General features: G+C 73.8%; 45 protein-coding genes and 3 tRNA genes. 35 read left to right on the forward strand and 13 right to left on the reverse strand.

The window, feature by feature from the left end; all coding sequences use genetic code 11:
• The 9 genes from ACFWA9_RS09055 to ACFWA9_RS09095 all read left to right on the forward strand — a co-directional run.
• The coding region (locus ACFWA9_RS09055) for a ribonuclease E/G (RefSeq protein WP_380384786.1) at positions 1–3,106 on the forward strand (3,106 nt) is incomplete at its 5' end.
• 223 nt (positions 3,107–3,329) lie between these two features.
• The gene (gene rplU / locus ACFWA9_RS09060) at positions 3,330–3,647 is read left to right on the forward strand and encodes a 50S ribosomal protein L21 (protein ID WP_030397424.1); all 318 of its coding nucleotides are present in this window, start codon (positions 3,330–3,332) and stop codon (positions 3,645–3,647) included.
• Positions 3,648–3,659: 12 nt separating this feature from the next.
• Positions 3,660–3,917 (forward strand): 50S ribosomal protein L27, encoded by a 258-nt coding sequence (rpmA, locus tag ACFWA9_RS09065; protein ID WP_329487622.1) that lies wholly within the window; start codon positions 3,660–3,662, stop codon positions 3,915–3,917.
• 99 nt (positions 3,918–4,016) lie between these two features.
• Positions 4,017–5,495 (forward strand): GTPase ObgE, encoded by a 1,479-nt coding sequence (gene obgE / locus ACFWA9_RS09070; protein ID WP_329487621.1) that lies wholly within the window; start codon positions 4,017–4,019, stop codon positions 5,493–5,495.
• Positions 5,496–5,831: 336 nt separating this feature from the next.
• Positions 5,832–6,968, forward strand: a complete 1,137-nt coding sequence (gene proB, locus ACFWA9_RS09075) for a glutamate 5-kinase (protein ID WP_352289155.1) — start codon at positions 5,832–5,834, stop codon at positions 6,966–6,968.
• Between the two features lie 118 nt (positions 6,969–7,086).
• Complete coding sequence (locus ACFWA9_RS09080) at positions 7,087–7,614, forward strand: hypothetical protein (RefSeq protein ID WP_352289152.1); 528 nt, start codon at positions 7,087–7,089, stop codon at positions 7,612–7,614.
• A 109-nt stretch (positions 7,615–7,723) separates the two neighbouring features.
• Entirely contained in the window at positions 7,724–9,046 is a 1,323-nt protein-coding gene (locus tag ACFWA9_RS09085) for a glutamate-5-semialdehyde dehydrogenase (RefSeq protein WP_380384792.1), read from the forward strand.
• A gap of 100 nt (positions 9,047–9,146) precedes the next feature.
• The gene (locus ACFWA9_RS09090) at positions 9,147–9,740 is read left to right on the forward strand and encodes a hypothetical protein (protein WP_329487617.1); all 594 of its coding nucleotides are present in this window, start codon (positions 9,147–9,149) and stop codon (positions 9,738–9,740) included.
• Positions 9,741–9,874: 134 nt separating this feature from the next.
• Positions 9,875–10,969, forward strand: a complete 1,095-nt coding sequence (locus ACFWA9_RS09095) for a hypothetical protein (protein ID WP_380384795.1) — start codon at positions 9,875–9,877, stop codon at positions 10,967–10,969.
• A gap of 142 nt (positions 10,970–11,111) precedes the next feature.
• On the opposite strand, the gene ACFWA9_RS09100 is transcribed toward ACFWA9_RS09095, so the two are convergent.
• On the reverse strand, positions 11,112–12,170 hold the full coding sequence (locus tag ACFWA9_RS09100) for a M48 family metallopeptidase (protein WP_380384798.1): 1,059 nt from the start codon (positions 12,168–12,170) through the stop codon (positions 11,112–11,114).
• A gap of 245 nt (positions 12,171–12,415) precedes the next feature.
• Between ACFWA9_RS09100 and ACFWA9_RS09105 the strand changes: the two genes are divergently transcribed.
• From ACFWA9_RS09105 to ACFWA9_RS09140, 8 genes are all read left to right on the forward strand, one after another.
• The gene (locus ACFWA9_RS09105) at positions 12,416–12,562 is read left to right on the forward strand and encodes a hypothetical protein (RefSeq protein WP_380384801.1); all 147 of its coding nucleotides are present in this window, start codon (positions 12,416–12,418) and stop codon (positions 12,560–12,562) included.
• A gap of 160 nt (positions 12,563–12,722) precedes the next feature.
• The gene (locus tag ACFWA9_RS09110) at positions 12,723–12,881 is read left to right on the forward strand and encodes a hypothetical protein (RefSeq protein WP_329487613.1); all 159 of its coding nucleotides are present in this window, start codon (positions 12,723–12,725) and stop codon (positions 12,879–12,881) included.
• A 136-nt stretch (positions 12,882–13,017) separates the two neighbouring features.
• Positions 13,018–13,650 (forward strand): nicotinate-nucleotide adenylyltransferase, encoded by a 633-nt coding sequence (nadD, locus tag ACFWA9_RS09115; RefSeq protein ID WP_380384804.1) that lies wholly within the window; start codon positions 13,018–13,020, stop codon positions 13,648–13,650.
• 19 nt (positions 13,651–13,669) lie between these two features.
• A complete protein-coding gene (locus tag ACFWA9_RS09120; protein WP_380384807.1) occupies positions 13,670–15,529 on the forward strand; it encodes an LCP family protein in 1,860 nt (619 codons plus the stop codon).
• Between the two features lie 173 nt (positions 15,530–15,702).
• Complete coding sequence (rsfS, locus tag ACFWA9_RS09125; protein WP_329492097.1) at positions 15,703–16,173, forward strand: ribosome silencing factor; 471 nt, start codon at positions 15,703–15,705, stop codon at positions 16,171–16,173.
• On the forward strand, positions 16,170–16,817 hold the full coding sequence (locus ACFWA9_RS09130) for a histidine phosphatase family protein (protein ID WP_329492096.1): 648 nt from the start codon (positions 16,170–16,172) through the stop codon (positions 16,815–16,817). Before rsfS ends, ACFWA9_RS09130 begins: the two co-directional genes overlap by 4 nt.
• Positions 16,818–16,996: 179 nt before the next feature.
• A tRNA-Ala gene (locus ACFWA9_RS09135) sits at positions 16,997–17,069 on the forward strand.
• A 37-nt stretch (positions 17,070–17,106) separates the two neighbouring features.
• Positions 17,107–17,179 (forward strand) — tRNA-Ala (locus ACFWA9_RS09140).
• 88 nt (positions 17,180–17,267) lie between these two features.
• Here the strand turns inward: ACFWA9_RS09140 and ACFWA9_RS09145 are convergent.
• The gene (locus tag ACFWA9_RS09145) at positions 17,268–18,173 is read right to left on the reverse strand and encodes a helix-turn-helix transcriptional regulator (protein ID WP_352289140.1); all 906 of its coding nucleotides are present in this window, start codon (positions 18,171–18,173) and stop codon (positions 17,268–17,270) included.
• Positions 18,174–18,275: 102 nt separating this feature from the next.
• Here ACFWA9_RS09145 and ACFWA9_RS09150 point away from each other — a divergent pair, with 102 nt between their 5' ends.
• The 8 genes from ACFWA9_RS09150 (at position 18,276) to ACFWA9_RS09185 (ending at position 30,879) form a co-directional block, all read left to right on the forward strand.
• Positions 18,276–19,718: an MFS transporter gene (locus tag ACFWA9_RS09150; RefSeq protein WP_380384810.1), complete on the forward strand. Its 1,443-nt coding sequence runs from the start codon at positions 18,276–18,278 to the stop codon at positions 19,716–19,718.
• A 101-nt stretch (positions 19,719–19,819) separates the two neighbouring features.
• Positions 19,820–19,892: transfer RNA gene (locus ACFWA9_RS09155), tRNA-Ala, on the forward strand.
• A 214-nt stretch (positions 19,893–20,106) separates the two neighbouring features.
• A complete protein-coding gene (locus ACFWA9_RS09160) occupies positions 20,107–21,519 on the forward strand; it encodes a hypothetical protein (protein WP_380384812.1) in 1,413 nt (470 codons plus the stop codon).
• 209 nt (positions 21,520–21,728) lie between these two features.
• Positions 21,729–24,626, forward strand: coding sequence for a leucine--tRNA ligase (leuS, locus tag ACFWA9_RS09165; RefSeq protein WP_380384814.1), 2,898 nt, complete (start codon positions 21,729–21,731; stop codon positions 24,624–24,626).
• A gap of 295 nt (positions 24,627–24,921) precedes the next feature.
• A complete protein-coding gene (locus ACFWA9_RS09170; protein WP_380384817.1) occupies positions 24,922–25,713 on the forward strand; it encodes a hypothetical protein in 792 nt (263 codons plus the stop codon).
• 245 nt (positions 25,714–25,958) lie between these two features.
• Positions 25,959–26,804 carry a DegV family protein gene (locus ACFWA9_RS09175; RefSeq protein WP_380384819.1) on the forward strand — a complete coding sequence of 282 codons (846 nt, stop codon included), beginning with the start codon at positions 25,959–25,961 and terminating at the stop codon, positions 26,802–26,804.
• A 634-nt stretch (positions 26,805–27,438) separates the two neighbouring features.
• On the forward strand, positions 27,439–28,089 hold the full coding sequence (locus tag ACFWA9_RS09180) for a helix-hairpin-helix domain-containing protein (protein WP_380384864.1): 651 nt from the start codon (positions 27,439–27,441) through the stop codon (positions 28,087–28,089).
• 165 nt (positions 28,090–28,254) lie between these two features.
• Complete coding sequence (locus ACFWA9_RS09185) at positions 28,255–30,879, forward strand: ComEC/Rec2 family competence protein (protein WP_380384822.1); 2,625 nt, start codon at positions 28,255–28,257, stop codon at positions 30,877–30,879.
• Between the two features lie 111 nt (positions 30,880–30,990).
• Here ACFWA9_RS09185 and ACFWA9_RS09190 read toward each other — a convergent pair whose 3' ends face one another.
• Complete coding sequence (locus tag ACFWA9_RS09190; RefSeq protein WP_329487602.1) at positions 30,991–31,284, reverse strand: hypothetical protein; 294 nt, start codon at positions 31,282–31,284, stop codon at positions 30,991–30,993.
• Positions 31,285–31,472: 188 nt separating this feature from the next.
• On the opposite strand from ACFWA9_RS09190, the gene holA reads away from it, so the two are divergent.
• Positions 31,473–32,474 carry a DNA polymerase III subunit delta gene (gene holA, locus ACFWA9_RS09195; protein ID WP_329487601.1) on the forward strand — a complete coding sequence of 334 codons (1,002 nt, stop codon included), beginning with the start codon at positions 31,473–31,475 and terminating at the stop codon, positions 32,472–32,474.
• A gap of 136 nt (positions 32,475–32,610) precedes the next feature.
• Here the strand turns inward: holA and ACFWA9_RS09200 are convergent, their stop codons facing one another.
• The 3 genes from ACFWA9_RS09200 to ACFWA9_RS09210 all read right to left on the reverse strand — a co-directional run bounded on the left by ACFWA9_RS09200 (position 32,611) and on the right by ACFWA9_RS09210 (position 34,754).
• Positions 32,611–33,183, reverse strand: coding sequence for a hypothetical protein (locus tag ACFWA9_RS09200; protein WP_380384826.1), 573 nt, complete (start codon positions 33,181–33,183; stop codon positions 32,611–32,613).
• Between the two features lie 830 nt (positions 33,184–34,013).
• Complete coding sequence (rpsT, locus tag ACFWA9_RS09205; protein WP_329487599.1) at positions 34,014–34,280, reverse strand: 30S ribosomal protein S20; 267 nt, start codon at positions 34,278–34,280, stop codon at positions 34,014–34,016.
• Between the two features lie 168 nt (positions 34,281–34,448).
• On the reverse strand, positions 34,449–34,754 hold the full coding sequence (locus ACFWA9_RS09210; protein ID WP_380384829.1) for an antibiotic biosynthesis monooxygenase family protein: 306 nt from the start codon (positions 34,752–34,754) through the stop codon (positions 34,449–34,451).
• 309 nt (positions 34,755–35,063) lie between these two features.
• On the opposite strand from ACFWA9_RS09210, the gene lepA reads away from it, so the two are divergent.
• Positions 35,064–36,932, forward strand: a complete 1,869-nt coding sequence (gene lepA / locus ACFWA9_RS09215; RefSeq protein WP_352289110.1) for a translation elongation factor 4 — start codon at positions 35,064–35,066, stop codon at positions 36,930–36,932.
• 218 nt (positions 36,933–37,150) lie between these two features.
• Here the strand turns inward: lepA and ACFWA9_RS09220 are convergent, their stop codons facing one another.
• The 4 genes from ACFWA9_RS09220 to ACFWA9_RS09235 form a co-directional block, all read right to left on the reverse strand.
• The gene (locus ACFWA9_RS09220) at positions 37,151–38,218 is read right to left on the reverse strand and encodes an NAD(P)/FAD-dependent oxidoreductase (protein WP_380384832.1); all 1,068 of its coding nucleotides are present in this window, start codon (positions 38,216–38,218) and stop codon (positions 37,151–37,153) included.
• A 157-nt stretch (positions 38,219–38,375) separates the two neighbouring features.
• Complete coding sequence (gene sigJ / locus ACFWA9_RS09225; protein WP_380384835.1) at positions 38,376–39,302, reverse strand: RNA polymerase sigma factor SigJ; 927 nt, start codon at positions 39,300–39,302, stop codon at positions 38,376–38,378.
• A gap of 148 nt (positions 39,303–39,450) precedes the next feature.
• Complete coding sequence (locus tag ACFWA9_RS09230; protein WP_380384867.1) at positions 39,451–41,433, reverse strand: ABC transporter ATP-binding protein; 1,983 nt, start codon at positions 41,431–41,433, stop codon at positions 39,451–39,453.
• 23 nt (positions 41,434–41,456) lie between these two features.
• Positions 41,457–43,190 (reverse strand): ABC transporter ATP-binding protein, encoded by a 1,734-nt coding sequence (locus ACFWA9_RS09235; RefSeq protein WP_352289101.1) that lies wholly within the window; start codon positions 43,188–43,190, stop codon positions 41,457–41,459.
• Between the two features lie 323 nt (positions 43,191–43,513).
• Between ACFWA9_RS09235 and ACFWA9_RS09240 the strand changes: the two genes are divergently transcribed.
• The gene (locus ACFWA9_RS09240) at positions 43,514–45,436 is read left to right on the forward strand and encodes an AMP-dependent synthetase/ligase (RefSeq protein WP_380384838.1); all 1,923 of its coding nucleotides are present in this window, start codon (positions 43,514–43,516) and stop codon (positions 45,434–45,436) included.
• Between the two features lie 59 nt (positions 45,437–45,495).
• Positions 45,496–46,725 (forward strand): radical SAM family heme chaperone HemW, encoded by a 1,230-nt coding sequence (gene hemW, locus ACFWA9_RS09245; protein WP_329487592.1) that lies wholly within the window; start codon positions 45,496–45,498, stop codon positions 46,723–46,725.
• A gap of 57 nt (positions 46,726–46,782) precedes the next feature.
• On the opposite strand, the gene ACFWA9_RS09250 is transcribed toward hemW, so the two are convergent.
• From ACFWA9_RS09250 to htpX, 3 genes are read right to left on the reverse strand one after another with little or no spacing between them, the layout of a single operon-like run.
• Positions 46,783–47,616, reverse strand: coding sequence for a DUF3097 domain-containing protein (locus ACFWA9_RS09250; protein WP_329487591.1), 834 nt, complete (start codon positions 47,614–47,616; stop codon positions 46,783–46,785).
• Positions 47,617–47,647: 31 nt separating this feature from the next.
• Complete coding sequence (locus tag ACFWA9_RS09255) at positions 47,648–48,232, reverse strand: hypothetical protein (protein ID WP_380384840.1); 585 nt, start codon at positions 48,230–48,232, stop codon at positions 47,648–47,650.
• Between the two features lie 29 nt (positions 48,233–48,261).
• Positions 48,262–49,182 (reverse strand): zinc metalloprotease HtpX, encoded by a 921-nt coding sequence (htpX, locus tag ACFWA9_RS09260; RefSeq protein WP_352289092.1) that lies wholly within the window; start codon positions 49,180–49,182, stop codon positions 48,262–48,264.
• 260 nt (positions 49,183–49,442) lie between these two features.
• Between htpX and hrcA the strand changes: the two genes are divergently transcribed.
• The 6 genes from hrcA (at position 49,443) to ACFWA9_RS09290 (ending at position 57,446) form a co-directional block, all read left to right on the forward strand.
• Positions 49,443–50,477 carry a heat-inducible transcriptional repressor HrcA gene (gene hrcA, locus ACFWA9_RS09265; protein WP_329487588.1) on the forward strand — a complete coding sequence of 345 codons (1,035 nt, stop codon included), beginning with the start codon at positions 49,443–49,445 and terminating at the stop codon, positions 50,475–50,477.
• 76 nt (positions 50,478–50,553) lie between these two features.
• Positions 50,554–51,693: a molecular chaperone DnaJ gene (dnaJ, locus tag ACFWA9_RS09270; RefSeq protein ID WP_329487587.1), complete on the forward strand. Its 1,140-nt coding sequence runs from the start codon at positions 50,554–50,556 to the stop codon at positions 51,691–51,693.
• A gap of 90 nt (positions 51,694–51,783) precedes the next feature.
• Positions 51,784–52,533, forward strand: a complete 750-nt coding sequence (locus ACFWA9_RS09275; protein WP_352289089.1) for a 16S rRNA (uracil(1498)-N(3))-methyltransferase — start codon at positions 51,784–51,786, stop codon at positions 52,531–52,533.
• A 126-nt stretch (positions 52,534–52,659) separates the two neighbouring features.
• Positions 52,660–55,980, forward strand: a complete 3,321-nt coding sequence (locus ACFWA9_RS09280) for a PDZ domain-containing protein (RefSeq protein ID WP_380384845.1) — start codon at positions 52,660–52,662, stop codon at positions 55,978–55,980.
• Positions 55,981–56,163: 183 nt separating this feature from the next.
• A complete protein-coding gene (locus tag ACFWA9_RS09285) occupies positions 56,164–56,517 on the forward strand; it encodes a histidine triad nucleotide-binding protein (protein ID WP_329487584.1) in 354 nt (117 codons plus the stop codon).
• A 5-nt stretch (positions 56,518–56,522) separates the two neighbouring features.
• The gene (locus ACFWA9_RS09290; RefSeq protein WP_329487583.1) at positions 56,523–57,446 is read left to right on the forward strand and encodes a ribonuclease Z; all 924 of its coding nucleotides are present in this window, start codon (positions 56,523–56,525) and stop codon (positions 57,444–57,446) included.
• The last annotated feature ends 225 nt before the right edge of the window (positions 57,447–57,671 follow it).

Below are 57,671 nucleotides of genomic sequence, written 5' to 3' on the forward strand. Positions count from 1 at the left end.
CCCCCGCCCCCCCCGCCCCCCCCCCGCGCCGGTCGAGGAGGCCCCCGCGGCCCCCGCCCGCCGCCCCCGTCGCCGCCGCGTGGCCGAGGCCGCGCCGGTCGTCGAGGCGGCCCCGGTCGAGGAGCCCGCCGCAGAGGAGGAGCCCGCCGAGGAGGCCGAGGCCGTCGCGCCCGCCGCCGAGCCGGAGCCCGCCCCGGCCCCCGCGCCGGTCGCCGAGGCCGAGCCGACCCACCGGGTGCGCCGCCGTGCGGTCCGCCCGTCCACCGCGATCTTCCAGGCCCCCGTCTTCCAGGAGCCGGCCCCCTACACCGCGCCGTCGACCCCGGCCGCCGCCGCCCCCGCCGCCCCCGCCCCGGCCGAGACCCCGGCTCCGGCCGAGGCCCCCGCCGTGAAGAGCACGGAGGAGGACGAGTACGAGTACAGCGGCGTCGGCCGCCGTCGCCGTACCCGCACCCAGGTGCGGGTGCAGACCCCGAACCGCCGCAAGTCGGCCGCCGCCGCCGCTCCGGTGGCGCCCGCCGCCCCCGTGGTCGAGGCCCCGGTCGCGCCGCCCGCCCCGGTCGCGGCCCCGGCCGCCGTCGAGGCGCCCGCCGCCGGTCCCGAGGCCGAGGACGAGTGGGAGGACGGTCGTCCGTCCCGCCGTCGCCGCCGGGGCGGCCGCCGCCGCCGTCGTGGCGAGGCCGAGGACTTCGAGGCCGAGACGGCCGAGACCGACCAGCCCGTCCAGGAGCCGGCCGCCGAGGCCGAGGCCGAGGACGAGGACGGCGAGGACGACGACGACCTGTCGGCCGGCCTGGCCTCGTCCCGTCGTCGCCGTCGTCGCCGCCGTCGCAGTGGCGAGGCCGGTGCCGGCGAGGCCGCCGAGACCACCGAGGACGGCGTCCGCACGGTGGTGAAGGTGCGCGAGCCGCGCCGCCGCTCCACCGAGCCGTCGTTCGACCCGGACGAGGTGCAGTCCATCAAGGGCTCCACCCGTCTGGAGGCCAAGAAGCAGCGCCGCCGTGAGGGCCGCGAGCTGGGCCGCCGCCGGGTGCCGATCATCACCGAGGCCGAGTTCCTGGCCCGTCGCGAGTCGGTCGAGCGCGTCATGGTGGTGCGCCAGAACGGCCAGCGCACCCAGATCGGCGTCCTCGAGGACGGCGTGCTGGTCGAGCACTACGTCAACAAGGAGCAGGCCACCTCGTACGTCGGCAACGTCTACCTGGGCAAGGTCCAGAACGTGCTGCCGTCGATGGAGGCCGCCTTCGTCGACATCGGCAAGGGCCGCAACGCGGTGCTGTACGCCGGTGAGGTGAACTTCGGCTCGCTGGGCGGCCACGGTGGCCCGCGCCGGATCGAGTCGGTGCTGAAGTCCGGCCAGTCCGTCCTGGTGCAGGTCTCCAAGGACCCGATCGGCCACAAGGGCGCCCGCCTGACCAGCCAGATCTCGCTGCCCGGCCGCTACCTGGTCTACGTGCCCGAGGGCTCGATGACCGGCATCTCGCGCAAGCTGCCCGAGAACGAGCGGGCCCGTCTGAAGCAGATCCTCAAGAAGATCGTCCCGGACGACGCGGGCGTCATTGTGCGCACCGCCGCCGAGGGCGCCTCCGAGGACGAGCTGACCCGTGACGTCCAGCGCCTCCAGCAGCAGTGGGAGGAGATCCAGAAGAAGGCCGCGACCGGCAACGCCCCCGCGCTGCTCTACGGCGAGCCGGACATGACCGTCCGGGTCGTCCGCGACATCTTCAACGAGGACTTCACCAAGGTCATCGTCTCCGGCACCGAGGCGTGGAACACCATCCACGACTACGTCTCCAACGTGGCCCCCGACCTGGCCGAGCGCCTGCAGCGGTGGACCTCCGAGGTCGACGTGTTCGCGACCTACCGGATCGACGAGCAGCTGATGAAGGCGCTGGACCGCAAGGTCTGGCTGCCCAGTGGCGGTTCGCTGGTGATCGACCGCACCGAGGCGATGGTCGTCATCGACGTCAACACCGGCAAGTTCGTCGGTCAGGGCGGCAACCTCGAAGAGACCGTCACCCGCAACAACATCGAGGCGGCCGAGGAGATCGTGCGCCAGCTGCGGCTGCGCGACCTCGGCGGCATCATCGTGATCGACTTCATCGACATGGTGCTGGAGTCCAACCGGGACCTGGTGCTGCGCCGTCTGCTGGAGTGCCTGGGCCGGGACCGGACCAAGCACCAGGTGGCCGAGGTCACCTCGCTGGGCCTGGTCCAGATGACCCGCAAGCGGGTCGGCCAGGGCCTGCTGGAGTCCTTCTCCGAGCCGTGCGTCCACTGCAACGGGCGCGGCGTGATCGTCCACATGGAGCAGCCGAGCAGCCACGTCCACACCGGTGGCGGCCACGCCGTCGCGGCGGGCGAGCCGGCCTCGGGCGGCGGCAAGCGCCGGCGCCGGGGCAAGGGCGGCGGCGCCCAGGACGAGGCGCAGACCGTGGTCGAGGCCGACATCGAGGCTCCGGAGCACGAGGAGGTCGAGGGGCAGCTCGCGATCGACGTGCCGGTGGCCGAGGTCGAGGCCGAGGCCGAGGCCGTCGTCGAGCCGGTGGCCCAGCCGGAGACCGAGCCGGTGGCCGTCGAGGAGCCGGCCCAGCCGAGCCTGGTCGAGATCCCCGCCGCCACGGCGGCGCCGGCCGGCCGCACCCGCCGCCGGGCGGTGCGCAAGGCGACGGCTCCGGCCGGGGCGCCCGCCGAGGCCGAGATCGTGGTGCTGCAGGCCCGTGCCGACGCGGCGCTGCAGGCGGCCTTCGCGGCCGTCGAGACGCCCGCCGAGGCCCCGGCCGAGCCGGTGGCGGAGGCCGTCGAGGCACCCGTCGAGGCGCCGGCCGCGGCCGAGCCGGTCGCGACGGAGCCCGAGGCGGCCGCGGAGACCGGTACGCCGGAGCCCGCCGCCGAGGCCGCCCCGGCCGAGGAGCCCGCCGAGGAGGCGCCGGCGCCGAAGAAGCGGGCCGCCCGCAAGACCACCGCGAAGAAGACGGCCGCCAAGAAGACCACCACCACGGCGGCCGCCGCGAAGAAGACCACCGCCCGCAAGACCACCACCAAGCGGACGAGCGCGGCGGCCAAGAAGGCCGCGGCCGCCGAGGGTGATTCGGCAGCCGAGTAGTGCGTCGGTCCGGGGCGGGCTCGCGCCCGCCCCGGACCGGGACGGCCCGGTTTGCCCCCGAGGGGGCCGGTCCGTATTCTTGACCCTCGGCGTGTCTACGCCGTCGCTCCCGAACACATCACCTTCCGGGCCCCTCGTCAGAGGAGTCGGGGAGAGGCCCCTGTGTCCGTACCCAGGTGGCTGGCATCTGGAGCTCCGACCGAGTTAGGAAAGTGGGTACCGCATGTACGCGATCGTTCGCGCAGGCGGCCGCCAGCACAAGGTCGCCGTCGGCGACGTGCTGGAGATCGACCGTATCGAGGCCAAGCCGGGTGACTCGGTGGAGCTCTCCACCATCCTGGTCGTCGATGGTGAAGCTGTCACCTCCGACCCGTGGGTGCTGGCCGGCGTGAAGGCTCACGCCGAGGTGGTCGACCAGACCAAGGGCGACAAGATCGTCATCCTGCGCTACAAGAACAAGACCGGTTACCGTCGCCGCCAGGGTCACCGCCAGCAGCACACTGCTGTGCGGATCACGAGCATCGACTCCGTCAGCAAGTAAGGGGATAGCGAGATGGCACACAAGAAGGGCGCAAGCTCTACCCGGAACGGCCGTGACTCGAACGCCCAGCGCCTCGGCGTGAAGCGCTTCGGCGGCCAGGTCGTCTCCGCCGGCGAGATCATCGTCCGCCAGCGTGGCACCCACTTCCACCCGGGCGCCAACGTCGGCCGTGGTGGCGACGACACCCTGTTCGCGCTGTCCGCCGGTGCGGTGCAGTTCGGCACCCGTCGCGGCCGCAAGGTCGTCAACATCGTGGCCGTCGAGGCCTGAGTCCGACAAGACTCACAATGAAGGGTGGGCCGGAATGATCCGGTCCACCCTTCATGCTTGAGAAGCAGGCAACACTTTCTTCGCACTGGAGGCACAACCATGACCACCTTCGTGGACCGCGTCGAGCTGTACGTCGCCGCGGGTAACGGGGGCCACGGCTGCGCCTCCGTTCACCGGGAGAAGTTCAAGCCGCTGGGAGGCCCCGACGGCGGCAACGGCGGTCAGGGCGGCAGCGTCATCCTCACCGTGGACGCGCAGATCACCACCCTGCTGGAGTACCACCACTCGCCCAAGCGCAAGGCGACCAACGGCAAGCCCGGCGCGGGCGGCAACCGGACCGGCGCCGAGGGCCACGACCTCGTCCTGCCGGTGCCGGACGGCACCGTCGTGATGGACCGGCAGGGCAACGTCCTCGCCGACCTGGTCGGCCACGGCACCAGCTTCGTCGTCGCCGCCGGCGGCCGGGGCGGCCTGGGCAACGCGGCGCTGGCCTCGTCCCGCCGCAAGGCGCCCGGCTTCGCGCTGCTCGGCGAGCCGGGTGAGGCCCGTGACATCGTCATGGAGCTCAAGTCCGTCGCCGACGTGGCCCTGGTGGGCTACCCGAGCGCCGGCAAGTCCTCGCTGATCTCGGTGATCTCCGCCGCCAAGCCGAAGATCGCGGACTACCCGTTCACCACCCTGGTCCCCAACCTCGGCGTGGTGACCGCCGGCGACTTCGTCTACACCGTCGCCGACGTCCCCGGCCTGATCCCGGGCGCCAGCCAGGGCCGCGGCCTCGGCCTGGAGTTCCTGCGGCACGTCGAGCGCTGCTCGGCGCTGGTCCACGTGCTGGACTGCGCGACCCTGGAGCCCGGCCGCGACCCGCTGACCGACCTGGAGACCATCGAGGCCGAGCTGGCGCAGTACGGCGGCCTGGAGGACCGGCCGCGACTGGTCGCGCTCAACAAGGTCGACGTCCCGGACGGCCAGGACATCGCCGACCTCACCCGGGCCTCGCTGGAGGAGCGCGGCTACCGCGTGTTCGAGGTGTCCGCCGCCTCCCGCAAGGGCCTGCGCGAGCTGAACTTCGCGATGGCGCAGATCGTCGCCGAGGCCCGCGCCGCCAAGCCGCTGGAGGAGTCCACCCGGATCGTGCTGCGGCCCACCGCCGTGGACGACGCGGGCTTCACCATCACCGAGGAGGACGGCGCCTTCCGCATCCGCGGGATCAAGCCGGAGCGCTGGGTCCGCCAGACGGACTTCTCCAACGACGAGGCCGTCGGCTACCTCGCCGACCGGCTGGCCCGCCTCGGCGTGGAGGACAAGCTCTGGAAGGTCGGCGCCCACGAGGGCGACACCGTCATCATCGGCGCGGAGGACAACGCGGTCGTCTTCGACTGGGAGCCGACCATGGCCGCCGGCGCCGAGATGCTCGGCCGCCGCGGTGAGGACCACCGCCTGGAGAGCCCGCGTCCGGCGGTCGACCGCCGCCGCGACAAGCTGAAGAACCGGGACGCGGCCGAGTCCGAGTTCCTCGCCTTCGAGGCGCTCTCCAGTGGCCGCCAGGCCGCCGTCGAGGGCGACGACGACGAGGAGTAGGACCGGCCGGTCCGACCCGCGTAGTGCCGCGGCCCCGCTCCCTCCCGGAGGCGGGGCCGCGGTGCGTCGGGGGCCTTGCTGAAACGTCACTTCGCTTGGCGGGAGCCGGACTTGGCGGGACCGCCCCCGGCCCGGGTGGCGGGACGGGGCCCGCCGGGCGGGTGCGGTCCGCCCGGCGTCCCGCGACCGGTCCGGGCCGGCCGGTGACCGGGGAGGGGCGCGGTCCAGCCGGTGAAATGCCCTGCGGACGGGCTGCGCCGATCGCGTAGATTGCGGGGGTGACGGCCGGGCCCGGGCCCGCCGTACCCGCACCACACCGGAAGGGCGTACAGCGAGATGAGCGAGGACTCACTGCGGCAGGAGGTCCTGACCGCACGACGGATCGTCGTCAAGGTCGGTTCCTCCTCCCTCACCACGGCGGCCGGCGGCCTGGACGCCGACCGGGTCGACGCCCTGGTGGACGCGCTCGCCAAGGTCCGCGGCGGCCCGGACGCCCCCGAGGTGGTCCTGGTCTCCTCCGGTGCCATCGCGGCCGGCCTGGCCCCGCTGGGCCTGGACCGCCGGCCCAAGGACCTCGCCCGCCAGCAGGCCGCCGCGAGCGTCGGCCAGGGCCTGCTGGTCGCCCGCTACACCGCTTCCTTCGCCCGGTACGGCATCCGGGTCGGCCAGGTGCTGCTGACCGCCGAGGACGCCAGCCGGCGCGCCCACTACCGCAACGCCTACCGGACGCTGGACCAGTTGCTGGCGATGGGCGCGATGCCGATCGTCAACGAGAACGACACCGTCGCCACCGCCGAAATCAAGTTCGGTGACAACGACCGGCTGGCCGCGCTGGTCGCCCACCTGGTCCGGGCCGACCTGCTGGTGCTGCTCTCCGACGTGGACGGGCTCTACGACGGCGACCCGAGCCGCCCCGGCACCAGCCGGATCGCCCAGGTGGCCGGGCCGCACGACCTGGACGGCGTCTCGATCGGCAGCGCGGGCAAGGCCGGGGTCGGTACCGGCGGCATGGTCACCAAGGTGGAGGCGGCCCGGATCGCCACCGGCGCGGGCATCCCGGTGGTGCTCACCGCCGCCAGCCGGGCCGCCGACGCGCTGGCCGGCCGGCCCACCGGCACGCTCTTCCTGCGCACCGGCAGCCGCTCCTCCGACCGGCTGCTCTGGCTGGCGCACGCGAGCAGCCCGCGCGGCGCCCTCCACCTGGACGAGGGGGCCGTCGCGGCGGTCGTCTCGGGCGGCGCCTCGCTGCTGCCCGCCGGGGTCACCAAGGTCGACGGGGAGTTCGCCGCGGGTGATCCGGTGGACCTTCTTGGCGAAAACGGCCACATCGTGGCGCGCGGACTGGTCAACTTTGATGCGAGGGAGTTGCCCCGGCTGCTCGGCCGGTCCACCCGAGACCTGGCCCAGGAGTTCGGTGCCGCATACGAGCGCGAGGTCGTCCACCGCGACGACCTGGTCGTCCTGCGGGGCTGACCGGTCCGCGGGAGCGGCGGCGGTGCGGGCCTTGCCGCGGGCGAGGGGGCGCAGCCGTACGCGCCGGACCGGGGCCGGCGGGTACGACGACACGAGATCGCCGAACAGGAGGCCGCCGGTGGAACGCAGGCGCGAGGCAGCGCTGACCGGAGGAACGGCGGGCCGGCGGCTGACCAGCATCGACGGCGGGCGCGGGGCCGACACCCCGGCCGGGCCGGCCGGTCCGCCGCCGCAGGAGCCCGGCGCGCTACGCGGGGTCCGGCCGGACCGCCGGGACGAGGGGGAGCCGCCCACGGTGCCCGAACAGGCCCGGCTCTGGCACGTGGTGCTGAGCGTGGCGGGGCAGGCCACCCCGCTGTCCGCGTTGCGGGCGGGGCTGGAGCGGCTGGCGCACGACCACTCGTTCTTCCTGACCGCCCGCTACGCGGCCGACCACGCGGAGATCCGCTACTGGGAGCAGGCCCGGGACCTGCACGACGCGGCGGCGATCGCGCTGCGGCTCTGGGGCGAGCACAAGGTGACCGCGAACCTGCCGCCGTGGGAGATCGTCGGGCTGGAGGTGGTCGACCGGGCGACGTACCACAAGCGCGTCGCCGAGGGCTTCGGCGGCCCGCCGCCCCATCCGGGCGGGGTGCACCCGTACTGACGCACGTGCCGCGCCCGGGGCACGGCACGTGCGGGCCTTGCTGGGCGCCCATGTCTCACCGGGCGAAATGCCCGGTGGGCGGGGGCGGCCCACTCGCTACCCTTGGCGCATGACCAGCGACCTCGCCACCGCCGACAGCCCCGTCCTCGCCGTAGCGCGCCGAGCCCGGGAGGCCGCCGCCGTGCTCGCCCCGCTCCCGCGCCGGGCGAAGGACGCCGCGCTGTCGGCGATCGCGGACGCCCTGGTGGCCCGGAGCGCCGAGATCACCGCCGCCAACGCCGAGGACGTCGCCCGGGCCCGGGAGGCGGGTACCGCCGAGTCGGTGATCGACCGCCTGACCCTCACCGACGAGCGGATCGCCGCGATCGCCGCGGACGTCCGCGACGTGGCCGGCCTGCCCGACCCGGTCGGCGAGGTGGTGCGCGGCTACACCCTGCCCAACGGCCTGGACGTGCGGCAGGTCCGCGTCCCGCTCGGCGTGGTCGGCATCATCTACGAGGCCCGTCCGAACGTCACCGTGGACGCCGCCGCGCTCTGCCTGAAGTCCGGCAACGCGGTGCTGCTGCGCGGTTCGGCCTCGGCCTACCGCTCCAACACCGCGCTGATCGCGGTGCTGCGCGACGCCGTCGTCTCGGCGGGCCTGCCCGCCGACGTGATCCAGCTCGTCCCGGGCGAGAGCCGGGACTCCGTCCAGGAGCTGATGCGCGCCCGGGGCCTGGTGGACGTGCTGATCCCGCGCGGCGGGGCCTCGCTGATCCGTACCGTGGTCGAGGGCTCGACCGTGCCGGTGATCGAGACGGGGACGGGCAACTGCCACGTCTACGTGGACGCCGAGACGGACCTGGCGATGGCCGTCGGCATCCTGCTGAACTCGAAGGCGCAGCGGGTCAGCGTCTGCAACTCGGCCGAGACCCTGCTCGTCCACCAGGACGTCGCGGGGGCCTTCCTGCCGCTCGCGCTGGCGGCCCTGGCCCAGGCCGGGGTGACGGTGCACGGCGACGACGCGGTCCTCAAGGCCGCCGAGGGCTCGGCGGCGACCGTGGTGCCGGCCACCGAGGCGGACTGGGAGACCGAGTACCTCTCCTACGACCTGGCGGCGGCCGTGGTGCCCTCGCTGGAGGCCGCCGTCGCGCACATCCGCCGCTGGTCCTCCGGCCACACCGAGGCGATCGTGACCACCTCGCAGGCCGCGGCCCGCCGTTTCACCCAGTTGGTCGACGCGACGACGGTGGCCGTCAACGCCTCGACGCGGTTCACCGACGGCGGTGAGTTCGGCTTCGGCGCCGAGATCGGCATCTCGACCCAGAAGCTGCACGCCCGCGGCCCGATGGGCCTGCCGGAGCTGACCAGCACCAAGTACATCGTCACTGGTGACGGGCATGTCCGGGGCGAGGCGACGCAGACCGTGGGCGGGGCGGCCGACGCCGGCTGAGCCGGCCGGGAGCCCCCGGCGGGCGGTCCGCGTCACACGGGTGACGGACCAAGTGCGAGGAGCCACAGACAAAACGCCCGACCGGTAATACGCTGAATCCGTGGCTGACGATGTGGGGGGCTTGCCGTACCCCGACGGCGCCGACCACGGTGGTGCGGACGACGAGTTCGCCACCGTGGTCTTCGATGAGGCCTTCGTCCGGTCCGCCGCCGTGCACGAGCCGACAGCCAAGGAGCGGCAGCTCGCCGCCGCCGAGGCCCGGTTCGAGCCGGACGCGGTGGTACCGGGCTGGGGCTATGACGTTCCCGTGGGGGACGGGGTGCCGCTGGAGCTGCGCCCCTACCCGAGCGGACTGGACGACGACCGCCTCTACCCCGATCCGTGGTCGGGCCCCGGCCGGGTGGTCGGGCGCCGGGCCGGGCGCTGGGGGCGGGACAGTGTCTACGACCCGGTCCGGTCGCGGCGCGGGCGCTATGTCGCCCAGCAGCGCTGGCACCGGCCGGTGGCCTGGGTGCTCGCCGTGATCATGGGCGTGAGCCTGGTCGCGGTGGCGGTCGCGGCGGTCTACCAGGGTGTGGGCGGCTCCGGTGGCGGTACGCCCCGGCGGCCCGACTCGGGGAGCAGCAGCGCGGGTGTCGATCCGGCGCCCACGCCGGCCGAACCGTCGCTCGTGGTCACCGCGCCGGCGGGCTGAGGCACTGGTTCGCGGACGCTGCGCCGGAGTGCGCCGGAGTGCGTTCGCGCGCCGGGCCTCCGGTCACGGAGCGCTCCCGGGAATCTGGGTGAACACCCTCGTGGCGGGGCGCGGATGCGGCTTACCCTGGTGTCATGGGTGACCCGCGAGAGCCTCCGGAGGGTGCGCCCGACGGTGGTTCCGGAAGCGATGACGAGTACCGGTCCGTCGTCTTCGACGAATCCTTCGTCCGTGCTGCCCGGATCCAGGAGCTCTCCGCCCGGGAGCGGCTGGCGGGCTCGTTCGGCCGGGCCACCCGCCCGCGGGTGCGGCTCGGTCCGCTGGGCACCGTGCCGCGGCAGGCGCTCGCGCTGCTGCTGTTGATCCTGCTGGCCTTCGCGGCCGCCGTGTACTTCGGCATCAGCACGCCGAACCGGCAGACCTCCCGCCCCGAGGGCAGCCAACTGACCGTCAGCCTGGTGGCGTTGAGCCCGGCGTCGGCCGTGCGGCCGGTCGCCGACCCGGCCGCCCCGTTCGCCGCGCTGCCGCCCGGCTACGGGGACGGTGCCATCGGCCTGGGGACGCCCGCCGGGGCGGCCACCGCACACTTCAGCAAGATCGAGGTCACCAAGGCGCTCGACACCGTCCAGCGCTATCTGGTGGCGTCCTCGCTGGCGCCGACGGCCCTGATCCAGGGGTCGACCGCCGATGTGCGGGCCTTCGTGACGCCCGGCGAGCAGGCCCAGTTCGACGCCAGTGCGGCGCACCCCGTCGACGACCGCCACCACGCGCTGACCGGGTGGGTGGTCCGGTTCGACCCGGCGCAGGTCGCGCTGGCCGCCGACAGCGTGAAGGTGGCCGGAGCGATGCGGATCGACGAGGCGGACAGCACCACCCTGCAGATCACCACCGACCACACCTTCGTCTACGCGCTCAAGCCCGCCGGGGCCCCGAGCGGCGCACCGGTGACGCTGGAGACCGTCCGGCGGCAGCTGACCTTCCAGTTCGACCGGATCGACCTGGCCTCCGCCCAGCTGCGGCTGGTGGACTCGGTGCTCCAGGCCGGGCCGGCGCCGTGCGCCGGTTCGCTGGCCGGGTACGTCCGGCCGCTGCTGGCGGGGGCGGACGGCGCCGTGACCGGCGCGCAGCCGACGGAGGGTGCGCAGCCGACGGAGGGCGTGCAGCCGATCGATCCGGGCAACCACGCCCGTCCGGCCTGGCAGGTCTGCGGGGTCCTGGCGGGCAGCTGACGTCCGGCGGCGGGCCCCGTCGCGGGCGGCCGCTCGGGCACACCGGGGCCGCCGCCGGGGCAACAGCGGGTGCCGGGGCCGGGGCCGGGGACGCCGACGGCCCCCGGCGGGAGGCCGGGAGCCGTCGGGAGCCGTCGCGGGATCAGTCCTCGTCGCGCGGCGTCGAGGAGCCGTTGGCGCGGGTGGCGCCGGTGAAGGTGTCGCGGAGCTTGCCGCCGACGGTGGCGGCGCCGCCGGCGACGTCGCGGATCAGGCCCATCAGCGGGTCCTTGCTCTCCTTCACCGAGGTCGTGTAGTGGTCGGCCGCGGCCTTCCACTGCTCGCCGACCGAGGTGTCGCCGTCGTCGGAGCGGCGCGGGTAGGCACCGGCCAGGATCGAGCGGTACTCCTCGCTCTCCGCCCACTTCTTCAGCTTGGCGACCCGCACCACCGCGAACGGGTGGCTCTGCGGCAGCACCTGCAGCAGCTTGAGCGCGCCGTCGCGCAGGTCCCCGGCCTTGTCGTACTCCTCGGCCTGCTCCAGGAAGGCGTCGACGTTCATCTCGGCCAGGTTGTGGCCGCCGGCCAGCTTCATCAGGGCCCGCATGGAGGCCTGGAGGTCCTGTCCGGCGAGCAGGCCGGCCCGGTCGCTGGAGAGCTCGGCCTTGCGGAACCACTCCTTGAGGGCCGTCACGATCGCCATGATCGCGAGGTTGCCGAGCGGCACCCAGGCGATCCGGGCGGCGATGTTGGTGAGGATCAGCAGCATCGTCCGGTAGACCGCGTGACCGGACATCGCGTGGCCGACCTCGTGGCCGATGACGGAGCGCAGCTCCTCCTCGTCCAGGAGCTCGACCAGGCCGCTGGTCACCACGATGATCGGGGTGTCGATGCCGATGCAGTAGGCGTTGACCGTCGGGTCCTGGGAGACGTAGAGGTCCGGGACCTTCTCCAGGTCCAGCACGTACGCGGCGTCGCGCACCATCCCGTGCAGCTCGGGGAACTGCCGCTCGGACGTCTTCACCGCGGTGGCCAGGAACATCAGCCGGATCGAGCGCTCGGAGACCAGCCCGGCGAGCTTCTTCAGGATGTCGTCGAAGCCGGTCAGCTTGCGCAGCGCGACGAGCGCGGAGCGGTCCGCCGGGTGCTCCCAGGCGCGGGTGGAGATCTCCGGGAAGCGCTGGCGGCGCCGGCTCGGGGTCTTCGAGGTCGTATCGGTCATGGTGTGAGTACCCTCCTGGTCGACGGCGGCCCCGGCAGCTGGCCGGCCCCCGCTGGTCTTCGCCTGCAACGACTGTCTGTGCAACGTCCGTGGTTGCGTACTCGTCCCCGGGCTCACCCTACGCGGCGCGAACGGCGCCGCAGGGGGCGGTGGCCGTCGCGGGTGTGAGGCCGGTTTACCCTGAATGCCCTGGAGAGCCGAGACCAGACCTGGCCGCGGTACCGAGCAGTCCGAGGAGCCCGCAGATGTCCACCTCCGCCCTTGTCAGCCTGGCCGGCCCGATCTCCACGGAGAGCGGCCCAGGGCTCTTCCTGCGGATCATCGTGGTGGCCTCCTTCGTCGGCGTCGGCCTGCTGGCGTGGGTCCTGCTGCGGGCCGGCCGCAACAACTGAGCACCCTCCCGCCGGGCCCCGCCGGGCGCCCGGCTCACGCCGGATCAGACGCGGTGGGCCGCCGAGCGGTTGCCGTGTCGGCACCCGTACGATGACAGGTGGGCCCTCACCGGCCCGCACACCCCTGGTCCGTCATCCGAGCCGAGAAGGTCCGCCGACCATGAGCACTGCCGCCGCACTCCCCGTCCTGAACCTGCTCGCCTCCGAGGGCGAGGGGGGCAATCACGACAGCCTCAACCCGTACCTGACGGGTGGCGCCGCGCTGTTCATCCTGCTGCTGCTGCTCTACGTCACCACGCGCTTCAACCGGGACCGCTGAGCGGGGCACCGAGCCCCCGCCGGGGCGGCCCGGGGAGCGTCCGGCGGGAGCGCCGGCCGCTCCCTCACGCGTCCTCCCGGCGGCCGCCACCCGGTCGTTCCCGCCCCGTCACGGGCGTCGCGTAAGGTGTGGCGCCATGGGAGAGCAGGCCGGGAATCCCGGCGGACCGGAACCGGTGAAGAAGCGGCTCGGTGTGATGGGCGGCACCTTCGACCCGATCCACCACGGGCACCTGGTCGCCGCCAGCGAGGTGGCGAGCGCGTTCCACCTCGATGAGGTGATCTTCGTGCCGACCGGACAGCCGTGGCAGAAGACCGACCGCCTGGTGACGCCGGCCGAGGACCGCTACCTGATGACGGTCATCGCCACGGCGGAGAACCCGCAGTTCTCGGTCAGCCGGATCGACATCGACCGCGAGGGCCCGACCTACACCGTCGACACCCTGCGCGACCTGCGCGCGCTCCACCCGGACGCCGACCTCTTCTTCATCACCGGCGCCGACGCGCTCGCGCAGATCCTCTCCTGGCGGGACTCCGAGGAGCTCTTCTCGCTCGCCCACTTCATCGGCTGCACCCGGCCGGGGCACACTCTGTCGGACGCCGGACTTCCGGCGGGCGGGGTCTCCCTGGTGGAGGTCCCGGCGCTGGCCATCTCCTCCACGGACTGCCGCAACCGGGTCGCCAAGGGCGAACCGGTCTGGTACCTCGTCCCGGACGGCGTGGTCCGCTACATCGACAAGCGGGCGCTCTACGCGCCGCACCGGACCTGATCCCCGGAGGGGCCGACGGATGACCGATCGCAGGGGACAGCAGGACGACTGGTCCACCGGGCAGTACCAGCAGCAGTACCCGCCCCAGCAACAGGGCGGCTACGAGCAGCAGTACGACCAGTACGGGCAGCCGGTCCCGCCGGCGCAGCCCTACGGGCAGGACCAGTACACCGCCTACCAGGGGCAGGGCCAGGACCAGTACCAGCAGGCGTACCAGCCGTACGAGCAGCAGCAGCCGCAGCAGGGCGGCGGGTACGACCAGCAGCAGTACGACCAGTACGAGCAGTACGACCCGTACGGGCAGCCGCAGCAGGGCGGTGGCCAGGCGTACCAGCAGCCCGGGGTCTACCAGGGGCAGTACCAGCAGGGGTACCAGCCGTACGAGCAGCAGCAGCCGCAGCAGGGTGGCGGGTACGACCAGCAGGGCGGCTACGAGCAGCAGTACGCGACCGCGCCGCAGCCGGTCGTCACCGAGCCGGTGCCCGAGCAGGCCGCCCCGGCGCCGCCGCGACCCCGGACGCCCCGGCCGGCCCCCGCCGAGGCGGCGCCGGCCCGGCCCGCGGCGCCGTCCGAGCAGGTCGGCGGAAGCCGCGCGGCCAAGGCCGCCGGCGGCGCCGGCAAGACGCCCACGGGCGACTACCCCACCGGTGAGTTCACCTTCGTCGACGAGGAGGCGGAGGAGACCGAGGACGTCATCGACTGGCTGAAGTTCGCCGAGTCGCGCAGCGAGGTGCGCGCCGAGCGCCGCCGCAAGCTCCGCAACCGGCTGGTCGGCGTCGGCGTGGTGCTGGCCCTCGCCGCGGCCGGCACCGGCGGCTACCTCTGGTTCACCGGCGACAAGCAGAGCGCGGCGACCGCCGCCGGCCCGCGCCAGGTCAACGTGGTCCACCTGCGGGACCTCCAGGGCAAGGTCTCCAGCGCGCTGCTGGTCAACGACGCCTCGGGGCACAAGGGCACCGTGCTGCTGCTCCCGGACACGCTGCGCCTGCCCGGCCCGGGCGACCCGCCGGTCACCACGGTCGGCCAGGCGATGGACAGCGTCGGTCCGTCCGCCACCCGGGACGCCCTGGCCACCGTGCTGGGCGCCCCGGTGGCCGGCACCTGGCGGCTCGACACGCCGTACCTGGAACTGCTGGTCGCCCAGCTCGGCGGGGTCCGGGTGGACACCAACGCCGAGACCCACGAGGGCGGCAAGCCGGACGGCAAGCTGCTCGCCGCCGCGGGCAAGAACACCCTGCTGAGCGGGAAGGCCGCGGTCGCCTACGCCACCCTGCAGGGGGCCGGCGAAGGCCGCGACGCCCAACTGGCCCGGTTCGGGCAGGTGATGGACGCGGTGGTGCGGACCGTGCCGACCGAGTTCAAGGACGCCAAGGACGACGTGCACCGGATGAACGCGGTGCTCGACCCGTCGCTGCCCGAGGACGCCCTGGCCGGCGTGCTGGTCCAGCTCGCCCAGCAGGCGAAGGACGGCCACCTCGGGACCACGGTGCTGACCGTGAAGCCGGACGGCTCGCTGGACGAGGCCGCCGCCGGCCAGCAGGTCAAGGACGTGCTGGGCGGCACGGTGAAGTCCGCCACCTCGGCCGACACCCCGGCCCGGGTCTCGATCCAGGACGCCACCGGTAACGACCAGGCGGCCGCCGCCGCGCAGGTCCAGGTGGTGAACGCGGGCCTCACCTTCATCCCCGGCGGGACGAAGACCGCGGCGCAGGCCGCCAGTGAGATCCGCTACACCGACGACGCCCGGCAGGCCGCGGCGAAGTCCCTGGCGCTGAGCCTCAACCTGCCGGAGACGGCGGCGAAGAAGGTCACCGACGCGCAGAACGCCGACCTGGTGGTCGTCCTCGGCAAGGACTACCAGCCGCCGAAGACCCCGTAGGGCGGCGGCGGCCCCGCGTCCTCCACGCGGGGTCGCGGGGGCTCGGGGCGGGGCCGCGGCGGGCGCGGGCCGGTAAACCGTTCCTGGGCCACCTGGGCGGCGTGAGATCCTGGAAGGCGATGCCCGGCCGCGTGCCGGGCATCGCCCCCAAGCCGCCGAGCCGGAAGAACATCGTGACCGCCACCGAGCACAGCCAGGAAATCATCAACGTCGCCGCCCAGGCGGCGGCCGACAAACTGGCGCACAACATCATCGCGTTCGACGTCAGCGACGTGCTGTCGATCACCGACGCGTTCCTGATCGCCTCCGCGAACAACGACCGCCAGGTCAAGTCCATCGCCGAGGAGATCGAGGACAAGCTGCGCGAGCAGCTGGACATCAAGCCGGTGCGCCGGGAGGGCGAGCGCGACGGCCGCTGGATCCTGCTCGACTACCTGGACATCGTGGTGCACGTCCAGCACTCCGAGGAGCGCTCCTTCTACTCCCTGGACCGGCTCTGGAAGGACTGCCCCGAGCTGCCGCTGCCGGCCGACGCGCTGGCCTCGCGCAACCGCCCCGACGCGCACACCGACGAGGCCGGCAACGCCCTCGCCCCGGCCGAGGCCGCCCCGGCCGACAACTTCGGCGCCGAGGACTACAGCTGAGCCGGGAGGCGCGGGGCCCGCGCATCGTCTTCTGGCGGCACGGCCAGACCTCCTGGAACCTCGAATCGCGGTTCCAGGGCACCACGGACATCGAGCTGACCGGCCAGGGCGTCCTGCAGGCCCAGCGGGCGGCCCGGCTGCTCTCCGGCCTGCGCCCCGACCTGCTGATCTCCTCGGACCTCCAGCGCGCCCGGCGGACCGCCGACGAGCTGGCCGTGATCACCGGCCTGGACGTGCAGCACCACGAGGGGCTGCGCGAGACCTACGCCGGCTCCTGGCAGGGGCTGACCAACGCGGAGATCCGGGCCCGGTTCCCGGAGGAGTACGAGGCCTGGGCGCAGGGCGAGCCCGTCCGGCGCGGCGGCGGAGAACTCTCCACCGAGGTCGCCGACCGTTCGGTGCCGGTGGTGCTGGACGCGGTCGGCAAGCTGCCGGAGGACGGCACGCTGGTGGTCGTCAGCCACGGCGGCACCATCCGCACCATGCTCGGGCGGCTGCTCGGCCTGGAGCCGGAGCTCTGGGAGTGCTTCGGCGGCCTGTCCAACTGCTGCTGGTCCGTGCTGGGCCGCGGCGCGCGCGGCTGGCGCCTGCTGGAGCACAACGCGGGCACCCTCCCGCAGCCGGTGATCGGCGACGACACCTGACCGGCGACGACACCTGACCGGTGGCGACGGCCGATCGGCGACGGTCGAGCCGCGCCCCCGCCGTTCGCCGGCACCGCGCGGGGACGGATTTCGCAGTTCCGGGCCTGACCGGTTAGAGTCTTCCTCGTTCGCACGGAAGAAACGCGGCCCGGAAGGGAAGCGGGAAATCCGGTGAGTGCGGGGCTGTAGCTCAGTTGGTAGAGCGCTTGCATGGCATGCAAGAGGTCCGGGGTTCAATTCCCCGTAGCTCCACTCCGCACCTGCGGTCCGCGAGGGCCGTGCGTGTCGCGGGGCTGTAGCTCAGTTGGTAGAGCGCTTGCATGGCATGCAAGAGGTCCGGGGTTCAATTCCCCGTAGCTCCACAGACCGCGAGAAGGCCGTCACCCACCGGGTGGCGGCCTTCGGCGTTCCCCGGGCCCCGGCCGCCAGCGCGCCAACCCCCCCGGCCGTTCAGGAGTGGCAGCTGTTCAGCCAGCCGCCGGGCGGCAGCGCGGCGAGCTCCTCGATCCGCTCACGGTCCCCGGCGCCGTCCGGGAGGTAGACCACCACGTAGGTCTCGGGCACCCCGGGCAGCGTCAGGTACGAGGCGTTCAGCCGCAGCACCCCGACCTGCGGGTGCCGGAACACCCGCAGCGACGTCTCCGGCGGCGCCACCTCCTGCCGGGCCCAGAGGTCCCGGAACAGCTCGCTCTTCGCCGACAGCCCCTGCACGTGCTGCTCCCAGACCGGCTCGCCGACGTGCTTGCCGTACGCGGCCCGCAGCACCGCCACCATCCGCGGCAGCGCCTCCGCGCGGTTCAGGAACGGGTTGCAGCACGGCGGCATGAGCAGCGTGCACCAGATGCTGTTGAACCGCCCGCTGGGCGTGACGTTCCGGTTCGTCCCGAACAGCGACTCGTACGACCGGTTGTACATCAGCACGTCGAACCGGGTGTTCGAGACCGCGGCCGGCAGCGGCGCGAGGGCGTCCAGGATGGCCTGGGTGGACGGGTCGAGGACGGGGGGCTCGGGCCGGCTGCTCGGGCTCGCGGACACCCCGGCGAGCCGGAACAGGTGCTCCCGCTCGGTGTCGTCCAGCCGCAGCGTCCGGGCCACCGCCGCCAGCACCTGCTCGCTGGCGTTGATCGGCCGCCCCTGCTCCAGCCAGGTGTACCAGGTGACGCCGACCCCGGAGAGCTGCGCCACCTCCTCCCGGCGCAGCCCCGGCGTGCGGCGGCGCAGTCCCGGCGGCAGGCCGACCTCCTCGGGGGTGACCCGGGCGCGGCAGGCCTTGAGGTAGCCGGCCAGCTCGGTGCGGCGGCGGTCCTGCCGGCGCGGTCCGACGGCGGTGGCGGTGCGGTCGTCCAGGACGGTCATACCCGCCATCGTGCCGCAGACCGGGCGGCCGAAACAGGTGCTGCCAGTACCAGGATCGGCAGGCTCTAACCACCAGTACCGGACGCGCCGCAGGCTGGGCCCATGACGGACCTTCAGATCCGGCCCGGTGCGGCCGGCGCCACCACCACCGGCGGCCCGGCCACCAGGCCCGGGCTGCTCCTCACCCTCCTGCTCTGCGGCCAGTTCATGGCCATCCTGGACGTCTCCATCGTCAACGTCGCGGTGCCGACCATCCGCACCGACCTGCACGCCTCGGGCGCGGCCCTCCAACTCGTGATCGCCGGCTACACCATCGCCTACGCGGTGCTGCTCATCACCGGGGCCCGGCTGGGCGCCCGCTACGGCTACAGCCGGCTGTTCCAGCTGGGCCTGGCCGCCTTCACCCTCGCCTCGCTGGCCTGCGGGCTGGCGCCGGCCACCGGCTGGCTGATCGCCTTCCGGCTGCTCCAGGGCGCCGGCTCGGCGCTGATGGTGCCGCAGGTCATGAGCCTGCTGCAGCGCACCTTCACCGGCGCCGCCCGGACCAGGGCGCTCGGCCTCTACTCGGCCGTGCTGGCCGGCGGTCTGGCGGTCGGCCAGGTGCTCGGCGGAGTCCTGGTCAGCGCCGACCTGTTCGGGACGGGCTGGCGCCCGGTCTTCCTGGTCAACGTGCCGATCGGGCTGGCCCTGCTGGTGGCCGGCGCGCGGCTGCTGCCGAGCCTGCCGGGCGACCGCGGGCGCGGGTTCGACCTCCCCGGCCTGGTGGTGCTCGGCGCGGCCCTCGGGCTGCTGGTGGTGCCGCTGGTGCTCGGCCACGAACTGGGCTGGCCCGTCTGGGGCTGGGCGATGCTCGCCGCCAGCGCCGTCCTGTTCGCCCTGTTCGCGGTGGTCGAGCGGCGGATCGCCCGGCGCGGCGGACAGCCGCTGATCAGCGGCCGGGTGCTGCGGACGGCCACGCTGCGACCGGCGGCGGGCGCGATCTTCATGATCATGGCCGCCTTCGCGGGCTTCCTGTTCGCCTTCGCGCTGCACCAGCAGTCCGGCCTCGGGCACAGCGCGCTGCGGGCCGGCCTCTGCTCGGCGCCGATGGCGCTCGGCTTCGGGTTCTCCAGCCTGCACTGGCACCGGCTGCCCGCCCGGCTGCACGGCGTCCTGCCGCTGCTCGGCGCCGGGCTGCTCGTCCCCGGCTACCTGCTGCTCGGGCTGCTGCTCGGCGGCGGCGCGGAGATCGGCCCGGTGGCGCTGCTGCTGATGACCGGGCTCGGCCTCGTGGCCGGCTGCACGTACTCGCCGCTGTTCGCCCGGGCGCTGGGCGGCGTCGCCCCGGCCGACGCGGCGGACGCCAGCGGGGTGATGGTGACGGTCGTACAGCTCGGCCAGGTGGTCGGGGTCGCGGTGCTGGGCTCGGTCTTCCTCGGCGGGGTCTCCCTGCCGGCGGCGGCCCGGGACTCCGGACACGCCCTGCTGGTGACCACCGCCGCGATCGCGGGCCTGGTCGGCGTCGGCGCGGCCTTCGCCGCCCGCGCCCGCCCGACGGCCGCGTAGTACCTCCGGTAACGGATTCGTGGAGCACCCCTTCGACCGTGTAAAGTAGTCGATGTCGCCGAGGGAAACCGAAGGAAACCTCCGGTGACGCAGCAGGTCAAGGGGCTGTAGCTCAGTTGGTAGAGCGCTTGCATGGCATGCAAGAGGTCCGGGGTTCAATTCCCCGTAGCTCCACAGCAGTCGAGGGCCGTCTCCCGTTCCGGGAGGCGGCCCTCGGTGTTTTCCGGGTGCGTTTGCGGGGCGTCCGGGGGTGCTTTCGGTGGCGTCCGGGGTGCGTTCTCGCGGCGCGGCATCCCTCCGGAGGGTTCGGGGGCGCTCGCGGTCCCGGCGGTCCGGGGTTTTCCGAACGGCTCGGCAGCCGGCCCCGCCGGACCGCTACCGTCGTCCCATGGCCGATCTGGAGCGCAGGCGCAACGAGGAGCTGGCCCGGATACTGCACCAGCTCGGCTGGAACCCGGAGCGCCTGGCCCGCGAGGTGAACCTCACCCTGCCGCCCGGCCTGGCGATCAGCTCCACCGCCCCGTACAAGTGGCGCGACCGGGGCATGGTCCCGCGCAGCCCGCACGACCAGACGGTCTGCGAGGTGCTCGGCCGCGCCCTCGGCATCGCCGTCACCTACGAGCAGCTCTGGGGCCGGATGGGCGGCAACCGGGGGGCCAAGATCCTCTCGCCGCGGCTGCTCACCGACCCCTGGACGGCCGACACCGCCCAGACCGCGTTGCGCGAGGCGGCCACCGACGCGGGCCCGGTCCGTCTCACCGACCTGTTCCGCGGCGCCGACCTCGACCAGGCCGCCGGCCGGCTGGCCACCGCGCCGCCCCCGGTCGGCGGCGGGGAGGGCGCGCTGCGGATCGACCCCGCGCTGGTCGGGGAGCTCCGGCTCTCCTACCGGAGCAAGCTGCGGCTGGAGCGGGCCTGCGGCGGCGGCCTGGTGCTCGGGCCGACCCGGGCCGAGCTGGCCATGGTCGCGAAGCTGCTGGAACTCGGCGGGTACGACGAGGAGTTGGGCCGCACGCTGTACGGCACGGCCAGCCGGCTGGCCCGGCTGGCGGGCTGGGCCGCGTACGACCTCGGACACGAGGCGGCCGCCCAGCGGGCGTTCGTGGCCGCGCTGCGCGCCGCCCACCTCAGCGGGGACCTGCGGCTCGGGGTGGGCGTGGTGGGCTGCCTGGTGGTGCTGGCCACCCAGGGCGGGGGAGGGCGCGGGCTGGACGCGGTCACCGTGCTCGCCGGGGTGCTGGAGACGGCGGGTGACGCGCTCGGGCCGGTCGACCGGGCCCTGCAGCTCGGCCGGATGGCCCGGGCGTACGGGCGGCGCGGCGAGCCGGGGGAGCTGGCGGCGGTGGCCGGGCGGGCGTTCGCGGAGCTGGACGCCGCGGCGGGCGCGGGTGCGGGTGCTTCTGCCGGTGCCGGTGCCGGTGCTTCTGCCCGTGCGGGTGCTTCTGCTTGTGCGGGGCAAGGTGCGGCTTCCGGTGCGGGTGCCGGGCCGGATGTGGCGCAGGCCCGGGCGGACCTCGCGGGGATGGTGGGGGAGGGCCGCCTGTTCCTCGGCGACCACCGCGGCGCCCAGGCCCTGCTCACCGAGGCGGTGGCCGGGCTAGGCCCCGGCCGCGCGCGGGCCAGGGCCCTGCTGATGGTCCGGCTGGCGGACTCCCAGCGCCGCACCGGCTCCCTCCGGGAGGCCGCCGACACGGCCGAGCGGGCACGCGCCCTGGCCGCGGGCATGCAGTCCGAGCGGGTGGCCCGCGCGCTGCGCGACTTCGACGCGGCCTCGCGGTCGATATCTCCGGAGGAGGCCTGAGCCCCTTGCGGTACCCTGAGCCCATGCGAACCGTGCGCCTGCTCCTTAGCCGGCCGCGCTGACCAGGACCGGCCGCGCCCCAGGGCGGGTGCCGGAGTCGGCGTGGCACCCCCTCCTGCGAGGGGCTTTTTTGTTTTCCGCCGCCTTTTCGTGCCGCGCCCGGCCCTGTGCCCGGTTCGCCCACTGACATCGATGGAGCCTGAAGGACCATGAGCGAGACGACCCCTGCTTCCGGCGCGGCCGAGGCCGCGACCGAGCCGTTCCGGTACAGCGCCACCCTGGCGGCGGAGATCGAGTCCCGCTGGCAGGACATCTGGGAGAAGGAGGGCACGTTCAGCGCCCCCAACCCGGCCGGTGACCTGGCCGACCCGAGCGCCGGGGACGTCTCCGCGAAGCCGCACAGCTTCATCATGGACATGTTCCCGTACCCCTCCGGCGCGGGCCTGCACGTCGGCCACCCGCTGGGCTACATCGCCACCGACGTCTTCGCCCGCTACCAGCGGATGACCGGCCACAACGTGCTGCACACGCTGGGCTACGACGCGTTCGGCCTGCCCGCCGAGCAGTACGCGGTGCAGACCGGTACCCACCCGCGGGTCTCCACCGAGGCCAACATCGCCAACATGCGCCAGCAGCTGCGCCGGCTGGGCCTGGGCCACGACCCGCGCCGCTCGATCTCCACGATCGACCCGGAGTACTACCGCTGGACCCAGTGGATCTTCCTGCAGATCTTCAACTCCTGGTACGACGAGGAGGCCGGCCGGGCCCGCCCGATCGCCGAGCTGATCGCCGGCTTCGCGGACGGCTCGCGCGAGGTCCCCGGCGGCCGCGCGTGGTCGGAGCTGTCCGCCGCCGAGCGCGACGAACTGCTGGGCGACTACCGGCTGGCGTACTCCAAGGAGGTGCCGGTCAACTGGTGCCCCGGGCTGGGCACCGTGCTGGCCAACGAGGAGGTCACCGCGGACGGCCGCTCCGAGCGCGGCAACTTCCCGGTGTTCAAGTCGAACCTGCGCCAGTGGATGATGCGGATCACCGCCTACTCGGACCGGCTGATCTCCGACCTGGACCTGCTGGACTGGCCCGAGGCCATCAAGCTGCAGCAGCGCAACTGGATCGGCCGCTCGGAAGGCGCCCGGGTCGACTTCGCGGCCCCCGGCGACCGGAAGATCACCGTCTTCACCACCCGCCCCGACACCCTGTTCGGCGCCACCTACATGGTGCTGGCCCCCGAGCACGACCTGGTCGACTCGATCGTGCCGGCCGCCTGGCCCGCCGGCACCCGTGACGAGTGGACCGGCGGCGCCGCCACCCCGGCCGAGGCCGTCGCCGCCTACCGAGCGAGTGCCGCCGCCAAGTCCGACGTGGAACGCCAGGTCGAGGCCAAGGTCAAGACCGGTGTCTTCACCGGCGCCTACGCGGTCAACCCGGTCAGCGGCGAGCCCGTCCCGGTCTTCGTCGCCGACTACGTGCTGATGGGCTACGGCACCGGCGCGATCATGGCCGTCCCGGCCCACGACCACCGCGACTTCGCGTTCGCCCGCGCCTTCGAGCTGCCGATGCGCTGCGTCGTCAAGCCGACCGACGGCCGCGACGAGGACCCGCACACCTGGGACGACGCCTTCAGCACGTACGACTCCGTCATCGTCAACTCGGCCCACGCCGAGGGCACCGAGAACGGCATCTCGCTGGACGGTCTGAGCGTCGCCGACGGCAAGGCCGCCGTCACCGCCTGGCTGGCCGAGCGCGGCATCGGCGAGGGAACCGTCAACTACCGCCTGCGCGACTGGCTGTTCAGCCGCCAGCGGTACTGGGGCGAGCCCTTCCCGATCGTCTACGACGAGGACGGCGTGATGCACGCGCTGCCCGAGTCGATGCTGCCGGTCGAGGTCCCCGAGGTGGACGACTACTCGCCGCACACCTACGACCCGTTCGACTCGACCTCCTCCCCGAAGACGCCGCTGTCGCGCAACGAGGACTGGGTCAACGTCGAGCTGGACCTGGGCGACGGGCCGAAGAAGTACCGCCGCGAGACCAACACCATGCCCAACTGGGCCGGTTCCTGCTGGTACGAGCTGCGCTACATCGACCCGTCGAACGGCGCGCGGGTCGTCGACCCGGCCAACGAGCAGTACTGGCTGGGCCCGACCGCCGAGAAGCCCGGCGGCGGCGCCGACCTGTACGTCGGCGGTGCCGAGCACGCCGTGCTGCACCTGCTGTACGCGCGGTTCTGGCACAAGGTCCTGCACGACCTGGGCCACGTCTCCTCGGTCGAGCCGTTCCACAAGCTGTTCAACCAGGGCATGATCACCGCCGACGTCTACCGCGACGAGCGCGGCTTCCCGGTGCCCGCCACCGAGGTCGAGGAGCGCGACGGCGGCTACTTCTGGCAGGGCGAGCCGGTCAAGCGCGAGGCCGGCAAGATGGGCAAGTCCCTGAAGAACGCCGTCGCCCCGGACGAGATCGCCGACGAGTACGGCGCCGACACGCTGCGCCTGTACGAGATGTCGATGGGCCCGCTGGACGTCTCCCGCCCGTGGGACACCCGCGCGGTGGTCGGCTCGTACCGCTTCCTGCAGCGACTGTGGCGCAACATCGTCTCCGAGGCCACCGGCGAGCTGGTCGTCACCGACGAGGAGCCGGACGAGGCGACGCTGCGCGCGCTGCACAAGGCCATCGACGGCATCCGCGGCGACATGGCCGCGCTGCGCTTCAACACGGCCGTGGCCAAGGCGATCGAGCTGAACAACTTCCTGGTGAAGCGCGGCTCCACGCCGCGACCGGTCGCCGAGCGGCTGGTCCTGCTGGTCGCCCCGCTGGCCCCGCACATCGCGGAGGAGCTGTGGCGCCGACTGGGCCACGGCGACTCGCTGGCCCACACCGACTACCCCGTCGCCGACCCGGCGTACGTGGTGGACGAGGCGGTCACCTGCGTCGTGCAGATCAAGGGCAAGGTCAAGGCCCGGCTGGAGGTCGCGCCGTCGATCTCCGACGCCGAGCTGGAGGCGCTGGCGCTGGCCGATCCGGCCGTCGTCGCGGCGATCGGGGACGCGCCGGTGCGCAAGGTGATCGCGCGGGCGCCGAAGCTGGTGAACATCGTCACCGGCTGACTGCCGGTGGTCGCCGTGGGTCGTTGACGGCCGGGGCGGGTGTCCTTCGGGGCGCCCGCCCTTCGGCGTTCCCGGGGCGGCGGTCCGCCGGTGTGTGAGGGCAGGTGGGGGCGGGATGCGTCGCCCCGAGGCCGGGCCCGCCTCGGGGAGATCCCCCATCTGTCCCTGATCTCCGGAGCCCGGGCCCGTTCGACCTGCCCCCGGCACGGGTCGGGCGGCTACCGTGGAACCCACGGTGGGCCGGCCCGCGTTGGGCCCGGTGGGGGCCGGTTCGGCGGACGGAAGGTGGCTCGTGATGGACGCGCTCGGCGTTATGGTCGGCCTGGCCCTGCTCTTCGGCCTCGCGATGCTGGTGCTGGTGGTGGTCGGGACCGTCAAGGCGGCGAGGGCGGTCGCCACGAAGGTGGAGCGGCACGAGGCCAACGCCCGCCGTGCCGTCGAGAACGTGACCCTCAAGGCGAAGACCTACGCCAAGCCCGGCCCGCAGGGCCAGATCTCCGCCGTCCGGCTGGGGCTGCGGACCTCCCTGGACGGCACGCGCCAGGTCCTGGAGAGCGGTCTGGTGCAGGACGGCCAGCTCGGTGAGGCACTCGCCCTGCTGCGGCGGCTGGACACCCACGCGGCGGAGCTGGACGCTGAGCTGCGGATCCTGGAGCGCGAGCCGGACCCGGCCCGGATCGCGGCCAAGCTGCCCGAGCTGCGGGAGCGCGCCGAGCGGATCACCCACTCCGCCGAGACCATGCGCTGGGCGGCCCAGGACCGGATGCACCGCTTCGCCGACGACGAGCTCCGGCGGCTCAGCCAGGAGTGTGAGAGCGAGGCGGGGGCGCTGCGGCACTGGGACCACTCGGGGGCGGGGTCGGTTTCCGGTTCGGGGTCGGGTACGGGGGCGGGCTTCGGCTCGGGCGTCGGTTCCGGTGGGTCGGCTGGTGCTGGTGCTGGTGCTGGCGGGGCGGCGGCGGGTCGGGCCGGGCTGACGGACGGGAAGGGGCGCCCGAGCGCCGAGGAACTGCTGGGGCTGAACGACCCGCTGTCGCGGCTGGCGGACCGGCTGCGGAAACCGTCGGCCGGGCCGACGGCGGGCTGACCGGACGTCCCGCTCCTCCGGCCCCGCCGCATCCCGGAAGACTCGATCCTCCCGGAGGGCTCGGGTGGGGTCGCCGGGCCCGGCGCACCGACCGGCTGTCCCTGGCGCTCCGCCCGGTGCCGGGGCTGGCACCGCCCGGCGCCCCGCCCGGTTCCGGCGCCGGGGCCGGACGGCGGGTGGGCGGGCCGGGGCAGGCCCGGTTCGGGCGCTGTCCTCCTGGCCGGACGCGGAGTAACCTCCGCCTCATGCCCGCCGACCTCGCACTTGTCACCGATTCCACGGCTTATCTGCCCCAGCAGGCCGTCGACCGTCACGAGATCGCGGTGGTGCCGCTGAGCGTCGCGGTCGGTGACACCGTCCTCGCCGAGGGCGTGGAGATCTCGCCGAAGGACGTCGCCGAGGCGCTGCGCGGCAAGCAGCGGGTGACGACCTCCCGGCCGAGCCCCGATGCCTTCGCCGCCGCCTACCGGGCCGCCGCCGAGGCCGGCGCGAAGGGCATCGTCTCGGTGCACATCTCCGCCGAGCTGTCCGGGACTGCGGAGGCGGCCCGGCTGGCGGCGGCCGAGGCGCCCGTCCCGGTGCGTGTGGTGGACAGCCGGCTGGTCGGTATGGCCCTCGGATACGGCGTACTGGCAGCGGCCGAGGCGATCGAGGCGGGGCGGGAACTGGACGAGGTGGTCGCCGCTGTGGCCGCGCGGACGGCGGTGACCAGCGGATTCTTCTACGTGGACACCCTGGAGCACCTGCGTCGGGGCGGCCGGATCGGGGCGGCCCGGGCGCTGCTCGGGTCGGCGCTGGCGGTGAAGCCGCTGCTGCACCTGGACGGCGGGCGGATCGAGCCGCTGGAGAAGGTCCGGACGGCGTCGCGGGCGATCGCGCGGCTGGAGGAGATCGCGGTCGAGCAGGCGGGGGAGCGGGAGGTCGACATCGCCGTCCACCACCTGGCGGCGGAGGAGCGGGCCGAGCCGCTCGCGGAGCGGCTGCGGGGGCGGATCCCCGGGCTGCGCGACCTGTACGTGGGCGAGGTGGGCGCGGTGATCGGTGCGCATGTCGGACCGGGGCTGCTGGCGGTGGTGGTCTCGCCGCGCTGAGGCCCGTGAAGCCGGGGTGCGTGAAGCCGGGGTGGTGAACCCTAAGGGGCGTCAAGCCGGGGTGGTGAACCCTGAGGGGCGTGGAGCCGCGGTGCGTGAAGACGCCTCCGGACGAGGGCTGAGACGGGCCTCGTGAGGACCTCTGCCGGGCGGGAAGTCAACTCCGACAACTGCTGATCACTCGTGCGAGCGACATGAGTTGTCCACACCCCCGGGGTTTTCCACAGGGTTTCGCCGATTCTCCCGGCGACGGCGGACGGCTCCTAGCGTGCTCCGCATGACGAGCATGAACATCGGCGCGGTGAAGCGCCAGCGGGTCGGGGAGACGGCGCGGCGTCGGCTGGCAGCGCTGCTGCCGGCGGCCGGGGGAGGCGCCGAAGGGGCCGCCGAGGAACCGGCCGCGAGGGTGGCCGGAGGAGCCGCCGGCGCGACGGAGCCGTCGGCCACCGGGCCGCCCGGGGGCTCGCCCCTCGGGGGCGGGTCGGACGGCGGGTCGGGTGACGTGCCGAGTGCGGCGGTCGATGGACCCGCTGGTGGCGCGGGGTTTGACGGTGTGCCGCCCTACGGTGTGCCGTCCGACGATGACGGGTCCGCCGACCCGGGTCGCGCGCCATTTCGCTTCGGTCCTGCGGTGATGCTCGACCGGCGGGCCGTGTCGGGGCTGGTCGTCCTGCTGCTGCTCACCGTGGGCTACGGTGTCCAGCACTTCTGGCTGGCGCGGCCCCAGCCGGTCGCGGTGCCGGCGGTGGCGTTGCCGACGCCGGCGGTCGCGCCGGCCGAGCCGGGGGCGTCGCCCCCGAGCACACCGGAGTCCTCCGCCGGCCCCGTCCCAGCAGCTCCGGGAGACGCCGAGGCGCGCACTGTCGTCGTGGTCGACATCGGGGGGCGGGTGCACGCACCCGGTGTCCACACGCTGCCCGGCGGCTCCCGGGTGGCGGACGCGTTGCGCGTGGCCGGCGGACCGCTGCCCGAGACGGAGACCAAGGGCCTCAACCTGGCCCGGGTGCTGACGGACGGTGAGCAGATCCTCGTCGGCGAACCGGACGGCGCGGCGCAGGCCGTGGGCGGGCCGGCCACGGGCGCCGTGCCGAAACAGCCGGTCAGTCTGAACCACGCCACCCTCGAACAGCTCGACACGCTCCCGGGCGTCGGTCCGACGCTGGCGCAGCGCATCATCGCCTTCCGGGCGTCGCACGGATCGTTCCGCTCACTCGACCAGCTCCGGCAGGTCAGCGGCATCGGCGAACGCACCTATGCGGAGCTCAGACCGATGCTCACGCTCTGACCCGCCCGTGCGCGCCCGTACCCGCCCGGTGACGCTTCCGGTCGGTGCTCCTGCTTCCGGCTCGGCCGACGCACGGAGCCGTTCGACCCGGCTGTCCATCGACCCGTCGGTCACTCCCCGGAAGGAGGTGCCGTCATCGCCGCCACTGCCACCACAGACGCCGTCGTGCCGCACCGGCCTCCCGGTGATCTTCGCCTGCTCCTCCCCGCCGTCGCGGCCTGGGTGGTCACGGCGGGTGTTCTCGGGCTGGGCCCCGGGCACGGCCTCCTGCTGTCCTCGGCCGCCGGCACGGCCGTCCTGTTCGCCGTCCTCCTGCTCGCCCGCCCGGGAGTGCGGCGGCGTCGCGGCGCCGCCATGACGCTGGCCGCCGTGCTGCTCACCGGTGCGGCGGCCGCCGCCGCGACCCTGCTGCACACCGCCGACCTCCACCGGGGGCCGCTGCCCGGGCTGGCCCGGGCCGGAGCCGCCGCGCCGGAGGTGGGCGTCGAACTGACCATCACCGCCGACCCGAGAGCCCACACCTCCCGCACCAGGGGAACGGCTGCCGGGCAGACCGTCCTCACCGTGGACGCGGTGGTGGAGCGGGTCACCGTCCCGGCGGGCTTCGAGCCGGCGGCTCCGGCCCCGGGCGACGGCGCGGGCGGCCCGCCGGTCGGCACCGAGACGGTGACCAGGACGCGAACGCCGGTGACGGTGATGGCGCGAGGGCCGGAGATCGGCGCGTGGCAACGGCTGCTCCCGTCGGCCCGTGTCGCCGTGGAAGCGGACGTCCGCCCGGCGGGGGAGGGCTACGGCGACGAGTCGGCCGCGCTGTTGATCGCCCACGGGCCGCCACGGGAGCTCGCGCCGCCCAGCCTGCCGCAACGGGTCGCCGGCCGGTTGCGGGCGGGGCTGCGGACGGCAAGTGACGATCTGCCGCCGGACGCACGGGGGTTGCTCCCGGCCCTGGTGGTCGGTGACACCTCACGCCTGCCCGGGGACCTCCTGGACGCCTTCCGGGCCACCGACATGGCGCATCTGGTCGCGGTCAGCGGGGCCAACCTCGCGATCGTGCTGGGTGTCCTGCTCGGTGCCCCCAGTCGTGCCGGCACAGCCGAACGACGTGGCCTGGCTGCCGCGTTCGGTATCCCGCTGCGCACCACCGCGCTGCTCGGCACAGTCGTCACGCTGGTGTTCGTGACCGTCTGCCGACCGGAACCCAGCGTGTTGCGGGCCGCCGGTACGGGGCTGATCGGACTGCTCGCGCTCGCCACCGGCCGACCCCGGCAGGCGGTGCCCGCCCTGGCCGGTACGGCGTTGCTCCTGGTGCTCCTCGACCCTTACCTCGCCCGGTCGTTCGGCTTCCTGCTCTCCGTGCTCGCCACCACCGGTCTGCTGGTGGTCGGCCCGCACTGGGCGCAGCGCCTGCGGGCGCGGGGCTGGCCGCACCACCTGGCGGGCGCCGTCGCCGCGACGGCAGCGGCCCAGGCGCTCTGTGCGCCCGTGACGGTCGTGCTGTCCGGACACATCAGCCTGGTCGCGGTGCCGTGCAACCTGCTGGCCGAGCTGGCGGTGGCTCCGGCGACTCTGCTCGGCTTCGCGGTGCTCGTCCTGGAGCCGCTCTCGCCGGCCCTGGCCCGGCTGCTCGCGGAGCCGGCCGGGCTCCCGGTGGGCTGGCTCGCGGCGGTGGCCCGGCACGGGGCGGAGCTGCCGGGCGCTCAGATCTCCTGGCCCGGCGGGCTGCTCGGCACGGTGACGCTGGCCCTCGCGACGGTGGCGGTGTGCTGGACGGTTCCTCTCCTGGCGCCCGGACGCGCCGCAGCGGTCGGTCTGCGCGTCAGGGGCGGCTGGGCCCGGCCGCTGGTGGCGGGCCTGCTCCTCCTGGTCCTGCTGGCCGTGCTGGTGCGGCCGCCCCTGCTCACCCGGCTCGCGACCGGCTGGCCGCCACCGGGCTGGCGGCTGGTCATGTGCGACGTGGGTCAGGGGGACATGGTGGTGCTGCCGGTGGCCGCCGGCGGCGCGGCGCCGGGGAGCGCGGTGGTGGTGGACGCCGGGCCGGATCCGCGTGCGGCGGACCGCTGTCTGCGCGACCTCGGGATCACCCGGGTGCCGTTGCTGGTGGTGACGCACTTCCACGCGGACCACGTGGAGGGTGTGCCCGGGGTGTTGCGGGGGCGTTCGGTGGGCGCGATCGAGGGGACGGTCCTGGGTGAGCCGCCGGGCGAGGCCGCCCGGGTGTCGGGGTGGGCGGCTGCGGCCGGAGTGCCGCTGGTGCGCGCGCGGACGGGCGAGCGCCGGTCGGCCGGACCGGGGCTGTCATGGGAGGTGGTGTGGCCCGATGCCGTGCTTCCGGCGGAGGCTGCCGGGGCCAACAACGCGAGTGTCGTGCTGCTGGTGACGGTGGCGGACGGTGTGCGGCTGGCCCTGTTGGGCGATCTCGAACCGCCCGCGCAGGCCGCGCTGTCGGCGCGGTGGGGCCGTGGTGTCCGGGTCGATGTGCTGAAGGTGGCCCACCACGGGTCGGCGCACCAGGACTGGGAGCTCGCGGCCGCGTTGAGGCCCAGGCTGGCGTTGATCTCGTGTGGCGAGGGGAATCCGTACGGGCATCCGTCCGTGCGGACGGTGGAGCGGCTGCGTGCCCTCGGTGCCACGGTGTTGCGCACGGATACCGCTGGGGACATCGCGGTGACGGGCGACAACCCGGCTCGTCTGGGGGCGTCCGTGCACCCGCACGGCGGGCAGACCCGCCACGCCGCGGCCGCGTCGCGCGGTCGGCACACGGCCGGCGGGCCGCGCGGCCCGCCGGCGTGAGCCCTCTCGCTCAACCCGCCCTCTCCACAGGGAGGAGGTGGAGAGGGCGGGGAGGGGGAGCGGGGGTGGGGGGTGGGGGCGGGCCCCGGAAGACATGGCGGGGCCGACGGATCAGCCCTCCTCGCGCCACCCCTCGTGCTCGGCGGCGACGGCGTCCAGGGCGCGGAGCAGCTCCGCGGTCCAGCCGTCCTCGGGGGGTTCCACGACCACCAGCCACTGGGCGTCCTCGGCGTCGTCCTCGCCGGCGAGGGCGTCCCGGACGATTTCGAGTTCGCCGAGGTCGGGGTGGTTGGCGCTGAGTTCCTCCGTGGCGTCCTCGGCGGCGTCGCGGTCGGGCAGGACGAGGAGCTGCCGGGCGCTCGGGTCGAAGTCGTCCGGCTGGTCGGTGGTGAGGTGTTCGGTCACCGGCCCATTCTCCCGGGAGCGCCTCCCGCGTCGGAGCACACCCCCCACCGGTCGGGCCCACGCCGGCCCACCCCCGGCGGCTCCGCCCCTCCGGCCGTCGGACCCGGCCCGCCCACCCCCGCCCACCCACTCCCGCCCGTCGTTCCTCCGGGTGGGAGTGTCCCCACCCCATGGGATGCTGGTAGGCGATGGCCAGGAAGAGTGCACCCGACGACCTGCTCGCCCCGCTGACCCTCGCGGTCGGCCAGGAGGAGCTGCTGCTCGACCGCGCGGTCGCCCAGGTGGTGGCGGCGGCGAGGGCTGCGGACCCGGACACCGATGTGCGGGACCTCCCACCCGGCACCCTGCAGCCCGGCAGCCTCGCCGAGCTGACCACGCCCTCGCTGTTCGCCGAGCGCAAGGTGATCGTCGTCCGGGCCGCCCAGGACCTTTCCGCCGACTCCGTCAAGGAGCTCAAGGCGTACATCGAGGCCCCGGCCGACGAGGTGATCGTGGTGCTGGTGCACGCGGGCGGCGCCAAGGGCAAGGGCCTGCTTGACGCCGGGCGGAAGGCGGGCGGCCGTGAGGTCGCCTGCGCGAAGCTGGCGAAGGCGTCGGACCGGCTGGCCTTCGTCCGGGGAGAGTTCCGCACGCTCGGCCGGTCGGCCACCCCGGAGGCGTGCCAGGCCCTGCTGGACGCGCTCGGTAGCGACCTCCGCGAGCTGGCGGCCGCGTGCAGCCAGCTCACCTCGGACGTCGAGGGCACCATCGACGAGACGGTGGTGGCCCGCTACTACAGCGGCCGGGCCGAGGCCACCGGCTTCGAGGTGGCGGACTTCGCGGTCACCGGCCGGGCCGCCGAGGCGCTGGAGCGGTTGCGCTGGGCGCTGGCCGTCGGGCAGCCGCCGACCGGTATCACCTACGCGCTGGCGTCCGGGGTCCGCAGCATCGGTCGGCTGGCGACCACCGGGCGGAACATGCGCCCGGCCGATCTGGCCCGCGAGCTGGGGATGCCCCCGTGGAAGGTCGAGCGGGTCCGCCAGCAAATGCGCGGCTGGACGGGCGACGGCGTGGCCACGGCCCTGACGGCGATCGCCCAGGCGGACGCGGCCGTCAAGGGCGGCTCCGACGACCCCGCCTTCGCGCTGGAGCGGGCCGTGGTGGCCGTTGCCCGGGCCGCGCGCGCCGGCTCCGGGGGCCGCTCCTACTGATCCCGGCACGGGCGCCACGGCAACCCGATCCCGCCCGCCGGGACGGCCGGCCGCCACGAGCAGCTCCTGCGACCGACCCGACCGACCCGACCGGCCCCACGGGAAACCTTCCCGACCCGGCCGCCACGACCGGACCTTACGAGCCGCCGATCGCCTTCAGGATGTCCCGGGTGTCGTCGAGCATCGCGCGGCGGACGGCCTCGCGGTCCAGCGTGGTGTTCTTCCCGACCTGGTAGTTGTCCGTCCAGAACAGGGAGTACGTCATCCCGCCGTCCCGGACCTGTAGGTAGTGGTTGATGTCGTGGAAGGTCTGGTCCGAGCTGGTCGGCTCGTCGCCGTAGGCGAAGTAGGCCTCCTGGCCGAGGTTCGGCACATCGGTGATCTCGTACTTCTGCTGCTCGAAGTAGCTTCGGGTGGCGGCGAATTCGGGCGCGGAGTCGACCGCCCGGTGCAGTTCGGCGCGGATGTCGAGGGTGGCGTAGTCGGCGACGTCGCTCCCGCTGACCGCTCGTTTGACCAGCGCGTAGCACCGCATGATGTCCATGGAGTCGGACCGGCCGGTGTGCTGCAGCGGGTAGTCGTCGACCATGCGGTACTGCTTCTTGAACGCGGTGAGCTTGCCCGACTCGCAGAGCCTGTCGACGGCGTGGTAGCCGTGGAGGCTCTGCGCCGGGGAGCCGCTGTCGACGATCCGCGGCACCAGGGCCACGGCGCCGGACCAGGCGGCCGAGGCCAGGACGGCGCCGACGAACGCCCAGACGGCGTTGCGGCGCAGGTTTCCGCCCCTCCTGACCGTCCCCTCGCACGGCCCGGGCTCCCCGGCGGGGGCCGTACCGGGTGAGGGGGCGGGCCCCGGAGCGGGGGGAAGTCCAGGGGTGGCGGGAAGTCCGGGGGAGGGGGGAAGTCCGGGCGGAGGTCCGAAGCCCGGGGCCGCCGCGGGCGGCGGGGGCTGCTGCGGGAAGCCGCCGAACCCCGGTCCGCCCTGGGCCGGTGGTGGTGGCGGTGGTGGCGTCGTCATAGGTGCCCCCCTGAGCGTCGACGAAGATGCCTGCCACGAAGGTGCCGCCCCGGAACCATGACTCGCAACGATGGCCCGTAACGGTGACCCGGAACGCGGTGGCCCCCCGGGAGGGGGACGCGACCGCCGCCCGCCCGGTTGCCGTGAGCGCGGCCCCCCGAGCTGCCGTCACCGACCATAGCGGCAGGAGCACAGAACGCGACAGAAGCCGCAGGACCCGCAGCCGCAGCGACAGAAGCCGCAGCCGCAGGACCCGCAGCCGGTCCGCCGGACGACGGGGATCCGCGCGAGAACGTCCGCGGCGGAAGCCCCGGCCGGAAACGACGACTGCCCGCCCGGTGGGGACCGGGCGGGCAGTCGGGGAAGCGCCTACGAACGGGCACTTCCGGTGGATCTTCGTGCACCGCACCCGCGTGGCGAACGCAGGCCGCGTGCGGTGCGAGTCTTGAGCTCGTGCCTCAGGGGACCGGGTAGAGGGCCGGTCCGTCCTGGGACGGTCGGGGCCGTGGGCCCCGGCGGAGTCAGGCCTGGACGGCGTTGACGCGCTTGGTGATGGCCGACTTCTTGTTGGCGGCCTGGTTGGCGTGGATGACGCCCTTGCTGACGGCCTTGTCCAGCGCCTTGGAGGCGGCGCGGGCCAGCACGGTGGCCTTCTCGGTCTCGCCGGCGGCAGCGGCCTCACGGGCCTTGCGCAGGGCGGTCTTCAGCGAGGACTTGACGGCCTTGTTGCGCAGGCGCGCCTTCTCGTTGGTCTTGTTGCGCTTGATCTGGGACTTGATGTTCGCCACGAAGGAGCCTCAGTCTTGTCAGTAAACGGTTCTGGGGTCCCCCCGGCCGAAGGCTGGGGGAGAGTTGCACCGCGCGGCCGCCGGACTGCTGAGAGGGCATGCCTGGGCCAGGTGCAGCGCCCCACGCTACCAGGGGGCACCGCCCGACCCAAACCGGCCGGATCCGGATCAGGCCCGGAGCACCGGCTCGCCGTAGTGCTCGACCTCGGGAAACGGCCGGTAGAAGCGGTGCAGCAGCTCGCGCCACCGCTGGTACTCGGCGGAACAGCGGAACCCCTCCGTGTGGTCCTCCAGCGCCTCCCATTCCACCTGGAGCAGGAACCTGGCGCCGCGGCCCTCGTCGAGGCAGCGGCGCAGCGCGAGGGAGCGGAAGCCGGACTGGATCGCGATCAGCGGCTTCGCCTCCGCGAAGGCGGCGAGGAACGCGTCCTCCTGGCCGGGGACGACGTCGAGGAGGGCGCTTTCCAGGATCATGGACGACCATCCTGCCCCGACCGGTCGGGGCGCGGGAAGGGACGGCCGTTCAAGGGCCCCGCGGCGGCACTTGAACGGGCCCGCGGACCAGCCCCGGACGGACTCCCGGACGGACTGCCGGACGGACCCGCGCACCGACCCCCGGAGCACCCCCGGCGCGGCCCCGGTGGAACCGAACGGCGGCGGACGTCGCGCTCGTGGGAGGATGGGAAGAACTATTTCGATCGGACGACTGTCCGGTCCCCGGGAAACCGGTCAGCGATGACCCGGACGCCCCCGGCCCCCGGACCAACGGAGAATCGGACCAAGGTGCCCGCGACCCCCAGCAATGTGCCAGAGCCCAGCCGTACCGACCCGGCGCTGATCCGCAACTTCTGCATCATCGCCCACATCGACCACGGCAAGTCGACGCTCGCAGACCGGATGCTCCAGATCACCGGTGTGGTCGACCCGCGGCAGATGCGCGCCCAGTACCTCGACCGCATGGACATCGAGCGTGAGCGCGGCATCACCATCAAGTCGCAGGCCGTCCGCCTCCCATGGGCGCCGAAGACGGGGCCGAACGCCGGCTCGACGCACATCCTCAACATGATCGACACCCCGGGCCACGTGGACTTCACGTACGAGGTGTCCCGTTCCCTCGCCGCCTGCGAGGGCACCGTCCTCGTGGTGGACGCCGCCCAGGGCATCGAGGCGCAGACCCTCGCCAACCTGTACCTGGCGCTGGAGAACGACCTCACGATCGTCCCGGTGCTCAACAAGATCGACCTGCCGGCCGCCCAGCCGGAGAAGTACGCCGCCGAGATCGCGCACATCATCGGCTGCGACCCGGACGACGTGCTCAAGGTCAGCGCCAAGACCGGTCTCGGCGTCGAGGAGCTGCTCGACCACCTGGTCGACAAGATCCCGGCCCCGGTCGGCGTCAAGGACGCCCCGGCCCGCGCGATGATCTTCGACTCGGTCTACGACTCCTACCGCGGCGTGGTCACCTACGTCCGGGTGGTCGACGGCCAGCTCACCAAGCGCGAGCGCATCGCCATGATGTCCACCGGCGCGACCCACGAGCTGCTGGAGATCGGCGTCATCTCGCCGGAGCCGAAGGTCGCCGACGGCCTGGGCGTCGGCGAGGTCGGCTACATCATCACCGGGGTGAAGGACGTCCGGCAGTCCAAGGTCGGTGACACCATCACCTCGATGCACAAGGGTGCGACCGAGGCGCTGGGCGGCTACAAGGACCCGCGTCCGATGGTCTTCTCCGGCCTGTACCCGCTGGACGGCTCGGACTACCCGCTGCTGCGCGACGCCCTCGACAAGCTGCGCCTGAACGACGCCGCGCTGGTCTACGAGCCGGAGACCTCGGTCGCCCTCGGCTTCGGCTACCGCTGCGGCTTCCTCGGCCTGCTGCACCTGGAGATCATCCGGGAGCGCCTGGAGCGCGAGTTCAACCTCGACCTGATCTCCACCGCCCCGAACGTGGTCTACCGCGTCGTGATGGAGGACGGCACCGAGCACACCGTCACCAACCCCAGCGAGTTCCCGACCGGGAAGCTCGCCGAGGTCTACGAGCCGGTCGTGCGCGGCACCATCCTGGCGCCGAACGAGTTCGTCGGCGCCATCATGGAGCTCTGCCAGGCCCGTCGCGGCAACCTCCAGGGCATGGACTACCTCTCCGAGGACCGCGTCGAGCTGCGCTACACCCTGCCGCTCGCCGAGATCGTCTTCGACTTCTTCGACCAGTTGAAGTCCAAGACCCGCGGCTACGGCTCCTTCGACTACGAGCCCATCGGCGAACAGAGCGCCCAGCTGGTCAAGGTCGACATCCTGCTGCACGGCGACGCGGTGGACGCGTTCTCCGCGATCGTGCACAAGGACAAGGCCTACAACTACGGCGTGATGATGGCCGGCAAGCTGCAGAAGCTGATCCCGCGCCAGCAGTTCGAGGTGCCGATCCAGGCCGCCATCGGCTCCCGGGTGATCGCCCGTGAGACGGTCCGCGCGATCCGCAAGGACGTTCTCGCCAAGTGCTACGGCGGTGACATCTCGCGCAAGCGCAAGCTGCTGGAGAAGCAGAAGGAAGGCAAGAAGCGGATGAAGATGGTCGGCCGCGTGGAGGTCCCGCAGGAGGCCTTCATCGCCGCGCTGTCCACCGACGCCGAGGCGCCGAAGGAGAAGAAGTAGCCGGCGCGAGCCGGGTGTTTCCGGCCGGCCCGACGGGGTCGGCCGCAGCGGTGCCCGACGGGCCCGGGGCGCCTCGCCCCGGGCCCGTCGGCCTGTCCGCCCGTCGGCCTGTCCGCCCGTCGGCCTGTCCGCCCGTCGGCCTGTCCGCCCGTCGGCCTGTCCGCACGGCCGGCCTGTCCGCACGGCGCCCGGTCGGTGCGGCGGCCCGGCTCAGGCTCTCAACGCAGCGCCCAGACCACGCCGTTGACGATGGCGGCCTTGGTCAGCCGCCCGGCCCGGCCGGTCAGCACCGAGGGCCGCATCGAGTCGTCGCCGTGGATCAGCTGGACCAGGCCGTCCCGGCGGCCGAGGCTCAGGCACTGCACGGCGTAGCGGAACGCGAAGGGCTTGTCGGTGCGCCCGGTGAGCAGCTTGCCGAGGTAGCGGCCCATCGGCTGGGCGGTGGCGCAGCCCATCCGCAGGGTGCCGGTGCCGGGGACGGTCACCGCGGCGGCGTCGCCGATGACGTGGACCTCCGGGTGCGAGACGGAGCGCAGGTGGCCGTCGACCACCGCCCGGCCGGCCGGGTCGACGGTCAGGCCCGCCTCGGCCGCCAGCGGGTGCGGCTCCATGGCGGCGGCCCAGGCGACCACGTCGGCGGGGATCCGGCCGCCGGTGGTGTCGAGGCCCCCGGCGTCGACCCCGGTGACGGTGTGCCGCTCGTGCACCTCGATCCCGAGCCGGGCCATGACGGTGCGGACGTGGGCCCGGCCACGGGCCGAGAACCAGCCGCCGACCTGTCCGGCGGCGACGATCCGCACCCGCCAGGCGGGGTGGGCCTCGGCGATCTCGGTGGCCAGTTCGATGCCGGTGGCACCGCCGCCGACCACGACGACGGTGCCGGGCCGCCCGGCGGTGCTCAGCCGCTCGCCCAGTTCGGCGGCCCGCTCGGCGGAGTAGGCGTGCTCGGCGGCGCCCGGGACGGCGTGCCAGGCGGTGCGGCTGCCGAGGGCGTAGACCAGGGTGTCGTAGGGGAGGGCCTCGCCGGTGTCCAGGAAGACCTTGCGGGCGGCGAGGTCCAGGCCGGTGGCCCGGGCCGGGACGTGCCGCACGCCGCGCCCGCGGACCACCTCGGCCAGGGCGGGCCGGTGCTCGGGGAGGCCGGCGGCGGTCTCGTGCTGGCGGACGCGGTGCAGGAAGCGGGTCTCCGGGGCGATCAGGGTCACCCGGTGGCGCCGGCCCGCCCGGGTCGCCGCGGTCAGCCCCGCGTAGCCGGCGCCCAGTACGACGATCTGCTTCTCGGTCATGTCGTCCGCCTCCTCCGAAACGCCCCCGCGGAGCGTTCTGTCGACACGTTCTCGGTGTCCGTTCGGGAAGGGGACGACGCGGCCGGTCAGGGTGTGACGGTGAGCCGCGTCACAGGTCCGTCGGCGGGCCGCGTTACAGGTCCGTCGGCGTGCTGGGTCACAGGTCCGTCGGCGTGCCGGGGGCGTCGGCCACCCGGGTCAGCTTCTCGGGGTTGACCACCACGAAGGCCTCGGTGATCCGGCCGTCGGCGACGGTGAACGCCAGCACGCCGCCGGGCCGGCCGTCCGCGTCCTGGACGAGCAGCCCCGGCTCGTCGTTGACCAGGGCGGGCACCAGGCTCATGCCCGGCAGGAACCACTTCGCGACCAGGCCGGCCACCAGGCGGGAGACCTTGTCCGCGCCGAGGACCGGGCGGGCGCCGGCGCTGACGACGCCGCCGCCGTCGGAGTGCCAGACCACGTCCGGGTCGAGCACGGCCAGCAGGCCCTCGATGTCGCCGCGGGTGCTGGCCGCCGCGAAGGCGGCCACGGCCTGCCGGTGCTCGGCCGGGTCGGCGGTGGCGCGGCGCCCGCCGTCCTTGACCCGGCGCCGGGCCCGGGAGGCGAGCTGGCGGGCGGCGTCGGGGGAGCGGTCGAGGGAGGCGGCGATCTCGTCGAAGCCGACCGCGAACACGTCGTGCAGCACGAAGGCGGCGCGTTCGGCCGGGGTGAGCTGCTCCAGGACGGCGAGCACCGCGAGCGAGACGGACTCGCCGAGTTCGGCCAGCTCGGCCGGTGAGGCGGGGGAGTCCTGGTAGGAGACGGCCGGTTCGGGCAGCCATTCGCCGAAGTAGGCCTCCCGGCGGGCCCGGGCGGAGCCCAGCTGGTCGTAGCAGAGCCGGGTGACGACGGTGGTCAGGAAGGCGCGCGGGTCGGCGACGGCGGACCGGTCGGTGCCGCGCCAGCGCAGCCAGGCCTCCTGCAGCACGTCCTCGGCGTCGCTGAACGAGCCGAGCAGCCGGTAGGCGACCGAGCCCAGGTAGCGCCGGTGGGCCTCGAAGGCGTCGGGTTGTGCGGCGGCAGCGGCCGACAGGTCGTCACTCACAGGCCCACCGTAGCGGCCCGGGGCGGCGGCCGGAGCGTTCGAGGGGGCACCCCCGGACGGGGCCCCGGCCTCCCCGTGGGCGGAACGCCGGAGGGGGAGGCCGGGTGACCCCGCCCTCCCCCTCCGGTGCGGCCCGCCGGCCCGCCGGTCAGTCCACCTCGGCGACGGCCTCGGCGAACTGCGCCTGGTACAGGCGGGCGTACGCGCCCTCGGCGGCGATCAGCTCGTCGTGCGTGCCCTGTTCGACGATCGAGCCGCTCTCCATCACCAGGATCACGTCGGCGTCCCGGATGGTGGAGAGCCGGTGGGCGATCACGAAGCTGGTGCGGCCGGTGCGCAGCCGGGCCATGGCGCGCTGGATCAGCACCTCGGTCCGGGTGTCGACCGAGCTGGTCGCCTCGTCCAGGACCAGGATCGACGGCTGCGCCAGGAACGCCCGGGCGATGGTGATCAGCTGCTTCTCGCCGGTGCTGACGCCGGTGCCCTCGTCGTCGATGACGGTGTCGTAGCCGTTCGGCAGGGTCCGGACGAAGCGGTCCACGTGGGCGGCCCTGGCCGCCTCGACGACCTGCTCGTGGGTGGCGCCCTGGGCGCCGTAGGCGATGTTCTCGGCGATGGTGCCGCCGAACAGCCAGGTGTCCTGGAGGACCATGCCGATGCCGGAGCGGAGGTCCTCGCGGGACATGGCCGCGATGTCGACCCCGTCCAGGGTGATCCGCCCGCCGCTGACCTCGTAGAACCGCATCAGCAGGTTGACCAGGGTGGTCTTGCCGGCGCCGGTCGGGCCGACGATGGCGACGGTCTGGCCCGGTTCGACCTTCAGCGAGAGGTCGTCGATGAGCGGCTTGTCGGGGTCGTAGCGGAAGGAGACGTCCTGGAAGGCGACCCGGCCGCGGATCGCGTCGGGGCGCTCCGGCATGGCCGGCTCCGGGGTCTGCTCGGTCGCGTCCAGCAGCTCGAAGACGCGCTCGGCGGAGGCGACGCCGGACTGCACCAGGTTGGCCATGCTGGCGACCTGGGTGAGCGGCTGGCTGAACTGCCGCGAGTACTGGATGAACGCCTGCACGTCGCCGATCGACAGCGCGCCGCTGGCGACCCGCAGGCCGCCGACGACGGCCACCAGCACGTACTGCAGGTTGCCGATCAGCATCATCGCGGGCTGGATGATGCCGGAGATGAACTGGGCCCGGAAGCTGGCCGTGTACAGCGCCTCGTTGTGCTCCCGGAAGGTCTCGGCGGACTCCTTCTGCCGGCCGAAGACCTTCACCAGGGCGTGGCCGGTGTACATCTCCTCGATGTGCGCGTTCAGCTGCCCGGTGGACTTCCACTGCTGGACGAACTGCGGCTGCGCCCGCTTGCCGACCCTGGTCGCCACCACGACCGACAGCGGGACGGAGATCAGGGCGATCAGGGCGAGCAGCGGGGAGATCCAGAACATCATGGCGAGCACGCCGACCACGGTGAGCAGCGAGTTCACCACCTGGCCCATGGTCTGCTGCATGGACTGGCCGATGTTGTCGATGTCGTTGGTGACCCGGCTGAGCACCTCGCCGCGGGGCTGCTTGTCGAAGTAGCTGAGCGGCAGCCGGGCGAGCTTGGACTCGACGTCCTGGCGCAGCCGGTAGCTGGCCCGCTGGATCGCCTTGGTGGCGAGCCGGCCCTGGACGATGCCGAAGGCGGCGGAGGCGACGTAGATCGCCAGCACCCAGAGCAGCACGGTGCCGATCGCGCTGAAGTCCATGTGCTGGCCGGGGGTGAAGTCGACCGCGGAGAGCAGGTCGGCGGCGCCGCCGTCGTGCGCCCGCACGTCCGCGACGGCCTGCGCCTTGGAGATGCCGGCCGGGAACTGCTGGCCGACCACGCCGGCGAAGATCAGGTCGGTGGCCCTGCCGAGTACCTTGGGCCCGGTCACGGCGCAGCCGATGCTGAGCACGCCGAGGGCCAGCACGCCGCTGAGCAGGGCGCGTTCGGGGCGGAGCAGGGCGAGCAGCCGCTTGCCCGAGCCCTTGAAGTCCATCGACTTCTCGGAGCCCTGGCCGCCCATGAACCGGCCGGGGCCGGCCGGGCCGCGGCGGGCGGCGGCGGCCTGCGAGTCGCTGGGCACCTCGCCGGAGCCGGGGCCCTTCGTCATGGGCGCCTTCTTCTGCGGGGTGGTCACGCCGCCTCCTGCTCGGTGAGCTGGGAGAGCACGATCTCCCGGTACGTCGGGTTGTCGGCCATCAGTTCGCCGTGGGTGCCGCTGCCGACGACCGCGCCCTCGTCCAGGACGACGATCCGGTCGGCGTCGCGGATGGTGGAGACGCGCTGGGCGACGATCAGCACGGTGGCGTCGGCGGTCTCCCGGGAGAGGGCCCTGCGCAGCCTGGCGTCGGTGGCGTAGTCCAGCGCCGAGAACGAGTCGTCGAACAGGTAGACGCCGGGCTTGCGGACGAGCGCGCGGGCGATCGCCAGGCGCTGGCGCTGGCCGCCGGAGACGTTGCTGCCGCCCTGGGCGATGGGCGCGTCGAGGCCCTCGGGGAAGCGCTCGACGAACTCCTTGGCCTGGGCGACCTCCAGGGCGTGCCAGAGCTCCTCGTCGGTGGCGTCGGGCCGGCCGTAGCGCAGGTTGCTGGCGACGGTGCCGGTGAACAGGTAGGGCTTCTGCGGGACGAGGCCGACGGTCTCGGCGATCGTCTCGGGGGCGAGTTCGCGGACGTCCACGCCGTCCAGCAGGACCTGTCCGGCGGTGGCGTCGAAGAGCCGGGGGACGAGGCCGAGCAGGGTGGACTTGCCGCTGCCGGTGGAGCCGATGACGGCGGTGGTCTCGCCGGGGCGGGCGGTGATGTCGACGCCGCGCAGGACGGAGGCCTCGGCGCCGGGGTAGCGGAACTCGACGGCGCGCAGTTCGAGCTTGCCCCGGGCCAGGAGTTCGGTGACGGGGGTGGCCGGCGGGACGACGCTGGAGCTGGTGTCCAGGACCTCCTGGATGCGCTCGGCGCAGACCTCGGCGCGCGGCACCATCATGAACATGAAGGTGGCCATCATGACGCTCATCAGGATCTGCATCAGGTAGGAGAGGAAGGCGGTCAGCCCGCCGATCTCCATGCCGCCGCTGTCGATGCGCATGGCGCCGAACCAGAGCACGGCGACGCTGGAGGCGTTCACCACCAGCATCACGGCCGGGAACATGAACGACATCAGCTGGCCGACCTGGAGGGCGACCCCGGTCAGGTCCCGGTTGGCGCCGGCGAACCGGGCCTGCTCGTGGTCGTCCTTGACGAAGGCGCGGATGACCCGGATGCCGGTGATCTGCTCGCGCAGGACCCGGTTCACCGTGTCGATCTTCTTCTGCATGCTGCGGAACTTCGGGCGCAGCGCGCGGACGAGCAGGGCGACCACGACGCCCAGCAGGGGGACGACGGCCAGCAGCAGCGCGGAGAGCGGCACGTCCTGGTTGAGCGCCATGACGATGCCGCCGACGCACATGATCGGCGCGGCGACCATCAGGGTGAAGGTCATCAGGGCCAGCATCTGGACCTGCTGGACGTCGTTGGTCGTCCGGGTGATCAGGGAGGGGGCGCCGAAGGAGCCGACCTCGCGGGCGGAGAAGGTCTGCACCCGGTCGAAGACGGCGGCCCGGACGTCCCGGCCGAACGCCATGGCGGTGCGCGCGCCGTAGAAGACGGCACCGATCGAGCAGAGCGCCTGGGCGACGGTGACGGCGATCATCACAGCGCCGATGCGCAGGATGTAACCGGTGTCGCCCTTGACCACGCCCTGGTCGATGATGTCGGCGTTCAGCGTCGGCAGGTAGAGCAGGGCGAGCGTGGACACCAGCTGGAGGAGCACCAGCAGGGAGATCGGTCGGGAGTACGGGCGCAGGTACGCCCTCAGCAGTCTGATCAGCACTGGCACACTCTTGTCTTCGGCAGTGGGGTTCGCATCCCAATTCTCATGCTTCTGTGGACTCGCACAGTTGATTCCGGCCCCGCGCCCCGAGGTTTGTCCAGTCCTTTGCTGAACGCACCGGCGGGCCCGGTTGCGCCGTGCACCGGCGGCTCGGCAGTGTGCCAGCTGTCCTCACCCTCTTACGGAATGACCGGTTTCCCCCTAGGCTGCTGATTGCCCCCTTGTTACTCACCGGTATCGGATCGATTGCCCGGGGGCCCGGCGACCGCCCCCACGGGCGCCGCGACATCCCTCAGACGGCCACCCGCCCCCGGAGGTCCTCGTTGAGTTCCGCGCAGTCCCTGATCGACTCCGGCCGTGCCGACATCGTCGCCGGGCGGCCCGCCTCCGTCGCCCACCTGTTCCTGGAGCGGGTCGCCGCCACGCCGGCGGGTGAGGCCTACCGCTTCCCCGTCCCGGTGGACGAGCACGCGGCGGACGGCGCCCCCGGCGCCGAGCAGTGGCGTTCGCTGACCTGGGCGCAGACCGCCACCCGGGTGTACGCGGTGGCCGCCGGCCTGCTGTCGCTGGGCATCAGCCCGGAGGACCGGGTCGCGCTGATGTCCTCCACCCGGCTGGAGTGGGTCATCGCCGACCTCGGCAACATGTGCGCGGGGGCGGCCACCACGGCCGTCTACCCGAGCACCAACGCCGACGAGACGGCCTACATCCTCTCCGACTCGGGCTCCAGGGCGATCTTCGTCGAGAACGAGAAGCAGCTCGCCAAGGTCGTCGGCGAGCTCGGCCAGCTGCCCGAGCTGCGCACCGCCGTCCTCTTCGACGGCACCGGCCCGGTCGCCGGGGCGCCCGGGCTGAACGTGCTCACCCTGGCCGAGCTGGAGCAGCTCGGCACCGAGTACCTGGAGCAGCACCCGGACGCCGTGCGGCGGGCCGTCGACGCGCTCGACAAGGAGCAGCTGGCGACCCTGATCTACACCTCCGGCACCACCGGCCGCCCCAAGGGCGTGCGGCTGGTCCACGACTGCTGGGCGTACCAGGGGCGGGCGCAGGAGGAGAGCGGGCTGCTGCGCGCGGACGACGTGCAGTTCATGTGGCTGCCGCTGTCGCACGTGTTCGGCAAGAGCCTGATCTGCGGCCAGATCGCCACCGGTCACGTGATGGCGCTGGACGGCCGGGTGGACCGGATCATCCACAACCTGCCGGTGATCCGCCCGACCATGATGGCCTCGGCGCCGCGCATCTTCGAGAAGGTCTACAACGGCATCGCCGGCAAGGCCCGGGCCGAGGGCGGCGCCAAGTACAAGATCTTCATGTGGGCGGCGAAGACCGCCCGCGACTACGCCCGGGTCACCCAGGCCAACCGGATCGCCACCGGGCAGGACAGCGCCCCGCTGGGGCTGCGGGTGCGGCACGCGGTGGCCGACAAGCTGGTGTACGCCAAGATCCGGGCCGCGTTCGGCGGGCGGATGCGCGGCTCGGTCTCCGGCAGTGCCGCGCTGGCACCCGAGATCGGCTACTTCTTCGCCGGTGTCGGCGTGCCAGTCCTGGAGGGCTACGGCCTGACCGAGAGCTCGGCCGGGATCTGCGTCAACCCCGCCGAGGACCTCCGGGTCGGCACCATCGGCACCGTGCTGCCCGGCAGCGAGATCCGGATCGCCGAGGACGGCGAGATCCTGCTGCGCGGCCCCGGCGTCATGCGCGGCTACCACAACCTGCCGGAGAAGACCGCCGAGGTGCTGGAGCCGGACGGCTGGTTCCACACCGAGGACATCGGCGAGATCGGCCAGGACGGCTTCCTGCGGATCACCGACCGCAAGAAGGACATGTTCAAGACCTCCGGCGGCAAGTACGTCGCGCCGAGCGAGGTGGAGGGCAAGTTCAAGGCGGTCTGCCCGTTCGTCAGCAACATCCTGGTGATCGGCAACGGCCGCAACTACTGCACCGCGCTGATCGGCCTGGACGAGTCGGTGATCATGCCGTGGGCGGCCGAGCACGGCCTGGCCGGCAAGTCCTACGCCGAGGTGGTCGGCGACCCGAAGGTGCACCAGCTGGTCGACGGCTTCGTGCAGCGCCTCAACGGCGACCTCCAGCGCTGGCAGACGATCAAGAAGTTCACCCTGCTCCCGCGCGACCTGGACATCGAGCACGGCGAGCTCACGCCGAGCCTGAAGATCAAGCGCCCGGTGGTCGAGCGGACGTACGCGGACGCCGTCACCGAGATGTACGCGGGCGCGAACGAGGCCTGATCCGTCCGTCGTCCCGTACGGCCTCGATGATCACCGGGGCCGTACGGGACAATGGGGTCATGCCCTCCGCACTCCCCGACGGCGAACCCGTGCCGTCCGACGGTTCCCTGCCCGCGCACGCCCTCGCCGGGCTCGGGTCGCGGCCGTTCGGCTTCTACCTGCACGTGCCGTACTGCGCGAGCCGCTGCGGCTACTGCGACTTCAACACCTACACCGCCACCGAGCTGCGCTCCTCCGGCGCCGTCGCCTCCCAGGAGACCTACGCCGACAACGTGGTCGCCGAGATCCGGCTGGCCCGCGAGGTCCTCGGCGACACCGACCTGCCCGTGCGGACCGTCTTCCTCGGCGGCGGCACGCCCACCCTGCTGCCCGCCCGGGACCTGGTGAAGATGCTGGCGGCGATCCGGGCGGAGTTCGGGCTCGCCGACGACGCCGAGGTGACCACCGAGGCCAACCCCGAGTCGGTCGACCCGGCCTACCTCGCCGAACTGCGCGAGGGCGGCTACAACCGGGTCTCCTTCGGCATGCAGAGCGCCCGGCCGCACGTCCTGCGGCTGCTCGACCGCCACCACACCCCGGGCCGCCCGGAGGCCTGCGTGGCCGAGGCCCGCGCGGCCGGCTTCGAGCACGTCAACCTGGACCTCATCTACGGCACCCCCGGCGAGTCCGACGACGACTGGCGGGCCTCCCTGGACGCCGCGATCGGCGCCGGGCCGGACCACGTCTCGGCCTACTCGCTGATCGTCGAGGACGGCACCAAGCTGGCCGCCCGGGTCAAGCGCGGCGAGCTGCCGATGATCGACGACGACGTGCACGCCGACCGCTACCTGATCGCCGAGCAGGCGCTCGCCGCCGCCGGCTACTCCTGGTACGAGGTCTCCAACTGGGCCACCACCCCGCAGGGCCGCTGCCGCCACAACGAGCTCTACTGGACCGGCGGCGACTGGTGGGGCGCCGGCCCCGGCGCGCACAGCCACGTCGGCGGCGTCCGCTGGTGGAACGCCAAGCACCCGGCCGGCTACGCCCGCGCCCTCGCCGAGCGCCGCACCCCGGCCCAGGGCCGCGAGCGGCTCACCGACGAGGACCGCCGGGTCGAGCGCATCCTGCTCGAACTGCGCCTCGCCGAGGGCATCCCGCTGGACCTGCTCACGGCGACCGGCCGCGCGGCCGCCGACCGGCACCTCGCCGACGGCCTGCTCGACCGCACCACCCACGAGCGCGGCCGGGCCACCCTGACCCTCCAGGGCCGCCTCCTGGCCGACGCCGTGGTCCGCGACCTGGTGGACTGAGAGTCGTTGCCGTGGTGCCAGCCGCCGGCTCGCGGTCGCGGGCCCACGGCTGACCGGTCAGTCCTCCAGGGTGACGAAGTCGATCAGTTCCTCGACCTTCGCCAGCAGGGCGGGCTCCAGGTCCTTGAAGGAGTCGACCGAGGCGAGGATCCGCTTCCACGCGGCGGGGGTGTCGGCCGGCCAGCCGAGGCGGCGGCAGACGCCCCCCTTCCAGTCCTCGCCGTAGGGGACGTCCGGCCAGCCGGGGATGCCGACGGAGGAGGGCTTCACGGCCTGCCAGACGTCGATGTACGGGTGGCCGACGACCAGCACGGCGTCGCCGGTGACCCGGGCGGCGATCCGGTGCTCCTTGGTGCCGGGGAGCAGGTGGTCGACCAGGACGCCGAGCCGGCGGCCCGGGCCGGGGGCGAAGTCGGCGACGATCGCGGGCAGGTCGTCGATGCCCTCCAGGTACTCGACGACGACGCCCTCGATCCGCAGGTCGTCCCCCCAGACCCGCTCGACCAGTTCGGCGTCGTGCCGCCCCTCGACGTAGATCCGCGACTCCCGGGCCACCCGGGCCCGCGCTCCGGGGACGGCGACCGAGCCGGAGGCCGTCCGGCCCGGCGCGCGCGGGGGAGCCGGCGCGGCGGCGGCGGGGCGGACCAGGGTGACGGTCCGGCCCTCCAGCAGGAAGCCGCGCGGCACCAGCGGGAACACCCGCCGCTTGCCGAACCGGTCCTCCAGGGTGACGGTGAAACCCTCGGCGGTCTTCTCGCAGCGCACCACCGCGCCGCAGAAGCCGGTCGCGGCCTCCTCGACCACGAGGTCCCGGTCGGCGGGCACCTCGGGGGCGGGCTGCTGCCGCTTCCACGGCGGGGTGAGGTCGGGTCCGTACTGGCGGCTGCGCATGCAGGTGACTATAGGCAGGCCCGACGGGGCGTCACAGGCCCGGCGCGCCCCAGACCGGGAACCAGCGGGTGAGGTCCTTCTCCAGCCGCAGGTCGTTCCCCAGCATGGCGTTGACCTGCAGTTCCAGCGGGCTGTCGCGCTTCTCCCCGCCGCCCGGCACCGGCGCGAACGGGTAGAAGGTGCCGCGCTTGTACAGGTAGACCAGCGCCAGCGGCTGCCCCTCGGCGCCGCGGAAGGCCACCAGCGAGCAGAGCAGCTGCGGGCCGAAGCCGTTCCCCTCCAGCTCGCTGTTGACCGCGTGCAGGTCGTTGACCAGCTCCGGCAGCTCCTCGGGGGTGTGCCGGGCGAGCAGCCAGGAGTAGCCGTAGGCGTCCTTGGAGGCCTCCACCGGGACGCCGCCGCGCTCGGTGTCGGCGTCCAGCAGGGCCCGGACCTGCCGCTCGACCTCGACGAAGGCGCCGCCCTCGACCGAGGAGAAGCAGACCGACCCGACGCCGGTCGGCCGGAAGCCGGCCGCCGCCTCCAGGGTCAGCGCGGCCGAGGGCACGCCGAACAGCTGGTCGAGGTCGGGCCGGACGGGCTTGGTGCGGCCGAACAGTGCGTTCAGGATTCCCACGGCGGTCCCCTCCGGGGCGGGTCGTCGGCTCAGCGGCCGAGCTGGGTGGAGATCTTCGCCAGCTGCTCCAGCCGCTTCTCCAGCGAGGGGTGGGTGGAGAACAGCTGCGAGGCGGCCTCCCGGGCGCTCAGCGCGGGGGCGAAGTAGAAGGCGTTGTACGGCTGGGCCTGGCGCAGGTCCTTGGTCGGGATCGCGGCGATCTGGCCGGTCACCTTGGTGAGCGCCGAGGCCAGTGCGCTGGGCCGGCCGGTGAGCTGGGCGGCGGCCCGGTCGGCGGCCAGCTCCCGGTAGCGGGAGAGCAGCCGGGTCAGCAGGAAGCTGATCGCGTAGACCACCACCGACACCAGCGGGATGACCAGCGCGGCGATCGCGGCGTTGGAGTCGTTGCTGTTGCGGCCGCCGCCCATGAAGCCGCCGTACATCGCGATCCGGGTCATCGCCCCGGCCAGTACGCCGAGGAAGCCGGCGATGGTCATCACCGCGACGTCCCGGTGGGCGACGTGCGACAGCTCGTGCGCCAGGACGCCCTCCAGTTCCTCCGGTTCCAGCCGCCGCAGCAGCCCGGTGGTGACGCAGACCACCGCGTTCTGCGGGTTGCGGCCGGTCGCGAAGGCGTTCGGCATGTCGTTGTCGGCGACCGCCACCCGGGGTTTGGGCATGTCGGCGAGGGCGCAGAGCCGGTCGACGGTGCCGTGCAGCTGGGGGTACTGCTCCGGGGTCACCCGGTGGGCGCCCATCGCCCGTTCGGTGATCTTGTCGCTGAACCAGAACTGCGCCACGAACAGCCCGCCGGAGATCAGCACGATCAGTGGCCAGGCGCCGCGCAGCAGCGCGATCAGCAGGCCGGTGAAACCCACGTACAGGAGCCCGATCACGAACATGGTCCCGACCATCCGGCCGGTCAGGCCGCGGTCCGGGGCGAAGCGGGTGGGCTGGCCCGAGGTCGACATCGCTGGTCCTCCGTTCGCCGTTCGCTATCGATGCTGCCACCCGGCCGGTCCCGCGGCATCACCCGCGCGCCGCGCGATGCGGGCAGGATCACCCCGGCGGTGCCGTTCCTGCCGTCGGACCCGGGCCTTACACTGGCAGGTACGGTTCTGGCACTCCTCTGTTCAGAGTGCCAAAGGCCGCGGTCCGCCCGGCGGACCGCACCATGCCGGAACGACACACGTCACCACGGACAACGTGCGAAGAGGGAGGTGCGTGCCCCATGGCCGGTGAGGTCCGCCAGCTCGACGAACGCAAGCTCGCCGTGCTCCGCGCCATCGTCCAGGACTACGTGGGCACCGAGGAGCCGGTCGGCTCCAAGGCTCTCGTCGAACGCCACAACCTCGGGGTCTCCCCGGCCACCGTCCGCAACGACATGGCCGCGCTGGAGGAGGACGGCTTCATCCACCAGCCGCACACCAGCGCCGGGCGGATCCCCACCGACAAGGGGTACCGCCTCTTCGTCGACCGGCTCGCCGAGGTCAAGCCGATGAGCGCGCCCGAGCGGCGGGCGATCCGGCACTTCCTGGACGGCGCGGTGGACCTGGACGACGTGGTCGCCCGCACGGTCCGGCTGCTCGCCCAGCTCACCCGGCAGGTGGCGGTGGTCCAGTACCCCTCGCTCTCCCGCTCCACGGTGCGCCACATCGAGCTGGTCGCGCTGGCTCCGGCCAAGGTCATGCTGGTCCTGATCACCAACACCGGCCGGGTCGAGCAGCGGATGGTCGACTGCCCGGGTCCGGTCGGCGAGGTGGTCCTCGCGGACCTCCGTGCCAAGATCAACACGAGGGCCGTCGGCGTCCGGCTGCCCGACGTGCCGGGGCTGCTGGACGAGCTCCCGGCGATGTTCGAGGCGGTGGACCGGCCGGCCGTCACCATCGTCCTGGCGACGCTCTTCGAGGCGCTCGCCGAGCAGAACGAGGAGCGGATCATGCTGGCCGGCACGGCCAACCTGACCCGCTTCGGCCACGACTTCCCGCTCACCATCCAGCCGGTGCTGGAGGCGCTGGAGGAGCAGGTCGTCCTGCTGCGCCTCCTGGGTGAGACGGCGGACGCCGGGATGACGGTCCGGATCGGCCGGGAGAACGCGTACGAAGGGCTCAATTCCACCTCGGTCGTCTCGGTCGGTTACGGTTCGGGCGACGAGAGCGTGGCCAAACTGGGTGTGATCGGTCCGACCCGGATGGACTATCCGGGCACAATGGGGGCGGTGCGAGCGGTGGCACGGTACGTGGGCCAGATCCTGGCCGAGTCGTAGGGAACGACCGGTGTCCCACGGATGACACCGGTACCAGTCGCAAGCACTTCTACAGGCGGAACAAGCGGAGCATTTGGTGGCCACGGACTACTACGCGGTACTCGGCGTCCGACGGGATGCGGGGCAGGACGAGATCAAGAAGGCGTTCCGGCGCCTGGCGCGCGAACTGCACCCGGACGTCAACCCCGACCCGAAGACGCAGGAGCGGTTCAAGGAGATCAACGCCGCCTACGAGGTCCTCTCCGACCCGCAGAAGCGGCAGGTCTACGACCTCGGCGGGGATCCCCTCTCGCCCAACGGGGGAGGCGCGGGCGGCTTCGGCGCGGGCGCGGCCGGGTTCGGCTTCTCCGACATCATGGACGCGTTCTTCGGCGCGGCCGCCGGTCAGCGCGGCCCGCGCTCGCGCACCCGGCGCGGCCAGGACGCCATGATCCGGCTGGAGATCACCCTGGAGGAGGCCGCGTTCGGCACCACCAAGGAACTCCAGGTCGACACCGCCGTCACCTGCACCACGTGCAGCGGCGAGGGCGCCGCCCCCGGCACCTCCGCGCAGACCTGTGACATGTGTCGCGGCAAGGGCGAGGTCTCCCAGGTCACCCGGTCCTTCCTGGGCCAGGTCATGACCTCCCGGCCCTGCCCGCAGTGCCAGGGCTTCGGCACCGTCGTGCCGACCCCGTGCCCGGAGTGCGCCGGCGACGGCCGCGTGCGGGCCCGCCGCACCCTGACCGTGAAGATCCCGGCCGGTGTCGACAACGGCACCCGGATCCAGCTGGCCGGCGAGGGCGAGGTCGGCCCCGGCGGCGGCCCGGCCGGCGACCTCTACGTCGAGATCGCCGAGAGCACCCACCCGACCTTCCAGCGCCGCGGCGACGACCTGCACTGCACGGTCACCATCCCGATGACGGCCGCCTCGCTCGGCACCCAGGTGCCGCTGCAGACCCTGGACGGGCTGGAGGAGGTCGACATCCGGCCCGGCACCCAGTCCGGCCAGTCGATCCCGCTGCACGCCCGCGGCATCACCCATCTGCGCGGCGGCGGCCGGGGCGACTTGATAGTGCACGTCGAGGTGCAGACGCCCACCAAGCTCGACCCCGAGCAGGAGGACCTGCTGCGCCGGCTCGCGGTGCTGCGCGGCGAGGAGCGGCCCTCCGGCCAGTTCGCGCCGGGCCAGCAGGGGCTGTTCTCCCGGCTGAAGGACGCCTTCAACGGCCGCTGACCGTACCGGCGCCCGGTGCCCCGCTCCCGGCGGGTCACCGGGCGCCGTCGTTCCCCCGTCCGTCCCCCCACCCCCACTCCAGGAACCGCCATGACCGCGCCCGTGTTCGTCGTCGAGACCGCGCAGCTCGCCTCCGCCGCCCCCGGCGCGGTGGTCCGGCTGGACGGCCCGGAGGGGCGGCACGCCGCCGCCGTGAAGCGGCTGGAGCCGGGCGAGGCGGTGACCCTGGCCGACGGGCTCGGCCTGGGCGCCGACGGCACCGTCACGGCCGTGCACGGCAAGGACGCCGTCGAGGTGACGGTCGCCGCGGTCCGCCGGGAGGCCGAGCCGGCGCCGCGGATCGTCGTCGTCCAGGCGCTGCCCAAGGGCGACCGCGGCGAGCTGGCGGTGGAGACCATGACCGAGGTCGGCGTGGACGTGGTGATCCCCTGGGCCGCCTCCCGCTGCATCACCCAGTGGAAGGGCGAGCGCGGTGCCAAGGCGCTCGCCAAGTGGCGCTCCACCGCCCGCGAGGCGGGCAAGCAGTCCCGCCGGCTGCGCTTCCCCGAGGTCCGCGAACTCGCCACCACCCGCCAGCTGGCGCCCGTCCTGGCCGGGGCCGCGCTCGCCGCGGTGCTGCACGAGGACGGCGCCGAGCCGCTGGCCGGTGCCGCGCTGCCCGGCGGCGGGGACATCGTGCTGGTGGTCGGCCCCGAGGGCGGGGTCTCCCCGGAGGAGCTGGCCGCCTTCGCCGAGGCCGGTGCCAGGCCGTACCGGCTCGGGTCCTCGGTGCTGCGCACCTCGACCGCGGGAGTGGCCGCCGGCGCCCTGCTGCTGGGCCGCACCGGCCGCTGGGGCTGAGCGGGCCGGTCGCCGCACGGACCGTTCGTCCTCCGGCGGTTCGTTCCCCGGCGGTTCGTCCCCCGTAGGGGGCGGCCTGCGCGAAACCGGAGGCGCGCCGCCCCGGCGGGTGCGTAGGGTGCGGCTGTGAGCGAATCCCCGAGCACCCCTGCCGGCGCCTACCTGCGCCATCCGCACCTGCACGGTGACCTGATCACCTTCGTCGCGGAGAACGACGTCTGGCTCGCCCCGCTGGACGGCGGCCGGCCCTGGCGGCTGACGGCCGATCACGTCCCGGTCCGCCGCCCGCGCTTCTCGCCGGACGGCCGGCACATCGCCTTCGTCTCCACCCGGGACGGCGCGCCCGAGGTGCACGTCGCGCCGGTGGACGGCGGGCCGTCCCGGCGGCTGACGTACTGGGGCAGCGACCAGACGCAGCTGCAGGGCTGGACGGCCGACGGCAGCCCGGTCGCCACCACCTCCGCCGGACAGGCCACCCTGCGCCGCACCTGGGCCCACGCCGTACCGCTGGACGGCGGCGAGCCGCGGCGGCTGCCGTACGGGCCGGTCGGCGGGGTGGCGTACGAGCCGGGCGGCGACCGGGTGCTGCTGCTCTCGGCGGCCGGTGCGGAGCCCGCGCGGTGGAAGCGCTACCGGGGCGGCCGGGTCGGCAAGCTCTGGATCGGCGCCGAACGGTTCGCCCGCGTCCACGAGGAGCTGGACGGGCACATCGAGGCGCCGCTCTGGGTCGACGCGCCCGGCGGCGCCCGGATCGCCTTCCTGGCCGACCACGAGGGCGTCGGCGAGCTCTACTCCAGCCTTCCCGACGGCAGCGGCCTGCGCCGCCACACCACCTCCCCGGAGGGCTTCTACGCCCGCGGCGCGACCAGCGACGGCACCCGGGTGATCTGGCACCGGGCCGGTGACCTCTGGCTGCTGGACGACCTCGACGGCGCCGAGCCGCGCCGGCTGGACGTCCGGCCGTCCGGCCCCCGGGCCGGCCGGCGGCCCCGCCCGGTGCCGGCCGCGCACTGGCTGGAGAGCGCCGCCCCCGACCGCACCGGCCGGGCCGGCGCCGTGGTGGTGCGCGGCAGCGTGCACTGGCTGCCGCACCGGGAGGGCCCCGCCCGGGTGCTGGACGAGACGCCCGGCGTCCGGGCCCGGCGGGCCCACGTGGTGCCCGGCGAGGACGGCGCGCAGGGCGTGCTCTGGGTGACCGACGCCGACGGCGAGGACGCCGTCGAGTACGCCCCCGCCGTGCTCGGCGAGGAGCGCCGCCGGCTGGCCGGCGGACAGCTGGGCCGGGTCCGCGCGCTGGCGGTCTCGCCGGACGGCAAGCAGGCGGCGGTCGGCGCGCACGACGGCCGGGTCCTCCTGGTGTCGCTCGCCGACGGGACGGTGCACGAGCTGGACCGCAGCACGGACGGCGAGGTCAGCGGGCTGGCGTTCAGTCCGGACTCCGCCTGGCTCGCCTGGTCGCGGCCGAGCCCGGGCTTCGGGGCCTGGTCGCTGCGCCAGATCGTGCTGGCCAACCTGGCCACCCGCACGGTCGGCGAGGTCACCCCGGCGCGCTTCATCGACACCTCGCCGGCCTTCACCGCCGACGGCCGCCACCTGGCCTTCCTCTCGGTGCGCAACTTCGACCCGGTCTACGACTCGCACGTCTTCGACCTGTCGTTCCCCAACGGCTGCCGCCCGTACCTGGTCACCCTGGCCGCCGACACCCCCTCCCCGTTCGGCCCGCGCCGGGCCGGGCGGCCGGCCGGCGGGGAGGACGACGAGCCCAAGGGCAAGAAGGCGGACGGCGAGGAGGGGGCGGCCGACGCCCCGCCCGCCACCCGGGTCGACCTGGACGGGATCGCCGACCGGATCATCCCCTTCCCGGTCGAGGGCGGCCGGTTCGGCGAGCTGGCGGCCGCCAAGGACGGCGTGCTCTGGACGCGGATCCCGCTCACCGGCGAGCTCGGCGACGACGCGGCCACGCCGGAGGACGAGCAGCCGCGCCCCACCCTGGAGCGGTTCGACCTGCGCAAGCGCCGGGTCGAGCAACTGGTCGACGGGCTCGACGAGTTCGCGGTCAGCGGCGACGGCACCCGGGTCGCCGTGCTGGACGAGGGTGAGCTGCGGATCGTCCCGGCCGACCACAAGGCGGTGGGCGACGACGACGAGATCGACGTCGACCTGCACCGGCTGCGGGTGACCGTCGACCCGGCCGCCGAGTGGCGGCAGATGTACGACGAGAACGGCCGCCTGATGCGCGACAACTTCTGGCGCCCGGACCTCGGCGGCCTGCCCTGGGCCGAGATCCTCGACCGCTACCGGCCGCTGGTGGAGCGGCTCGGCTCGCACGACGACCTGGTCGACCTGCTCTGGGAGGTGCACGGCGAGCTGGGCACCTCGCACGCCTACGTGCAGCCCTACGGCATCCACACCGAGGCCGCCCGCCGGCAGGGCAAGCTCGGCGCCGACCTGGTCAAGGACGGCGAGGTCTGGCGGATCGCCCGGATCCTGCCCGGCGAGTCCTCGGACCCGCGGGCCCGCTCGCCGCTGGCCGCGCCGGGCGCCGCCGTCCGCCCGGGCGACGCGGTGCTGGCCGTCAACGGCCGCCCGGTGGACGCGACCGCCGGCCCGGCCCCGCTGCTGGCCGGCACCGCCGGACAACCGGTCGAGCTGACCGTGGCCGGCAAGGACGGCACCGACCGCCGGTACCCGGTGGTCGTCCCGCTCGCCGACGACGAGCCGCTGCGCTACCACGACTGGGTGGCCGGGCGGCGGGCCGCCGTCCGGGAGCTGTCCGGCGGGCGGCTCGGCTACCTGCACATCCCCGACATGCAGAGCACCGGCTGGGCCCAGATCCACCGCGACCTGCGGTCGGAGATGGCCCGGGAGGGCGTGATCGTCGACATCCGGGAGAACCGCGGCGGCCACACCTCGCAGCTGGTGATCGAGAAGCTGGCCCGGCGGATCGTCGGCTGGACGGTCGCCCGCGACCTCGCCAACCCGGTGCCCTACCCCGGCGACGCGCCGCGCGGGCCGATCGTGGCGCTGGCCGACGAGTTCTCCGGCTCGGACGGCGACATCGTCAACGCCGCCATCCAGGCGCTGAAGCTCGGCCCGGTGGTCGGGACGAGGACCTGGGGCGGCGTGATCGGCATCGACAGCAAGTACAGCCTGGTGGACGGCACCCTGGTCACCCAGCCGAAGTACGCGTTCTGGCTGGAGGGCTACGGCTGGGGCGTGGAGAACCACGGCGTCGACCCGGACGTCGAGGTGCCGGTCGCGCCGCACCAGTGGGCCGCGGGGGAGGACCCGCAGCTCGCCGAGGGCGTCCGGATCGCCCTGGCGGCGCTGACCGAGACCCCGGGCAGCACGCCGCCGCCGCTGCCCTGGGAGCAGGGCCCGGCGCCGGACGCCCCGCAGGACGCGGGGCAGGAGAGCGGGCACGGCGCCGGGCAGGACGCCGGGTAGGACGGGCGCAGGTCCGGCGGGGGTGCCCGGGCAGCTGACCGGGCACCCCCCACGGGCCGTACGCCCCTCGCGGGCGGCGGGTCCGCGGGGGCGGGCGCGACTGCCAGCAGGCGACCGGGCCGCTCGGCTAGCATGCGGCCGTACGCCCCGACCGACACCGTGCGACACCGCGAGGAGACCCCGATGGCCGGCGAGCCGCAGTCCGACTGCCTGTTCTGCAAGATCGTGGCGGGCGAGATCCCGGCCACCGTGGTGCGCAAGACCGAGCGCGTCCTCGCCTTCCGGGACATCGCCCCGAAGGCTCCGACCCACGTCCTGGTCATCCCGCACGCCCACTACCCGAACGCCGCCGCGCTGGCCGCCGCCGAGCCGCGGATCGCCGGCGAGCTGCTCGCCGAGGCCGGCGAGGTCGCCCGGGACGAGGGCCTCGACGACTACCGGCTGATCTTCAACACCGGCGCGGGCGCGGGCCAGACCGTCTTCCACGCCCACGTCCACGTGCTCGGCGGCATGCCGATGAACGAGCGCATGGTCTGAACGACGTGTCACAGCGCGAACTCGTCGTCCTCGGCACGGCCAGCCAGGTCCCGACCCGGCACCGCAACCACAACGGCTACCTGCTGCGCTGGGACGGCGAGGGCCTGCTGTTCGACCCCGGCGAGGGCACCCAGCGCCAGATGCTGCACGCCGGGGTCTCCGCCACCCAGATCACCCGGATCGCGGTCACCCACTTCCACGGCGACCACAGCCTGGGCCTCGCCGGGGTGATCCAGCGGATCAACCTGGACCGCGTCCCGCACCCGGTGGACATCTACTTCCCGGCCTCCGGGGAGGTCTACTTCGAGCGGCTGCGGCACGCCACCGCGTTCCACGAGACCGCCGTGCTGCGCCCCCGCCCGATCGACGGGCCGGGGCCGCTGCCGGCGCCCGGCGCCCGCTTCGCACTGGACGCCGTCCGGCTCTCGCACCCCGTCGAGTCCTTCGGCTACCGGCTCACCGAGCCGGACGGCCGCCGGCTGGTGCCCGAGCGGCTGGCCGCGCTCGGCATCGCCGGCCCGGACGTCGGCCGGCTCCAGCACCGGGGAGCGATCGAGTCGGGCGGCCGGCGGGTCACCCTCGACGAGGTCAGCGAGTTCCGCCGGGGCCAGCGGTTCGCCTTCGTGATGGACACCCGGCTCTGCGAGGGCGTCCACGAACTCGCCGAGGGCGCCGACCTGCTGGTCATCGAGTCCACCTTCACCGACGCCGACACCCGGCTCGCCGAGGAGCACGGCCACCTCACCGCCGGCCAGGCCGGCAAGGTCGCCGCCGAGGCCGGCGCGGGCACCCTGGTGCTGACCCACTTCTCGCAGCGCTACCCGGACCTCGGCCAGCACCTCGCCGACGCCCGCAAGCACTTCGACGGCACCGTCGTGCTCGCCGAGGACCTCGCCCGGGTGCCCGTGCCGCCCCGCCGGCGGCCGTGAGCGGCCGGGCGCGCGGAGCCGCGGGCCGGTGGCCGTGCGCCCGGGCGGGGCACCGGTCCCGGGCGGAAAACCGTTCGCGCCGCTCCGCGATCTGCCCCAGCATCGTCGGGAGCGGCCCCGCCGCCCGCCGCAGCGATCACGCTCGCGGCGTACCCTGGTGCCCCGGAAGGACCGCGCGGCACCACGAGACCACGGATTGGGATGAGGCAGGCCCCAGCGCCGACC

The sequence above is a fragment of the Kitasatospora sp. NPDC059973 genome, assembly GCF_042737525.1.
Classification (GTDB): Bacteria; Actinomycetota; Actinomycetes; order Streptomycetales; family Streptomycetaceae; genus Kitasatospora.

What these genes read in the sequence shown, in the direction of transcription:
- ACFWA9_RS09100 (WP_380384798.1), bottom strand. Translation starts at nt 12,170, where the DNA reads ATGACCGATACGACCTCGAAGACCCCGAGCCGGCGCCGCCAGCGCTTC.
- rplU (WP_030397424.1), top strand. Translation starts at nt 3,330, where the DNA reads ATGTACGCGATCGTTCGCGCAGGCGGCCGCCAGCACAAGGTCGCCGTC.
- ACFWA9_RS09095 (WP_380384795.1), top strand. Translation starts at nt 9,875, where the DNA reads ATGGGTGACCCGCGAGAGCCTCCGGAGGGTGCGCCCGACGGTGGTTCC.
- ACFWA9_RS09150 (WP_380384810.1), top strand. Translation starts at nt 18,276, where the DNA reads ATGACGGACCTTCAGATCCGGCCCGGTGCGGCCGGCGCCACCACCACC.
- ACFWA9_RS09105 (WP_380384801.1), top strand. Translation starts at nt 12,416, where the DNA reads ATGTCCACCTCCGCCCTTGTCAGCCTGGCCGGCCCGATCTCCACGGAG.
- ACFWA9_RS09120 (WP_380384807.1), top strand. Translation starts at nt 13,670, where the DNA reads ATGACCGATCGCAGGGGACAGCAGGACGACTGGTCCACCGGGCAGTAC.
- ACFWA9_RS09275 (WP_352289089.1), top strand. Translation starts at nt 51,784, where the DNA reads ATGACCGCGCCCGTGTTCGTCGTCGAGACCGCGCAGCTCGCCTCCGCC.
- ACFWA9_RS09110 (WP_329487613.1), top strand. Translation starts at nt 12,723, where the DNA reads ATGAGCACTGCCGCCGCACTCCCCGTCCTGAACCTGCTCGCCTCCGAG.
- ACFWA9_RS09250 (WP_329487591.1), bottom strand. Translation starts at nt 47,616, where the DNA reads ATGCGCAGCCGCCAGTACGGACCCGACCTCACCCCGCCGTGGAAGCGG.
- nadD (WP_380384804.1), top strand. Translation starts at nt 13,018, where the DNA reads ATGGGAGAGCAGGCCGGGAATCCCGGCGGACCGGAACCGGTGAAGAAG.
- ACFWA9_RS09230 (WP_380384867.1), bottom strand. Translation starts at nt 41,433, where the DNA reads ATGACGAAGGGCCCCGGCTCCGGCGAGGTGCCCAGCGACTCGCAGGCC.
- ACFWA9_RS09220 (WP_380384832.1), bottom strand. Translation starts at nt 38,218, where the DNA reads ATGACCGAGAAGCAGATCGTCGTACTGGGCGCCGGCTACGCGGGGCTG.
- holA (WP_329487601.1), top strand. Translation starts at nt 31,473, where the DNA reads ATGGCCAGGAAGAGTGCACCCGACGACCTGCTCGCCCCGCTGACCCTC.
- ACFWA9_RS09210 (WP_380384829.1), bottom strand. Translation starts at nt 34,754, where the DNA reads ATGATCCTGGAAAGCGCCCTCCTCGACGTCGTCCCCGGCCAGGAGGAC.
- hrcA (WP_329487588.1), top strand. Translation starts at nt 49,443, where the DNA reads ATGGCCGGTGAGGTCCGCCAGCTCGACGAACGCAAGCTCGCCGTGCTC.
- ACFWA9_RS09145 (WP_352289140.1), bottom strand. Translation starts at nt 18,173, where the DNA reads ATGACCGTCCTGGACGACCGCACCGCCACCGCCGTCGGACCGCGCCGG.
- ACFWA9_RS09175 (WP_380384819.1), top strand. Translation starts at nt 25,959, where the DNA reads ATGCCCGCCGACCTCGCACTTGTCACCGATTCCACGGCTTATCTGCCC.
- hemW (WP_329487592.1), top strand. Translation starts at nt 45,496, where the DNA reads ATGCCCTCCGCACTCCCCGACGGCGAACCCGTGCCGTCCGACGGTTCC.
- proB (WP_352289155.1), top strand. Translation starts at nt 5,832, where the DNA reads ATGAGCGAGGACTCACTGCGGCAGGAGGTCCTGACCGCACGACGGATC.
- ACFWA9_RS09285 (WP_329487584.1), top strand. Translation starts at nt 56,164, where the DNA reads ATGGCCGGCGAGCCGCAGTCCGACTGCCTGTTCTGCAAGATCGTGGCG.
- rpmA (WP_329487622.1), top strand. Translation starts at nt 3,660, where the DNA reads ATGGCACACAAGAAGGGCGCAAGCTCTACCCGGAACGGCCGTGACTCG.
- ACFWA9_RS09180 (WP_380384864.1), top strand. Translation starts at nt 27,439, where the DNA reads ATGCTCGACCGGCGGGCCGTGTCGGGGCTGGTCGTCCTGCTGCTGCTC.
- htpX (WP_352289092.1), bottom strand. Translation starts at nt 49,182, where the DNA reads ATGTCGACCTCGGGCCAGCCCACCCGCTTCGCCCCGGACCGCGGCCTG.
- leuS (WP_380384814.1), top strand. Translation starts at nt 21,729, where the DNA reads ATGAGCGAGACGACCCCTGCTTCCGGCGCGGCCGAGGCCGCGACCGAG.
- ACFWA9_RS09085 (WP_380384792.1), top strand. Translation starts at nt 7,724, where the DNA reads ATGACCAGCGACCTCGCCACCGCCGACAGCCCCGTCCTCGCCGTAGCG.
- ACFWA9_RS09170 (WP_380384817.1), top strand. Translation starts at nt 24,922, where the DNA reads ATGGACGCGCTCGGCGTTATGGTCGGCCTGGCCCTGCTCTTCGGCCTC.
- obgE (WP_329487621.1), top strand. Translation starts at nt 4,017, where the DNA reads ATGACCACCTTCGTGGACCGCGTCGAGCTGTACGTCGCCGCGGGTAAC.
- ACFWA9_RS09160 (WP_380384812.1), top strand. Translation starts at nt 20,107, where the DNA reads ATGGCCGATCTGGAGCGCAGGCGCAACGAGGAGCTGGCCCGGATACTG.